The organism is Janthinobacterium sp. GW821-FHT03A03 (assembly GCF_059421435.1).
In genome coordinates this window covers 291,236-332,940 of sequence record NZ_JBWKUZ010000004.1, presented here as the reverse complement: position 1 = coordinate 332,940, position 41,705 = coordinate 291,236, and the positions used below count along the sequence as shown (strand labels likewise).

Annotated in this window: 38 protein-coding genes (1 of these 38 cut by a window edge); 17 read left to right on the top strand and 21 right to left on the bottom strand. The window is 63.5% G+C overall.

Annotation, left to right across the window (positions count from 1 at the left end; translation table 11 throughout):
* Positions 1–59: 59 nt before the first annotated feature.
* Both AC07VI_RS12335 and AC07VI_RS12330 read right to left on the bottom strand, forming a co-directional pair.
* Positions 60–482: a DoxX family protein gene (locus AC07VI_RS12335; protein ID WP_492993707.1), complete on the bottom strand. Its 423-nt coding sequence runs from the start codon at positions 480–482 to the stop codon at positions 60–62.
* A gap of 248 nt (positions 483–730) precedes the next feature.
* Positions 731–2,032, bottom strand: a complete 1,302-nt coding sequence (locus AC07VI_RS12330; RefSeq protein ID WP_086145644.1) for a dicarboxylate/amino acid:cation symporter — start codon at positions 2,030–2,032, stop codon at positions 731–733.
* A gap of 374 nt (positions 2,033–2,406) precedes the next feature.
* On the opposite strand from AC07VI_RS12330, the gene AC07VI_RS12325 reads away from it, so the two are divergent.
* Genes AC07VI_RS12325 through AC07VI_RS12315 form a run of 3 tightly spaced genes read left to right on the top strand, consistent with a single transcriptional unit; the run spans position 2,407 to position 5,983 of the window.
* Complete coding sequence (locus AC07VI_RS12325) at positions 2,407–3,288, top strand: alpha/beta fold hydrolase (protein WP_086145643.1); 882 nt, start codon at positions 2,407–2,409, stop codon at positions 3,286–3,288.
* Between the two features lie 54 nt (positions 3,289–3,342).
* Entirely contained in the window at positions 3,343–3,693 is a 351-nt protein-coding gene (locus AC07VI_RS12320; RefSeq protein ID WP_086145642.1) for a RidA family protein, read from the top strand.
* A 40-nt stretch (positions 3,694–3,733) separates the two neighbouring features.
* Entirely contained in the window at positions 3,734–5,983 is a 2,250-nt protein-coding gene (locus AC07VI_RS12315) for a RelA/SpoT family protein (RefSeq protein WP_086145641.1), read from the top strand.
* Between the two features lie 143 nt (positions 5,984–6,126).
* On the opposite strand, the gene AC07VI_RS12310 is transcribed toward AC07VI_RS12315, so the two are convergent.
* The 3 genes from AC07VI_RS12310 to AC07VI_RS12300 all read right to left on the bottom strand — a co-directional run bounded on the left by AC07VI_RS12310 (position 6,127) and on the right by AC07VI_RS12300 (position 8,740).
* Complete coding sequence (locus tag AC07VI_RS12310; protein WP_086145640.1) at positions 6,127–7,077, bottom strand: cation diffusion facilitator family transporter; 951 nt, start codon at positions 7,075–7,077, stop codon at positions 6,127–6,129.
* A 119-nt stretch (positions 7,078–7,196) separates the two neighbouring features.
* Positions 7,197–8,072 (bottom strand): pirin family protein, encoded by an 876-nt coding sequence (locus AC07VI_RS12305; protein WP_086145639.1) that lies wholly within the window; start codon positions 8,070–8,072, stop codon positions 7,197–7,199.
* Positions 8,073–8,140: 68 nt separating this feature from the next.
* On the bottom strand, positions 8,141–8,740 hold the full coding sequence (locus tag AC07VI_RS12300; RefSeq protein WP_086145638.1) for an FMN-dependent NADH-azoreductase: 600 nt from the start codon (positions 8,738–8,740) through the stop codon (positions 8,141–8,143).
* Positions 8,741–8,865: 125 nt separating this feature from the next.
* Here AC07VI_RS12300 and AC07VI_RS12295 point away from each other — a divergent pair, with 125 nt between their 5' ends.
* A complete protein-coding gene (locus AC07VI_RS12295) occupies positions 8,866–9,771 on the top strand; it encodes a LysR family transcriptional regulator (protein ID WP_492993711.1) in 906 nt (301 codons plus the stop codon).
* 17 nt (positions 9,772–9,788) lie between these two features.
* Here the strand turns inward: AC07VI_RS12295 and asd are convergent, their stop codons facing one another.
* A complete protein-coding gene (gene asd / locus AC07VI_RS12290) occupies positions 9,789–10,637 on the bottom strand; it encodes an archaetidylserine decarboxylase (RefSeq protein WP_086145636.1) in 849 nt (282 codons plus the stop codon).
* 240 nt (positions 10,638–10,877) lie between these two features.
* Here asd and AC07VI_RS12285 point away from each other — a divergent pair, with 240 nt between their 5' ends.
* The 6 genes from AC07VI_RS12285 to AC07VI_RS12260 all read left to right on the top strand — a co-directional run bounded on the left by AC07VI_RS12285 (position 10,878) and on the right by AC07VI_RS12260 (position 17,882).
* Positions 10,878–13,091: a TonB-dependent receptor plug domain-containing protein gene (locus tag AC07VI_RS12285; protein ID WP_492993713.1), complete on the top strand. Its 2,214-nt coding sequence runs from the start codon at positions 10,878–10,880 to the stop codon at positions 13,089–13,091.
* A gap of 117 nt (positions 13,092–13,208) precedes the next feature.
* On the top strand, positions 13,209–14,447 hold the full coding sequence (locus AC07VI_RS12280; protein ID WP_086145635.1) for a DEAD/DEAH box helicase: 1,239 nt from the start codon (positions 13,209–13,211) through the stop codon (positions 14,445–14,447).
* Between the two features lie 66 nt (positions 14,448–14,513).
* Positions 14,514–15,131 carry an LON peptidase substrate-binding domain-containing protein gene (locus AC07VI_RS12275; RefSeq protein WP_086145706.1) on the top strand — a complete coding sequence of 206 codons (618 nt, stop codon included), beginning with the start codon at positions 14,514–14,516 and terminating at the stop codon, positions 15,129–15,131.
* A gap of 140 nt (positions 15,132–15,271) precedes the next feature.
* On the top strand, positions 15,272–16,015 hold the full coding sequence (locus AC07VI_RS12270) for a DNA-binding protein (protein WP_492993716.1): 744 nt from the start codon (positions 15,272–15,274) through the stop codon (positions 16,013–16,015).
* A 233-nt stretch (positions 16,016–16,248) separates the two neighbouring features.
* Positions 16,249–16,878, top strand: coding sequence for a chemotaxis protein CheB (locus AC07VI_RS12265; protein WP_086145633.1), 630 nt, complete (start codon positions 16,249–16,251; stop codon positions 16,876–16,878).
* A gap of 53 nt (positions 16,879–16,931) precedes the next feature.
* A complete protein-coding gene (locus tag AC07VI_RS12260) occupies positions 16,932–17,882 on the top strand; it encodes a cupin-like domain-containing protein (RefSeq protein WP_492993718.1) in 951 nt (316 codons plus the stop codon).
* On the opposite strand, the gene AC07VI_RS12255 is transcribed toward AC07VI_RS12260, so the two are convergent.
* From AC07VI_RS12255 to trpS, 4 genes are all read right to left on the bottom strand, one after another.
* Positions 17,879–18,610, bottom strand: a complete 732-nt coding sequence (locus tag AC07VI_RS12255; RefSeq protein ID WP_492993720.1) for a class I SAM-dependent methyltransferase — start codon at positions 18,608–18,610, stop codon at positions 17,879–17,881. The two genes, AC07VI_RS12260 and AC07VI_RS12255, sit on opposite strands and share 4 nt — an antisense overlap.
* On the bottom strand, positions 18,607–19,848 hold the full coding sequence (locus tag AC07VI_RS12250; protein WP_492993722.1) for a voltage-gated chloride channel family protein: 1,242 nt from the start codon (positions 19,846–19,848) through the stop codon (positions 18,607–18,609). Before AC07VI_RS12250 ends, AC07VI_RS12255 begins: the two co-directional genes overlap by 4 nt.
* 35 nt (positions 19,849–19,883) lie before the next feature.
* Positions 19,884–21,473 carry a pyridoxal-dependent decarboxylase gene (locus AC07VI_RS12245; RefSeq protein WP_086145629.1) on the bottom strand — a complete coding sequence of 530 codons (1,590 nt, stop codon included), beginning with the start codon at positions 21,471–21,473 and terminating at the stop codon, positions 19,884–19,886.
* A gap of 121 nt (positions 21,474–21,594) precedes the next feature.
* Complete coding sequence (gene trpS, locus AC07VI_RS12240) at positions 21,595–22,671, bottom strand: tryptophan--tRNA ligase (protein WP_226935574.1); 1,077 nt, start codon at positions 22,669–22,671, stop codon at positions 21,595–21,597.
* Positions 22,672–22,987: 316 nt separating this feature from the next.
* On the opposite strand from trpS, the gene AC07VI_RS12235 reads away from it, so the two are divergent.
* A complete protein-coding gene (locus tag AC07VI_RS12235; protein ID WP_492993725.1) occupies positions 22,988–24,958 on the top strand; it encodes a CocE/NonD family hydrolase in 1,971 nt (656 codons plus the stop codon).
* Here AC07VI_RS12235 and AC07VI_RS12230 read toward each other — a convergent pair.
* The 4 genes from AC07VI_RS12230 to AC07VI_RS12215 all read right to left on the bottom strand — a co-directional run bounded on the left by AC07VI_RS12230 (position 24,955) and on the right by AC07VI_RS12215 (position 28,837).
* Complete coding sequence (locus tag AC07VI_RS12230) at positions 24,955–25,812, bottom strand: EamA family transporter (protein ID WP_099375846.1); 858 nt, start codon at positions 25,810–25,812, stop codon at positions 24,955–24,957. The two genes, AC07VI_RS12235 and AC07VI_RS12230, sit on opposite strands and share 4 nt — an antisense overlap.
* A 7-nt stretch (positions 25,813–25,819) precedes the next feature.
* Positions 25,820–26,641 (bottom strand): substrate-binding periplasmic protein, encoded by an 822-nt coding sequence (locus AC07VI_RS12225; RefSeq protein WP_099420461.1) that lies wholly within the window; start codon positions 26,639–26,641, stop codon positions 25,820–25,822.
* 99 nt (positions 26,642–26,740) lie between these two features.
* On the bottom strand, positions 26,741–28,030 hold the full coding sequence (locus AC07VI_RS12220) for a TCR/Tet family MFS transporter (protein WP_086145625.1): 1,290 nt from the start codon (positions 28,028–28,030) through the stop codon (positions 26,741–26,743).
* A 156-nt stretch (positions 28,031–28,186) separates the two neighbouring features.
* Positions 28,187–28,837 (bottom strand): HD domain-containing protein, encoded by a 651-nt coding sequence (locus AC07VI_RS12215; RefSeq protein ID WP_492993728.1) that lies wholly within the window; start codon positions 28,835–28,837, stop codon positions 28,187–28,189.
* Between the two features lie 353 nt (positions 28,838–29,190).
* Here AC07VI_RS12215 and AC07VI_RS12210 point away from each other — a divergent pair, with 353 nt between their 5' ends.
* The 3 genes from AC07VI_RS12210 to AC07VI_RS12200 all read left to right on the top strand — a co-directional run bounded on the left by AC07VI_RS12210 (position 29,191) and on the right by AC07VI_RS12200 (position 33,344).
* Positions 29,191–29,682: a chemotaxis protein CheW gene (locus AC07VI_RS12210; RefSeq protein WP_086145623.1), complete on the top strand. Its 492-nt coding sequence runs from the start codon at positions 29,191–29,193 to the stop codon at positions 29,680–29,682.
* Between the two features lie 302 nt (positions 29,683–29,984).
* Positions 29,985–31,619, top strand: a complete 1,635-nt coding sequence (locus tag AC07VI_RS12205) for a methyl-accepting chemotaxis protein (RefSeq protein ID WP_492993730.1) — start codon at positions 29,985–29,987, stop codon at positions 31,617–31,619.
* A gap of 84 nt (positions 31,620–31,703) precedes the next feature.
* Positions 31,704–33,344: a methyl-accepting chemotaxis protein gene (locus tag AC07VI_RS12200; protein WP_492993732.1), complete on the top strand. Its 1,641-nt coding sequence runs from the start codon at positions 31,704–31,706 to the stop codon at positions 33,342–33,344.
* A gap of 40 nt (positions 33,345–33,384) precedes the next feature.
* Here the strand turns inward: AC07VI_RS12200 and AC07VI_RS12195 are convergent, their stop codons facing one another.
* The 3 genes from AC07VI_RS12195 to mgtA are packed head-to-tail and all read right to left on the bottom strand — an operon-like array spanning position 33,385 to position 36,995.
* Entirely contained in the window at positions 33,385–33,936 is a 552-nt protein-coding gene (locus AC07VI_RS12195) for a ribonuclease HI family protein (RefSeq protein WP_086145256.1), read from the bottom strand.
* The gene (locus AC07VI_RS12190) at positions 33,933–34,274 is read right to left on the bottom strand and encodes a DUF6677 family protein (protein ID WP_086145255.1); all 342 of its coding nucleotides are present in this window, start codon (positions 34,272–34,274) and stop codon (positions 33,933–33,935) included. The genes AC07VI_RS12195 and AC07VI_RS12190 overlap by 4 nt, the downstream gene beginning before the upstream one ends.
* Before the next feature lie 36 nt (positions 34,275–34,310).
* The gene (mgtA, locus tag AC07VI_RS12185) at positions 34,311–36,995 is read right to left on the bottom strand and encodes a magnesium-translocating P-type ATPase (protein ID WP_099376074.1); all 2,685 of its coding nucleotides are present in this window, start codon (positions 36,993–36,995) and stop codon (positions 34,311–34,313) included.
* 553 nt (positions 36,996–37,548) lie between these two features.
* Here mgtA and AC07VI_RS12180 point away from each other — a divergent pair.
* Complete coding sequence (locus tag AC07VI_RS12180; RefSeq protein WP_139842453.1) at positions 37,549–37,902, top strand: hypothetical protein; 354 nt, start codon at positions 37,549–37,551, stop codon at positions 37,900–37,902.
* Positions 37,903–38,014: 112 nt separating this feature from the next.
* Here the strand turns inward: AC07VI_RS12180 and AC07VI_RS12175 are convergent, their stop codons facing one another.
* Positions 38,015–38,158 carry an EspF repeat-containing protein gene (locus tag AC07VI_RS12175; protein ID WP_367301823.1) on the bottom strand — a complete coding sequence of 48 codons (144 nt, stop codon included), beginning with the start codon at positions 38,156–38,158 and terminating at the stop codon, positions 38,015–38,017.
* A 119-nt stretch (positions 38,159–38,277) separates the two neighbouring features.
* Here AC07VI_RS12175 and AC07VI_RS12170 point away from each other — a divergent pair, with 119 nt between their 5' ends.
* Positions 38,278–38,640 carry a hypothetical protein gene (locus AC07VI_RS12170; protein WP_099420451.1) on the top strand — a complete coding sequence of 121 codons (363 nt, stop codon included), beginning with the start codon at positions 38,278–38,280 and terminating at the stop codon, positions 38,638–38,640.
* 174 nt (positions 38,641–38,814) lie between these two features.
* Here AC07VI_RS12170 and AC07VI_RS12165 read toward each other — a convergent pair whose 3' ends face one another.
* Positions 38,815–39,417 carry a TetR/AcrR family transcriptional regulator gene (locus tag AC07VI_RS12165; protein WP_086145251.1) on the bottom strand — a complete coding sequence of 201 codons (603 nt, stop codon included), beginning with the start codon at positions 39,415–39,417 and terminating at the stop codon, positions 38,815–38,817.
* Positions 39,418–39,439: 22 nt separating this feature from the next.
* A complete protein-coding gene (locus AC07VI_RS12160; RefSeq protein ID WP_492993736.1) occupies positions 39,440–40,657 on the bottom strand; it encodes a Bcr/CflA family efflux MFS transporter in 1,218 nt (405 codons plus the stop codon).
* A gap of 163 nt (positions 40,658–40,820) precedes the next feature.
* Here AC07VI_RS12160 and AC07VI_RS12155 point away from each other — a divergent pair, with 163 nt between their 5' ends.
* The gene (locus AC07VI_RS12155) at positions 40,821–40,979 is read left to right on the top strand and encodes a hypothetical protein (protein ID WP_157792492.1); all 159 of its coding nucleotides are present in this window, start codon (positions 40,821–40,823) and stop codon (positions 40,977–40,979) included.
* 244 nt (positions 40,980–41,223) lie between these two features.
* On the opposite strand, the gene gcvP is transcribed toward AC07VI_RS12155, so the two are convergent.
* On the bottom strand, positions 41,224–41,705 hold the 3' portion of the coding sequence (gene gcvP, locus AC07VI_RS12150; RefSeq protein ID WP_086145249.1) for an aminomethyl-transferring glycine dehydrogenase. It continues 2,419 nt past the right edge of the window; only the last 482 of its 2,901 coding nucleotides appear in the window; its start codon lies beyond the right edge, outside the window; it ends in the stop codon at positions 41,224–41,226.

Here is a 41,705-nt window from a genome sequence, read left to right as displayed (position 1 = left end):
AAGTACAAAACGCCCGATGCGGTGCATCGGGCGTTTGTGCAGCAATAAATACTGTCAACCTATTTTAGGACTGGACAGCCCGCCTTGCCGCGCAAGCCGTCGAGGCTGTAGGCGCCGCCGCCCGCCGCCGCGAAGTACAGGAAGGTGAAGCAGTACATCACGGCCATTTCACCGCCGTTCAGGATGGGCAAAAAGCCGGCCGGCGCATGCGCGATGAAATAGGCGGCCGCCATCTGGCCCGACAGGATGAAAGCGACGGGCCGCGTGAACAGGCCCAGCAGCAGCAGGGTGCCGCCCGCCAGTTCGATGACGCCGGCCGCGCCCATCAGGGAAAACAGTTGCAGGCCGTCGAACATGGCCACGTGCGGCGCGCCGAACAGTTTTGCCGTGCCGTGCTGCAGGAAGAGGAAGCCGAGGATGATGCGAAGCAGGCCCAGCAAACGTGGGGACCAGGTGGCGTAGAAGGCGGGCGTGAGGGTCATGAGGTACTCCATTCAAAAGGTGGATGGTTCGCTGTCAGACTGGCATTAACGCCGTGTCATTATGCGCGAGCCTGGTGGCGAACAGTCAGTCAGTACTGTAATGGTTTTGCATTCATTGATCATCGTGATAAATATTGATGGATGATTTACTGTTTGTTGATGATGGCATATGCTGCGCGCGCATGAAAAAAGCCCCGCGGATCGCTCCGCGGGGCTTTTCAATGCTGAGTATCAATGGCAGGTAAGGCTTACTTGACGATATTCACGGTCGGTGCAACGTAGGCGTCGTCGGCCGGGTGGGTGGGATGGGCCAGCTCGCTGTGCAGCTTGTCCATGTCCAGTTCTTTTTCCCATTTCGACACGACGATGGTGGCCACGCCGTTGCCCACAAAATTGGTCAGCGCGCGGCATTCGCTCATGAAGCGGTCGATGCCCAGGATCAGCGCCATGCCGGCCACGGGAATCGTCGGCACCACGGCCAGGGTGGCGGCCAGGGTGATGAAGCCGGCGCCCGTGATGCCGGACGCGCCTTTCGAGGTCAGCATCGCCACGCCCAGAATGGTCAGTTCCTGCCAGATCGTCAGGTCCGTGTTGGTGGCCTGTGCCACGAACAGGGCCGCCATGGTCATGTAGATGTTGGTGCCGTCCAGGTTGAACGAGTAGCCGGTAGGCACGACCAGGCCGACCACCGGTTTCGAGCAGCCCAGGCGCTCGAGTTTTTTCATCAGGGCCGGCAGGGCCGATTCCGACGAGCTGGTGCCGAGCACGATCAGCAGCTCTTCCTTGATGTACAACAGGAAGCGGCCGATGGAGAAGCCCGTGTACTTGGCGATGGCGCCCAGCACGACGAAGACGAACAGGAAGCAGGTCAGGTAGAACGAACCCATCAGCTTGGCCAGCGGGATCAGCGAAGCCAGGCCGTATTTACCGATGGTAAAAGCCATTGCACCGAAGGCGCCGATCGGAGCGACTTTCATGATGATGTTGACCATGCCGAAGATGGCATGCGACAGCTCGTCGATCAGCTTCGTGACGGGACGGCCGCGCTCGCCCAGCAGGGACAGCGAGAAGCCGAACAGGATGGCGATGAGCAGCACTTGCAGGATGTCGCCCTTGGCGAAGGCGTCGACGAAGGTCTTCGGGATGATATTCATCAGGAAGTCGACCGTCGACATGCCTTCGGCGTGCGTGTATTGCGCGATCGACTTGGCGTCCAGGTGGGCCGGATCGGCATTGAAGCCGGCGCCCGGTTTCAGGATATTGGCAACCAGCAAGCCGATGGCCAGCGCGAAGGTGGACACCACCTCGAAGTACAGCAGCGCCTTGCCGCCCACGCGGCCGATTTTCTTGACGTCCTGCATGCCCGCGATGCCGGAGACCACGGTGCAGAAGATCACGGGGGCGATGATCATCTTGATCAGCTTGATGAAGCCGTCGCCCAGCGGTTTCATGTCGACGGCGTTCGAAGGGTAGAACACCCCCAGCAGCACGCCGGCGACGATGGCGAACAGCACCTGCACGTACAGGATTTTATAGAATGGTTTTTTCACGAGTGGTCTCCTCTTGCGGGTTGATGCTGCGATCATCCGCCCATTGGCAGGCGTGCTCAATTGTGGATAACCGCAGATATGCATTTTCGCTATATCGGGTATTGCGCCATACAGCGCATGCTGCGGCGCAGCATTTCAGGCGTGCGCTTGGAGCATTGCCCGCGCTGCGCTACACTGCCGTAGCATCGCGCGCGAGGCAACTGGCAAATCGCCGGTTTCTTTATTTTTTACTACCAAATAACGACGCCGGACAAAACCGTAGCGAGCGGAAGGGAGTTGTGGCCGAGAAGCGCAACCGTACTGAAGTACGGTGAGCATCGCAGGCCGTAAACACCGACGCGCAGTAGGTTTTCTCCGGTGTTATAAGGAATGGCATGATCGAAGCGAGCATCAAGTCAGTGCAATGCATCTCCCCCGCAGGCCTGCACACCATGTCCTACAAGGAATGGGGTGCGCCCGACAATCCGAACGTGCTCGTCTGCGCCCATGGCGTGACGCGCGTGGCGGACGACTTCGACAGCCTGGCGCGCGCCATGGCCAGCGATTACCGCGTGATCTGCCCCGACGTGGTGGGACGCGGGCGCTCGGGCTGGCTGGCCAATCCGCAGTTCTACCGCATACCGCAGTACGTGAGCGACATGGTGACCTTGCTGGCGCGCGTGCTGGCCAACGGCGAACGCCAGACAGTGGACTGGTTCGGCACCTCGATGGGCGGCTTGATCGGCCTGGGCCTGGCTTCGCTGCCGGACAGCCCGATCAGCAAGCTGGTCTTGAACGATATCGGCCCCACGCTGGCGCCCGAAGCCTTGCAGCGCATCGGCGACTACATCGGCCAGGACTTGCGTTTCGATACCTTCGAGCAGGGCGCCAGATTCGTGCGCGACGTGTCCGCCAGCTTCGGCCCGCACACGGATGCGGAATGGCATAAACTGGCAGTGGACGTCTTGCGCCAGGACAAGGATGGTCACTGGCGCCGCCACTATGATATGGGCCTGGCCATGCCGTTCCGCTCGGCCACGCCGGAATCGGCGGCCAGCGACGAAGCCATGCTGTGGGCCGCGTATGATGCCGTGCGCTGCCCCACCTTGCTGGTGCGCGGCGCGGAATCGGATCTGCTGTCGCACGCGACGGCGCAGATCATGCTGGGCCGCGGCCCGAAGGCGCAACTGGTCGAGATCGAGGGCGTGGGCCATGCGCCCACCTTCATCCACGACGACCAGATCGCCATCGCGCGCCAGTTTTTGCTGGGAAAGTAATCAGATATCAAGCAGTACCGCTGTACCGATTTTGAAACAACCGAAAGAAGAAGCATGGAAATTACACGACTGCACGTAGGCAAACGCCTGTCTGAAGTAGCGATACACAACAGCACCATCTACCTGGCGGGTCAGATCGCCGAAGACACGACGCAGGACATCGTCGGCCAGACGCGCGAAGTGCTCGGTCACGTCGACCGTTTGCTGATGGAAGCGGGCAGCGACAAGACTTGCATCCTGTCATGCCAGATCTACATCGCCGACATGAAGGATTTCGACGGCATGAATGCAGTGTGGGACGACTGGGTCGCATCAAGCCACACGCCGCCGCGCGCCACGGTGGAAGCGAAGCTGGCCAATCCGGCTTGCCTGGTAGAAATCGTCATCATCGCTGCAGAACGCTAAGTTATTCAGTTATTGAGTTGTTAAGTTTATAAGGTATCACATGGTTTCCATCTCGGCCCCGAATAGCGCCACATCGGAACAACTGGTAGAGGGCTTGAGTGCGCCGGACAGCGCGCGCGTGCTGGATGCGCTCGCGTATGCCACCGCAGCGTATGGCGACAAGCAGACCTTTGCCGGCCGCTCCGCGCTGGAGTTCGCCATCGGCGTGGCTACTACGCTGGCTTTCCTGCGCAGCGATGCGGAAACGCGCATTGCCGGCCTGATGTTCGAGCTGACCCTGCTTGAGCCGGACACGGCGGCGGACATCGAGCCGCGCTTCGGCAAGCAGGTGTGCGACCTGGCGACAGGCGTGCGCCAGCTGATCCGGCTGCGCGCGCTGACCCAGGCGCAGCACGGCGGCGCCGGCGGGCGTGGCAAGAATGCGGCGCAGCAAGCCGTGGCCCAGGTGGAAACCTTGCGCAAGATGTTGCTGGCCATGGCCTCCGACATGCGCGTCGTGCTGGTGCGCCTGGCCGCCTGCGTGACGACCTTGCGCTACTTTGCCGACTTGAAGCTGTTCAATGAAATGACGCGCGAGTACGGCAAGGAAACACTGGATTTGTATGCGCCGCTGGCCAACCGCCTCGGCATCTGGCAGCTGAAGTGGGAACTGGAAGATTTATCGTTCCGCTTCATCGAGCCGGAAGCGTATAAACGCATCGCCAAGATGCTGGAAGAAAAGCGCATGATGCGCGAGGGCTTCGTGTCCTCGGCGATTCTGCGCCTGCAGACGGAACTGGCTTCGGCCGGCATCCAGGCGGAAGTATTTGGCCGCCCGAAACACATTTACAGCATCTGGAACAAGATGCGCGGCAAGGAACTGGACTTTACGGCCCTGTACGACGTGCGCGCCTTCCGCGTCATCGTTGCCGACGTGAAAACCTGCTACACGGTGCTGGGCGTGGTCCACAATATCTGGACCCCCATCCCGAAGGAGTTCGACGATTACATTTCGCGCCCGAAACCCAACGGTTACCAGTCGCTGCACACGGTGGTGACGGCCGAGGATGGCCGCCCGCTGGAAGTGCAGATACGCACGAATGAAATGCACAGCTTTGCCGAATACGGCGTGGCCGCGCACTGGCGCTACAAGGAAGAGGGCGGCTCGAACTTTGCCGGCCAGAAATACGACGAAAAGATCGCCTGGCTGCGCCAGTTGCTGGCCTGGAAAACGGAGGTGGCCGACGCCGTCGTGGGCCAGGAAGAAATCCAGCGCGAATGGGTGGAAAAGCTCAAGTCCGCCACCCTGGATGACCGCATCTTCGTCATGACGCCGCAGGCGCGCGTGCTGGAATTGCCCGTGGGCGCCACGCCCGTCGACTTTGCGTATCACCTGCATACGGACGTGGGCCACCGCTGCCGCGGCGCCAAGGTCGACGGCATCATGGTGCCCCTGAATACGCAGCTGAAGAACGGCCAGACCTGCGAAATCATCACGGCCAAGGGCGCGCCGGGCACGGCCGGGCCGTCGCGCGACTGGCTCAGCGCCGGCTACGCCGTCAGCACGCGCACGCGCTCGAAGATCCGCGCCTGGTTCCATGCCATCGACATGCAGGAAACCCTGGCCCACGGCCGCTCGCTGGTGGAAAAGTCGCTGCAGCGCGAAGGCAAGACGGCCGTCAACCTCGAGGCGTTGGCGCAAAAGCTCGGTTTTGCGAAGGTCGACGAGCTGTTCCTGTCGGTGGGCAAGGATGAATTCAGCCTGCGCCACGTGGAGCAGGCGCTGCACGACAATGGCGAAGTGGTGGTGCCGGAAGACGCCGTGCTGGTCGGCAAGAGCCGCGCCTCCAGCGTGGAGCAGGGCGCCAAGTCCGGCGTGCTGGTGGTCGGTACCGAGGGCTTGATGACGGTGCTGGCCAAGTGCTGCAAGCCGGCGCCGCCGGACAGCATCGTCGGTTTCGTCACGCGCGGCAAGGGCGTCTCCATCCACCGCGCCACCTGCAAGAATTTCGAGGAAATGCGCGCCAAGGCGCCCGAGCGCGTGATTTTTACCGAGTGGGGCAGCACGGGCCACGACACCGTGTATCCGGTCGACATTTTTATTCTTGCTGGCGACCGCCAGGGCTTGCTGCGCGACATCTCCGAAATCTTTTCGCGTGAAAAGATCAACGTGATCGGCGTCAACACCCAAAGCGCCAAGGGCCAGGCCCGCATGACGTTTACGGCCGAGATCAGCTCGACGGCGCAGTTGTTGAAGGCGCTGAATGTGATCAAGGATGTGAGTGGGGTGTTAGAAGCGCGGCGCAGTTGAGGACGTCTGACCAAACCTACTGCGCGTCGGTATAGGCGGCCTGCGATGCTCACCGTACCTTCGTACGGTTGCGCTTCTTAGCCACCTCTCCCTTCCGCTCGCTACGGTTTTGTCAGGCGTTGTGATGTTTGTTGAAATGCCTGTTAGTGGGTCTTGTCACCCTGATGCAACCCCGCCATTGCCGCCGTCTCTGGCTGCAAAGTAATATGGTCGATGCCATGCTTGGCCAGCAACATCTTCTTGATCGCGCGCAATACCTTTGGCCAATGGTCGAGGTGTTCGATTTCCACGTGGCCGATCAGGGCCGGCTGGCCCGGCGACATGTCCCACACATGCAGATCGTGTACGGCAATCACGCCGTCCACCTGCTCCACGTCCGTGCCCACTTCGATGTAGTCGATGTGGTGCGGCACGCCTTCCATCAGGAAATGGTAGGACTCGCGCAGCACGCCGAACGTGGATTTCAAAATCAGCAGCGATACCAGCACGGACAGCAGCGGGTCGATCTGCATCCAGCCCGTGAAGTAAATCACGGCGCCGGCGATGATGGCGGCGACGGAACCGAGCAAATCGCCCATCACGTGCACGAGGGCGGCGCGCGTGTTCACGCTTTGCTTGTCCTTCGATAATACCCACGCCACCACCACGTTGATCGCCAGGCCGATGAAGGCGACGATGAAGACCATGCCGCCCTTGACGGGTTGCGGGGCGGAAAAGCGCAGCACGGCTTCATAGCAGATCCAGCCCACCACGCACAGCATGGCCAGGCCGTTGACGAAGGCGGCCAGCGCCTCGGCGCGGCCAAAGCCGAACGAGTGGCGCGGCGAGGGCGGGCGGCGCGCGATCAGTTGCGCCAGCAGGGCCAGGCCCAGCGCGGCCGCGTCCGTGACCATGTGGCCCGCGTCGGAAATCAGCGCCAGCGAATTGGACAGGAAGCCGGCCGCCACCTCGATGCCGGCAAACGACAGGGTCAGGCCCAGCGCCCACGCGAGGATGCTCTGGCTGCGCCCCTCGAACGAGTGCGTGTGCTTGGCGTCGCCCTTCAGGTGGGCGTGCAAATGGGTGGCGTCGTGTTCGGTGTGCGTCGGCTGCATGGAATGCTTTGTTGAATGAGGTTGCCGTTAGTGTAAATGAAAAGTAACAAAATAGTCGGCACGAAAAAAGACCTGCAGGCCCGGAGGCGCAGCAGGTCTTTTCTTGATACGAAACAATATTACTGCGAGGCAGTCTCGCCAAACTTGCCTTCGCGGAAATCCTGCACGGCCTGGAACACTTCCGCCTGGGTATTCATGACAAACGGGCCATATTGTGCGATGGGCTCGTTCAGGGGCTGGCCGGCGACGAGGATCACGCGGCCGCCTGCGGGCGCTTCGATGCGCACGCCGTCGCTGCCTGGCGTATTGGCGAAGATGGCCATGCGCAGGGCGGGCACGGCCTTGCCGTCCACCCGCACTTCGCCGCGGAAGGCGTACAGGAAGGCGTTATGGCCTGGCGGCAAGGGTTGCTCGAAGCTGGCGCCGGCCGGCAAGTCGATGTCGAGGTACAGCGGCTGCGTCAGTTCGCGCTGCACGGCGCCCGCCACGCCATGGCTCTCGCCGGCGATCACTTGCACGGTCACGCCCGCGTCCGTCGTGTAGCGGGGGATTTCGCTGCTCGTGAAATCGCGGTACCACGGCGTGCGCATCTTGTCGCGCGCGGGCAGGTTCAGCCACAGCTGGAACCCTTCCATCACGCCCGCTTCCTGCTCCGGCATTTCCGAGTGGATCACGCCGCTGCCGGCCGTCATCCATTGCACGCCGCCCGAAGTCAGCAAGCCTTCGTGGCCCGCGCTGTCCTTGTGGCGCATGCGCCCCGTGATCATGTACGAGACTGTCTCGAACCCCCGGTGCGGATGCTCGGGGAAGCCGGCGATGTAGTCGTTCGGCTGGTCGCTGGCAAAGTTGTCGAGCATCAAGAACGGGTCGAGGCGGCGCTGCAGCTGCTGCGTCAGCACGCGGTTGATCTTCACGCCGGCGCCATCCATGACGGCCTGGCCGGCGATCACGCGCTCGACGGCGCGTGGCTTGTTGACGGTGGTGATGTCGCTCATTGTGTTCTCCAGTCGGGAGGAACGGCGCTCGCGCGCCGTCCCGGTTTGATGCCCATCAATCTTTGTATTTATACCAGGATCGCGTTGATCTCGGCATCGGCTAGCGCCTGTGCCTTGGCCACGGCTTCCGGACCCATGCCCATGCCTTCCGAATATACGTACTGCACGTCCGTCATGCCCAGGAAGCCGAACATGGTGTTCAGGTAAGGCACCTGGCTGTCGTTGGCGCTGTCGCGGTGCAAGCCGCCGCGGGACAGGCCCACGTAGACTTTCTTGCCGGTCAAGAGGCCGACGGGGCCGTTTTCCGTGTACTTGAAGGTGACGTTGGCGCGGGCAATTGCGTCGAACCAGCTTTTCAGTTGCACGGTGATGCCGAAGTTGTACATGGGCGCGCCGATGACGATGACGTCCGCCGCTTGCACTTGCGCAATCAGCGCGTCGTCCAGGGCGATGCGGGCCGCCTGTTCCGGCGTACGCTTGTCTGCCGGGGTGAACAGCGCTTGCAGGGTAGGTTCGTCGAGCACGGGATGCGGCTGGGCAGCCAGGTCGCGGCGCGCCAGGGCAGCGCCGGGGTTGGCTGCTTGCACGCGGGCAACGATGGCGTCAGCCAGGCGGGTCGAGGCGGAGCCGGTGCTGCGGGCGCTGGAATTGATTTGCAGGATGTTCATCTTGTTTTCTCCGTTGTGAGGTGTCTTGCGATGGATGAACTATAGCAATTCCAAAATTGATGCGGAAGCCGTTAAAATGGATAACATTAATCCACTCATGGAACAATTGAGCGTAAAGGTAAGCGATGGATATCGATCCCGGAGATTTGCTGCTGTTCGCCCGCGTCGTCGAGTGCGGTAGTTTCTCGCGCGCCGCCGTGCGCGTGGACTTGCCCAAATCGACCCTGTCGCGCCGCATCTCGCAGCTGGAAGCGAAGCTGGGCGAACGGCTGCTGCTGCGCACCACGCGCAAGCTGGCGCTGACGGAGTTTGGCGCCAGCCTGCTCGAACATGCGCGCAAGGTGGTGGAAGAGACGGAGGCGGCCGGCGCGCTGGCGCAGCACCGTCAGGCGGGCCCCAGCGGCTTGCTGCGCATTTCCATGCCGGCCGACTTCGGCGACGCGCTGATGCGCCAGGTGCTGGCCGAATTCGTGCGCCGCTATCCGGCCATTTCGCTGGAACTGGACTTGTCGGCGCGCCGCGTGGACTTGCTGGAAGAAAATTTCGACCTGGCCATCCGCATGGGCAACTTGCCCGACGACGCCAGCCTGGCGGCGCGCCGCGTGGCCTTCAGCACGCTGGCGCTATATGCCTCGCCGCAATACACGAGCGTGCACGGCTTGCCCGAGCATCCCGACGACCTGTATGGCCATGATTTGCTGAGCCTGCCCCGCGCCGTGCACGGCCTCGTGCACTGGACTTTGATGCGCGGCAAGACGACGTGGGAGCGCGACTTGCCCGTGCGCCTGCTGGCGAATTCGCCGGAATTGCTGGTACGCATGGCCTGCACGGGCGTGGGCATCGCGGCCAGCACGGACCGCTTCGCCAAGGCGTATGTGGCGACGGGGGAACTGGTGCGCGTACTGCCGGAGTGGAGTTTCCCGCTGGTCACGGGCTGGGCCGTGTTTCCCGGCCGGCGCTTGATGCCGGCCAAGACGCGGGCATTTCTGGACTTGATAGAGGAAATGTATCGCACGGATGCGCCCGTGTAGGCGCGCATCCCGCAGGCTTAGCTGGGCACGTTGCCCATGACTTCGCCCAGTTGCACGGGGCCGGCCGGTTGCCAGCTGGCATTAAATTGCACGGTGTCTTGCGGGAACAGCATCACGACGGTGGAACCGAGCAGGAAGCGGCCCAGTTCTTCGCCCTGTTTCAGCACCACATTGTCGTTGGCATAGCTCCAGTCGCGGATCTCGCCCGTGCGGGGCGGGTTGACGACGCCGTGCCAGACGGTGGCCATGCTGCCGACGATGGTGGCGCCCACCAGGGTCATGACGAAGGGGCCGTTGGCCGTGTCGAACACGCAGACGACGCGCTCGTTGCGGGCGAACAGGCCGGGAATGCCGCGCGCCGTCGTCGGGTTGACGGAGAACAATTCGCCGGGCACATAAATCATGCGCGTCAAACGGCCGTCGCAGGGCATGTGGATGCGGTGGTAGTCGCGCGGACTCAGGTACAGATTGGCGAAGCTGCCGTGCTCGAACTGCGCCGCCAGGGCCGCATCGCCGCCCACCAGGGCCGTGGTGCTGAAATGGTGGCCCTTGGCCTGGAAGATCTGGTCCTTGTCGATCGTGCCGAACTGGCTGATGCGGCCGTCGACGGGGCAGACGTAGTCGGCCCGGGCCAGCGGACGGGCATCGGGGCGCAGCGCGCGCGTAAAGAAATCGTTGAAGCTCGTGTAGTGCGTGATGTCCGGGTCCAGCGCCTCATCCATGTTGACGTTGTAGCGGCCGACGAACCAGCGGATCAAACGCGTGGTCATGGCGCCGCCCTTGGCGCCGGCGATGCGTCCGGCAAAGTTGGTCAGCGCGCCCTTGGGCAGCAGATATTGAGGCAAAACGGCAAGACGGTCAGACACGATGGGAAGCCTTTGACGGGGTGAGCGGAATAATGGCGAAAACGCATTATAGCGGCGATGTGGCGCGCAATGATATGCGCCGCATGCAAGGGGGCGTATCACAGTCTGCCACCGAATTTAATTTGCTCTAGGAAATATTTTCAGGAAACTGTGTCAGTGGGAAAAAATTGCAGCACAATACGGCGGCCTGTTTTTTAGCATTTAGCCATTTTTATTCAGCCAACTTTTTTCAGCCACGTCATGATGCCACGCCCTTGCTTCCGCCTCACCGTTGTTTGTTCCGCTGTCCTGTTTGCCTGGAATGTCCAGGCCCAGCAAACCGAGGCGCCAGCCGCTGACGCCGCCGCGCCGTTGAATGCCGTCAAGGCCGCCGCGCCCGCCATGCAGACCGTCGAAGTCAAGGGCAGCGGCTATGACCCGCGCCGCGACGATACGGCCAGCAAGATGATTGTCAGCAGCGAGGAAATCCTCAAGTATGGCGACAGCAATGTCACCGACGTGCTCAAGCGCTTGCCCGGCATTACCGTGTCCGGCGCGGCCGGGCGCTCGGGCGGCGAAATCCGCATGCGCGGCCTGGGCAGCGGCTACACGCAGATCCTGCTCAACGGCGAACGGGCGCCGGCCGGTTTTTCGCTCGACACGCTGTCGCCCGACGTCATCGAGCGCATCGAGATTTTGCACGCCGCCAGCGCCGAATACAGCACGCAGTCGATCGCCGGCACCATCAACGTGGTGCTGAAAAAGGCCGTCAAAACGGCGCAGCGCGAACTCAAGCTGGGCGTGCAGGGCAGCGACGTGAGCTTTTCGCCCAGCGTCAACCTGCAACTGTCTGACCGCGACGGCAATTTCTCGTACTCGATGGCCGGCTCGCTGTACCGCTACGATTATCATTACGATAACCCCGGGCTGGAACTGGGCTACGCGCCCGACGGCCGGCAAAACCTGCTGCGCCGCACCAGCGGCACGGGCGATGGCCGTCCCGAAGGCATCAACCTGTCGCCGCGCCTGAACTGGGTGCTGGCCGGCGGCGACAATGTGACGGCGCAATTTTTCTTCAATGGCGGGCGCTCGAACCACCGCAATTTCAGCCGCGCCGAGACGCTGCAGGGCTTGCGCCCCGATTACGACACCAACACGGGCAGTTCCAGCAACCACAATGCCTTCGGCCGCAGCGACCTGACGTGGATGCACAAACTGGCCGGCGGCGCCAGACTGGAACTGAAGATCGGCGCCTCGGCCGCCCGCAATACGTCCGACAGCCTGCAGCAGGGCTTTATCGACGGCAGCGGCCTGGCGCTGGAGCGCCAGGTGGCGGTGAAGTCGACGGAAAACGGCGTCAGTTCCACCGGCAAGTATTCCTCGCCCTTGCTGCCCGGCCATGCCCTGTCGATGGGCTGGGACGGCGCCTACACGGAGCGCGACGAAACGCGCCGCCAGCGCGAGGCGGCGCTGGGCGCGCGTCCGCCCGTCAACAGCGACGAGGGTTTCGACGCCACCATCAAGCGCCTGGCCCTGTACGTGCAGGATGAATGGGAGATCACGCCGCGCTGGTCGATGTATGCGGGCGTGCGCTGGGAAGGCATCGATACGCGCAGCGCGGGCGACACCTACGACGAAGTGAACCAGCGCACCAGCGTGTGGAGTCCGCTGCTGCAAACCCTGTGGAAGTTGCCCGATACCAAGGGCGACCAGGTGCGCCTGGCCCTGACGCGCACGTACAAGGCGCAGCCCACGGCGAGCCTGATTCCGCGCCGCAATACCTCGACCAACAACAGCCAGACGGATCCCGACCGTGAAGGCAATCCCTACCTGAAACCGGAACTGGCACTGGGCATCGACGCTTCGTACGAGCATTACTGGGCCGAAGGGGCCCTGCTCAGCGCGCGCGCCTCGGCCCGCCGCATCGATGGCTATACGCGCCAGGGCTTGCTGTTTATCAATGACCGCTGGGTCTCCACGCCCGTCAACGACGGCCGCGCAAATACGCAGACACTGGAACTGGAAGCGAAGTTCCCGTTGCGCGCCGTGCTGGCCGCGCCCGTGCCGGCCATCGACCTGCGCGCCAGCGTCAGCCGCAACTGGTCGCAAGTGGAGCAGGTGCCGGGGCCAAACAACCGGCTCGACCAGCAAACGCCCGTCAGCGGCAATGTCGGTCTCGACTACAAGACGCCGGACGGCGTCTTGACCACGGGCGGCAGCTTCAATTTCCGCAATGGCGGCCCCGTGCGCATCACCGAGCGCCAGAGCGCCTACACGTCGCCGCGGCGCGACCTCGACATTTATGCACTGTGGAAATTCGATGCGAAGAACCAGCTGCGCCTGGCCGTGTCCAACCTGCTGGCGCAAGACTTCGAAAGCGACACCACCTATACGGACGCCAGCGGCACCATCGTGCGCAACAGCATTTCGCCGAGCTCGCCGCAGGCGCGCGCAACGCTGGAAATGAAGTTCTGACGCCTTTGTTTTAACGGTGAAACCCCGGCCGGCATCCCCGCTGGCCTATAATCTCGGCAATCGCGCGCACGGCCAGCCCGTGCGCGCTGCCATTTCATTTGCCAAGATTGCTTTCCCATGACGTTTTCTTCCCTCGGCCTGATCGATCCCCTGGTCCGCAAACTCGATGAGCTCGGCTATGCCAAGCCCACGCCCGTGCAGGCGCAAGCGATTCCCTTTGTCCTGGCCGGGCGCGACCTGATGGCCGCCGCCCAGACGGGCACGGGCAAGACGGCCGGCTTTGCCGTGCCGCTGCTGCAGCGCCTGACGCTGGAGGGCGTGGTGGCGCCCCAGTGCGTGCGCGTGCTGGTGCTCGTGCCCACGCGCGAACTGGCCGAGCAAGTCTATGCCAGCTTCCGCAGCTATGGCGGCAACTTGCCGCTGCGCAGCTTTGTCGCCTATGGCGGCGTGCCCATCGAGCCGCAGATCAGCAAGCTGCGCAAGGGCCTCGACGTGCTGGTGGCCACGCCGGGCCGCTTGCTGGACTTGCAGACGCAGGGCGCCGTCAAGTTCGAGCAGGTGCAGACGCTGGTGCTGGATGAGGCGGACCGCATGCTGGACCTGGGCTTCGAGCGCGAACTCGATATTTTGCTGATGACGATGCCCAAGCAGCGCCAGACCCTGCTGTTCTCGGCCACCTTCTCGGACGCCATCCGCGCCATGGCGAAAACCATGCTGAAGGATCCCATCTCGGTGGAGGTGAGCGCGCGCAACAGTACGGTGAAGGCCGTGAAACAGTCGGTCATCGTGTGTGACAAGAAACGCAAGCCGGACCTGTTTTTGCACCTGCTGAAGAAAAGGCGCTGGGGCCAGGTCCTCGTCTTCGTCAAGACGCGCAAGGGCGTCGAGCAGCTGGTCAATACCTTGCTGGAGCAGGGCGTGCGCGCCGATTCGATTCATGGCGACAAGACGCAGCCGAATCGCCTGCGTGCGCTGGCCCGTTTCAAGGCGGCCGAGGTGCAGGTGCTGGTGGCTACCGACGTGGCCGCCCGCGGCCTGGACATCGACCAGTTGCCCGTCGTCGTCAATTTTGATTTGCCCACCGTGGCGGAAGACTATATCCACCGCATCGGCCGCACGGGCCGCGCGGGCGCTTCGGGTGAAGCCATTTCCCTCGTCTGCGCCGATGAAGTCGAATTGCTGTCGGCCGTCGAAGCGCTGACGCGGCAAACCCTGAAACGCGGCGAGGAACCTGGTTACGAGGCGGAGCACCGCGTGCCGGGCACGTCGGCCGGCGGCACGATCCAGAAAAAGCCCGTCAAGGTGCTGGCGCCGAAGGCGGCGGAGCGGGCCAAGAAAAGGCGCTTCTACAAATAATCGGCGCAGTTGGCCAGGCAGGACAAGGCGCGCAGCACGGATATCGCATTCGTGCCATCATGCGCCATGACCTCGATACCTTTGTTCCCGCTCAATACGGTGCTGTATCCCGATGGCTATCTGCCCCTGCAGATCTTCGAGGTGCGCTACCTGGACATGATACGTCAGTGCATCATGGGCGAGCAGCCGTTCGGCGTGGTGCAGTTGCTGGACGGCGCGGAAGTGCGCAAGCCGGGCCAGCTGGAAACCCTGGCGCCCGTGGGCACCCTGGCGCGCGTCATCGACTGGGCCGCGCCCCTGTCGGGTTTGCTGCAAATCAAGTGCATGGGCATGCAGCGCTTCCACATCGTGGCCAGCGAACAGCTGAAAAACGGCTTGTGGACGGCGCGGATTGAAACCCTGCCACCCGACAAAACCATCCCCATCCCGCAAGAGCAGCAGAACGTGGCGGACGCCCTGGGCGCGCTGATACGCACCTTGCAGGAGCAAAAGATTCCGCCCGAACAAATGCCCCTGCAGCCGCCGTACCGGCTCGACGAGTGCGGCTGGGTGGCGAACCGCTGGTGCGAGCTGCTGTCGCTGAGCGCCATGCAAAAGCAATTGCTGCTGAGCCAGGACAATCCCGTGCTGCGCCTGGAACTGGTGCAGGATATGCTGACCGAAAACGGTCTGCTCGAAGAATAAGCTCCCAAGCCGCATGTTTGCACGCCATTCCGTTGTGCAATTGCAATTTCTATTGAGAAATACTTTACGCTTTGCCGCCGCTGGCATAAGATAATGCCCCTGGGCAAGATTGCCCTGGGCAACATTCAAGAGTAGACGACATGGCAAAAGTAAGCGCGGAACAGATCAATGCGGCAATGGAAGCGATGGCGGGCGAAGGCCAGGCCATCACGGTGCGCGCGCTGCGCGAGCGGCTGGGCAACGGCGCCTGCCTGGGCACCATCAGCAAACTCTTGCAGCGCCGCAAGGCCGGTGCGCAGCGCCAGATCGCCGCCGCCGCCGAACTGTCGCCCGTGCTGCAGCAAGCCATCCTCGATTATGTAGGGCAGGAATTAAGCGCCAGCCACAGCGCGCATGAAGCCGAGATGAACGACAATCAACAGGAATTGATGGACCTGGCCAGCGAAAACGAGCGCCAGCAGGAATTGCTCGATTTGCAGGCGGGCGAACTGGGAACCTTGCGCGAAGAACTCGAGCGCGAACGGCAGGTGGCCAACCAGGCCCGCACGGACCTGGCCAAGGCGCAGCTGCGCCTGGAAGGCTTGCCGCGCCTGGAAGAGGCGGCCGAGCAGGCGCGCATGGACCTGGCCAAGGCGCAATTCAAGCTCGAAGGCATCCCGCGCCTGGAAGACGCGGCCGAAGCGGCGCGCGCGGAACTGATCCAGGCCCAGCTGAAGCTGGAGAGCCTGACGCGCGTGGAAACGGAACTGGCCGCCGTGCGCCTGGAGCTGGAAGCGGAGCGCGAAGAGCTGGGCGAAACGCGCGCCGAGCTGGACGAGGAGCGCACCTTGCGCATCAAGGCGCAGCAGTTTATTGTCGATCCCATCTTCAAAACCCCTGTCTGAGGACGCCTGGCCTAAGCTGCTGCGCGTCGGTATAGGTAGCCTGCAATGCTCACCGCACCTCAGTGCGGTTGCGCTTCTCGGCCACCTCTCCCTTCCGTTCGCGACGCTTTTGCCAGGCGTCGATGCGTCGTGGGGGCGTGTCTGATGTGACATACTGGGTTAGTCGGCGCACGGAATCATGATGCAAGGCACAGCAGAATGCATTCCTGAACCTGGTGCGAAAAGGGCCTGGCATGGAAACGCTGATCGTCATGGGGGCTTCCGCGGGTGGCGTGAATGCGCTGTCCACCACCTTCGCCGCCTTGCCGGCGGGTTTTCCTGCGGCCATCCTGGTCGTCATGCATGTGGGCAGGCGCAAGAGCGTGCTGCCCGAGATCCTCGGCAAGCACTCCGCCTTGCCCGTGCGCTTTGCCGAAACGGGCGAACCCTTGCGCGCCGGCTGCATCCTGCTGGCGCCGCCGGACCGGCATATGCTGGTCGTCAGGCTGGCTGGCCGGGCGACGGTCGAGCTGACCCGGGGGCCCAGGGAACATCACACGCGTCCCGCCATCGACCCGCTGTTTCGCAGTGCTGCCGCCGCTTTCGGGCCGAAAACGGTGGGCGTGATCCTCAGCGGCTACCTGGACGACGGCACGGCCGGCTTGCGGGCCATCAAGGCCCATGGCGGCAGGGTGCTGGTGCAGGAGCCGCAGGAGGCGCAAGCGCCATCGATGCCGCAAAGCGCGCTAGCCCATGTAGCCGTGGACTGGCGTTTGTCCGTGGCCGGCATGGCGCCAGTCCTGCTGGCGCTGGCCGCCGGCGCTCCCGTGCCGGACGTGCCGCAGAAGATCGTCGTTGCGCCCAGCCGGGCCGTGCTCGCTTAAAATAGCGCACGCGTGCTTCCTGTCGCGCAAGGCATCGATAGCAAAGAAGGTTTATGTCAGTAAAGAAAAATTCACTTGCCTCCGGGCAAACGCCGCCATCGGCGGCGCCGCGTGCGCTGCCGCCGCGCCCGCCAGCCGAATTCAGTTCGCCTGAAGCGGCCCTGGCCCGCAAGCAGGCGCGCGAGCACAAGGATGCGCTGGTGCGCGGCGTCACGTCCATCGACGCCATGCGCAAGGCCATCAGGCAGGCGGCAAGCGGCCTGCCCGCCATCGCCGAAGTGCCGCGCCTGGCCATGCTGGATGCGGCCGCCTTTCGCGCGCGCGCCGCGCTGGGCTTGCCATTCCTGATGCGCGGCCTGGTGCAGCGCTGGCCCTTGTCGGCCCTGGGGCCGGAGGTCTTGCGCGAGCAGTTCAGCCACGTGCCCGTGCGGGCGCGGGTGGGCGACTACATCAACACGGCGTTCGCGGCCGACCGCGCCATGCAGGACATGTCGATGGGGCAATACCTGGATCTGGTGGCCGAGGGCGAGTACGCGCTGCCGCCGTACCTGGGCAACCTGGAATTGCGCGAGCTGAACCGTTTGTGCCACTGGCCCACGTATTTCGACAAGATGGGCCCGCCGCGCTTCTGGGTGGGGCCGGCCGGCACGGTGACGCCTTTGCATTGCGATTACGACGACAATATCTTCGCCCAGGTGTGGGGCCGCAAGCGCATCTTTTTATCGCCGCCGCACCATGACGCCTTCCTGTATCCGAGCGAGGCGAACGCCATCCTGTTCGGTTCGCCCTTCGACCCGGAAGCGCCCGATTTCGAGCGCTTCCCCCTGGCGCGCCAGGCGACCATGATTGAATGCATCGTCGAGCCGGGCGACATGCTGTACGTGCCCGCCGGCTGGTATCACCAGGTGCGCGCGCTGACGTTTTCGCTGTCGTCGAACCGCTGGGCCAGGGCCGTGCCGCTGGCCTTGCAAGGCGGGGCGGCGCTGCGGCCCCAAGGGGATTAGCGCAGGCCGCACCCCACCAGCAGCAGCATCGGCCGTTCGCGCTCTTCCGCCAGGGCCGGCTGCTGCGCGATCTGCTCGTCAGTGGGGCCCCATTCTTCCACATGGTCCAGCTGCAAACCCGCTTGCAGCAGCGCATTGATGGTCGTGCCCAGGGTGCGGTGCCGCTTGATGACGCCGGGTGCCAGCCAGTCCGACACGCGCGGGCCTTGCTGCTGGTAGCTGTCGACGGGCCAGCGCTTGCGGCCTTGGCCATCCGTCAGCCAGCCCGGCTGGCGCGGCGCCATGAAGATCGGGTGCTCGATGGAAAACACCAGCTTGCCGCCCGGCTTCAAGCCGTGGCGGATGGCGGCCAGCAAGGCGTCGAAACCTTCGATGTAGTGGAAGGCGAGCGAGCTGTAAATCAGATCATAGCTGGCGGGCGGCAAGGCCAGTTGTTCCAGATCAAGCCGGGCATAGCTGACAGCTGCATGTTCTCCCATGCCGCCTGCCTGCGCCAGCATCTTTTCCGACACGTCCACGCCCAATATCCGCGCCGCGCCCTGTTCTGCCGCCCAGCGGCAGAACCAGCCATAGCCGCAGCCCAGGTCGAGCACGCTTTTTCCCCGCAGGTCGGGCAGCATGGCGCGCAGGGCCGGCCATTCGGGAGCGCTGTCGAGGCCGCCAATCGAGCGGGGCAGCTGGCTGTAGGCCGCGAAGAAGGCGTCGTTGTCGTAGATGTTCTGGGTCATGGTTCAAGTTCCTTGCGGGTGGTGCGCTTGGCATGCCCGCTGCGCTGCGCCCTATAAATGCCCGCGTGGCCGGAAAACAGGTAGGCCACGACGCAGGCGATGGCCGCGTACACGCCGATCTCGGCGCCGAACAGTTCCATCGCCATCAGGGTCGAGGCAATCGGCGTGTTGGCCGCTCCCGCAAACACGGCGACGAAGCCGACGGCGGCCAGCAGGGCGACGGGCTGGTGCAGCACAGGCCCCAGCGCATTGCCCAGGGTCGCGCCGATGAAGAACAGGGGCGTCACTTCGCCGCCCTTGAATCCCGTGCCCAGCGAGACGATGGTGAACGCCATCTTGCCGAGGAAATCATATGCGGGCAGCGGCTCCTTGAGGGCGTCGACGATGGTGGGAATGCCCAGGCCGATATATTTATCGGTGCCCATCAGCCACACGGCGATGGCGACGACGAGGCCGCCCGCCAGCGGGCGCAGCGGGGCGTAGCCGATGCAGCGCTTCATCAGGCCGCTCAAGCCGTGCGTGGCGTGCGCAAACAGTTTGCCGGTCACGCCGAACAGCACGCCGGCGATCACCATGGCGGATAAAGTCCAGGCGGAGAGGGCGGGGATCAGGGGGACGGCGTAATGCGTATGCTGGACGCCCCACAGCAGGCCTACCTGGTCGGCGATGACGGCGGCAGCCAGGCAGGGCAGCATGGCTTCATAGCGCAGGCGGCCGATGGCCAGCACTTCCAGGCCGAAGAGGGCGCCCGCCAGCGGCGTGCCGAAGACGGAGGCAAAACCGGCGCTGATGCCGGCCATCAGGATGATGCGTCGGTCTTCATTGTTCAGGCGAAACATGCGCGTGAGCTGGTCGGCCAGCGCGCCGCCCATCTGCACGGCCGTGCCTTCGCGCCCGACGGACGCGCCGAACACATGCGAGATGACGGTGCCGCCCAGCACCAACGGCGCCATGCGCAGCGGGATGATTTTCTTCGGATCGTGGATTTCATCGATGAGCAGGTTCGCGCCGCCCTCGACACGGCTGCCGTAGCGCAAATACAGCCAGCCGACGGCAAAGCCCGCCACGGGCAGCAGCCAGATCAGCCAGGCGTGCGCCAGGCGCGTGCGCGTGGCCCAGTCCAGGGCGTACAGGAAGGCGGCCGAGGCTGTGCCGCCCAGGACCGCGACCATACCGGCCAGCAGCAGCCATTTCAGCAGATGCCGTAACAGGTCAGAAAGGGCGGTCAGCCTGTGCATCGGGCATCCAGTCAAGGTTGATGGGTGGAAAGGTGTTACATCCCCAGTTCCGCCACCAGCGCCTGGCCGATGGCGCGCTGCTCGGCCAGGATGGCGCGCAGGTGGTGGGGGCGCGTCCTGACATTCGTCATGACCACGCGCAGCACGTTGGTCGGGCCAGGGTAGCGCGTCGATTCGAGCACCGTGCGCGACACGAAGCTGTGGCCTTGCGCTTTCTGGCGGTTTTGCAGCTTGGCGTTCAAGGTGTTCAGTTGCTTGTTCAGTTCGGCCGCCGCTTCCGGCTGTCCGCCGGCCAGCAGGCTGTCCATGCGCTGGCGCAAGTGCGCGGGCACGTAGCGGTAGGTGAGGATGAAGGTGTCGGAGCGCGTGATCAGCTCGAAATCCTGCTGGTCGGCCAATAGATCCTGCAGCTGGCCGGACAGGGTGGCCGCCTGCCGCAGCAGGGTCGTGTAGCCGGACACGCCCAGCACCTTGAACGAGGTCCACAGTTTCAGGGCGTCGAAGCGGCGCGAGCCTTCCAGCGATGTCTGGCCCAGGTCGCCGGAATTGTCGCGCAAGATGTAGTTGGCGTTGTGCTTCAACAGGTTCAGGCTGGCGTTGTCCTTGAACAGCACCATGCTTTGCGCCATCGGCACCCACAGCAGCTTGTGGCCGTCGATGACGACGGAGTCGGCCAGGGCAATGCCGTCATACAGTGCGCGGTACTGTTCGGCGATCAGCAGGGCGCCGCCCCAGGCCGCGTCCACGTGGAACCAGATATTTTCCCGTGCCGCAATGGCCGCCATGGCGGCCAGCGGGTCGATGGCGCCCGTTTCCGTCGTGCCGGCGATGCCGATCATGGCGACGACCTTGATATTGCGCAATTTCAAGTCGGCAATGGTCGCTTCCAGCGCGGCGATGTCGATGCGGTTGTCGCGGTCGACGGCCACCAGCTGCAGCGCGTTTTCGCCCAGGCCCAGGGTCGCCAGCGCCTTTTTCACGGAATAATGGCTGCGGGCCGAACCGATCACGGCCAGTCCCGCGTAGCCGGATTCTTGCACGGCGGCAAACAAACCGCGCTTGCGCGTGCCGGGCAATTGTTTTTCCAGCGCCACGGCCAGCGCCGTCAGATTGCCCATGGTGCCGCCATTGACGACATTGCCCAGCGCGCCGCTGGTGGCGGCCATGGCCTGCGCGTAGACGCTGTCGGCCTGCCGGTACACCTGGCGGTGCAGCCAGCCGAGGATCTGCTTTTCGATCAGGGTCGACACATACGCCGTCTCGATCTTCACCTGGTTCTGGTTCAGGGTGGCCGTGAACGCTTCGGCCAGCACGCTGATCCAGGGCAGGGCCTGCGTCATGTGGCCGATGTAGAGCGGGTGGTTCAGCTGGGCCGTATTGGCCAGCACGGTGGCGTCCAGCTCCTGCAGAAAGTCCGCCACGGGCATGCCGTGCGCGGGCGGGCTGATGTCGGACAGCTGCGTCAGCAGCTCAGCGTAGGGCGTGTGCGGATAGGCCGTGTCGCGTCCGGCGGCCAGCCAGCCGCCCAGCATGCGCAGCGCCTGCTGCAGGGGCGCGGGCGCCTGTTGCAGCGCATCGATGGAAAAATGCTGCTGCAGCAGCCGTTCGATTGCGGTATCGGTCATTGCGCGTTTGTCTTCTCTACTGATTGCTGATGCCACGGTGCCAAATGCATTGCGCCCTGGCGAAGACGGGATTTTACCCGACTCCGCCAAGGCGCATCAGTTTGCTATTTGTAAATGGTGATTAGAAGTAATTCAGGCCCAGTGCGGACTTGACTTCGTCGGCCGTGCGGGCCGCCACTTCGCGCGCCTTGAAGGTGCCTTCCTTGAGCATCTGGATGACTTGCCCCTTGTCCTTGGCGAACTCTTCGCGGCGGGCGCGGATCGGCGCCAGCATTTCCTGCAAGACCACGTCCAGGCGCTTCTTGACGATGCTGTCGCCCAGGCCGCCGCGCACGTAATGGGCTTTCATTTCGGCCAGCGCCGCTTTTTCCGGATCGAACGCGTCCAGGTAGGTAAACGCGATATTGCCTTCCAGGTGGCCCGGGTCTTCCACGCGCAGGTGCAGCGGGTCCGTATAGACTTTTTTCACGGCGGCCGTGATTTCGGCCGGGGTAGCGCCCAGGTTGATGGTGTTGCCCAGCGACTTGCTCATCTTCGCCTTGCCGTCGATGCCGGGCAGGCGGCCGATATCGGGCACCAGCGCCTTGCATTCCATCAATACTTCGCGGTTGTACATGCGGTTGAAGCGGCGCACGATTTCATTCGTCTGCTCGATCATCGGGATCTGGTCTTCGCCCACGGGCACCACGCCCGCCTTGAAGGCGGTGATGTCGGCCGCCTGGCTTGCGGGGTAGGTCAAAAAGCCGGCCGGAATGTCGCGCTCGAAGCCGCGCAGGCGGATTTCTTCCTTGACGGTGGGATTGCGCTCGAGGCGCGCCACGGTGACGATGTTCAGGTAGTAAAAGGTCAGCTCGGCCAGTTCCGGAATCTGCGACTGGATGAACACCGTGGTTTTCGTTGGGTCGATGCCGACGGCCAGGTAGTCGAGCGCCACCTCGACGACGTTGCGGTGCACCTTGTCGATGTCGTCCATATTGTCCGTCAGCGCCTGCGCGTCGGCCAGCATGATGAATTGCTTGTAGCTGTTCTGGTAGCGGACGCGGTCGCGCAGGCTGCCCACATAGTGGCCCAGGTGCAGGGGGCCGGTCGGGCGGTCACCCGTCAGGATCACGGATTGCGAAGCGATGGCGGCGGCGGACAGCGGTGCTGCCGGGGCGTTGTCGGTGTCGGGGGTATCGGGGGTGTTAGGCAAGCTCATCAAGTTTCCTTTTGAGCCGCCTGCATCGGGGATGATCCAGGCTGAGCCTGTTACGCCACCGATCGAGGCGGCGTGGATCAAATTCACATCACTATAGAGTGGCCGCGCGAAAGTGAGCGGGACCACCAATTCAAGCAGGCGTGTTGTGACGGGATAAATTTCATGGCGTTATGGTTGCAGTTCAGGCGCGTTCTGTCAAGTTGCGGCCGGATTTATCTGCTGCGCCGCGTCAGAGGCTTGCCTTATGCAAAACTTGCTTTCCGGGTACTATTGTCGTTCGGCCACTTTTGCGTGGCATGTATCATTGGAGAACAGTATGCGCGTGTCGTCCCCCGTCCGGCTCACCGGCCTGGCCCTGCTTGTCAGTACCTTGTTCAGCGCCCCCTTGCTGGCGCAAACCCTGAAAACGTCGCAAAAGCCGCAAACGCCGCCGATGACGCCCGATATCGGCGCCAAGCTGGTGATGCCGGACCTGAACGATTACGTCAAGCGCGTGGTGATGATCCCCATGCGCGACGGCGTCAAGCTGTACACGGTGATCGTCGTGCCGAAGGGCGCGAAAGGAGCGCCGATCATGCTCACGCGCACGCCGTACAACGCGGCCCGCCGCGCCCAGCGCGTCACCAGCGCCAGCATGCTGGCCACCTTGCCGCAGGGCGACGATACCCTGGTGGAAAACGGCTACATCCGTGTCTTCCAGGACGTGCGCGGCAAGCATGGTTCCGAAGGCGACTACGTGATGACGCGCCCCGTGCGCGGTCCGCTGAACCATACCAAGGTCGATAATGTGACCGATGCGTGGGACACCATCGACTGGCTGTCGAAAAATATTCCAGAAAGCAATGGCAAGGTGGGCATGCTCGGTTCGTCGTACGAAGGCCACACGGTGCTGATGGCCCTGGTCGACCCGCATCCGGCGCTGAAGGTGGCCATCCCCATGAGCGCCATGGTCGATGGCTGGCGCGGCGATGACTGGTTCCACAACGGCGCCTTCCGCATGCCCAGCTTGTCCTACCTGGCGTGGCAGACGAGCGCGCGCGGCAGCGGCGAGTCTCCCGTGCTGGGCGTCTACGACGAGTACGACGCGTATCTGCGCATCGGCTCGGCAGGCGCCTATGCGAAGAAATTCGGCATCGACAAGCTGACGTACACGAAAAAGCTGTTCGAGCACCCGGCCTACGACAGTTACTGGCAGGAACAGGCGCTCGATAAAATCCTGGCGAAGCGCCCGCTGATCGTGCCCACCATGCACGTGGTGGGGCAATGGGACCAGGAAGACATCTATGGCGCCTACGCCACCTATACGGCGATGGAAGGGCGCGACAAGCGCAACAACCTCAATTACCTGGCCGTGGGGCCATGGCGTCACAGCGGCGTCAACTATGACGGTTCCAGCCTGGGCGCCCTGAAGTTTGACGGCGACACGGCGCGCCAGTTCCGCGAAAAAGTCATGCAGCCATTCCTCAATCAATACCTGAAGGATGGCGCGCCGGAAGCGAACACGGCGCCCGTCGTGTCCTACCAGAGCGGCACCAACCAGTGGCAGCGCCTGCAGCAGTGGCCGCTGGCCTGCGAGACCTGCGACACGAAGCTGACGCCGATCTACCTGCAGGAGGGCAACCAGCTGGGCTTTGCGGCGCCATCGGGCCCTGCGGATGCGGCGGAAGGCGCTTTCGACGAATACGTGGCCGATCCGGCCAAGCCCGTGCCGTTCGTGCCCCGTCCCGTGCGCCTCATTGACGCCGACGTGTGGAAGCCATGGCTGGTCAGCGACCAGCGCGGCTATGCGGACCGCACGGACGTGCTCAGCTACATGTCCGCGCCGTTGAAGGAAGCCGTGCGCATCGCCGGCGCACCGATGGTCAACCTGTTCGCCGCCACCAGTGGCACGGATGCGGACTGGGTGGTGAAACTGATCGACGTGTATCCGGACGAAGTGCCGTCGCAGCCGGCCATGGGCGGCTACCAGCTGGGCGTGGCGATGGATATCTTCCGCGGGCGCTACCGCGACAGCTTCGAGCACCCGACGCCGATACCGGCGGGCAAAGTGGAGCGCTACCGCTTCGCCTTGCCGAACGCGAATCACGTCTTCCTGCCCGGCCACCGCATTGCCGTGCAAGTGCAGTCGAGCTGGTTCCCCCTGTACGACCGCAACCCGCAAAACTACGTGCCGAACATCTTCCTGGCCGACCCGGGCCATTATAGAAAGGCGACGCAGCGCGTGTACCACGCGGCAGGGGCGGCCAGCGCCATCGAATTGCCGATCGCGCCGCTGGACGCCCGCTAGCCCATGCGCATGAGAATGGCGCCCGCCGCGATCAGGGCGATGGCCACATAGCGGCGGGGGCTGATTTTTTCGCGCAGGAACAGGGCCGCAATGGCGATGGCGAACAGAATCGATGTTTCGCGCAGGGCCGCGATGGCGGCCACGGGCGCCTGCGTCATGGCCCACAGGGCCAGGCCGTACGAGGCCAGGGTGCCGAAGCCGCCCAAGGCGGCCAGGCGCCATTGCGTGTGCGCATACGCCAGCAGGCCGGCGCGGCGGCGCAGCATTGTCCACAGCAGCAGTCCGGCGCCGTTCAGCACAAAAATCCACATCGTGTAGGCGGCCGGCGCGCCCGACAGGCGCACGCCGATGCCGTCGATCAGGGTATAGCTGGCGATGACGCCGGCGTTGCCCAGCGCAAAGGCGGTGGCGCGCCCCGTGTTTTTCGCGATGCCAGGGGTGGCGGGCGCGCGCGCGGCAACATACAGGCCAAGGATGCCCGCGCTGATGCAGGCGATCGCGCCCATCTGCAAGGGCGCGAGCCGCTCGCCGATCAGCGGCCAGCTGGCCAGCGCCACCAGCAGGGGCGCGCTGCCGCGCATCAGCGGGTAGGCATGGCTCATGTCGCCGGCCTTGTAGGCGGCCGCCAGCAGCGAATAATAGGCGAGCTGAGCCACGGCCGAGGCGGCCAGCCAGGGCCAGCTGGCAGGAGCGGGAGTATTGACGAAAGGCAAGATTGCCAGCGAGATCAGCGCCGCGCCCACGGAGACGAGCACCGTCGTGAGGAAGGTATCCTTGCCCGACTTGACGATGGCGTTCCAGCTGGCGTGCAGCAGGGCGGCAAACAGGACGACGGCGACGACGAGACCGGACATGCCGGCCTTAGCGGGGACGTATGCTCAGCGACAGCAGTTCCTGCCGGTGATGGCGCTGGAAGCCATCCATCAGGGCGCCTGAGCGGGCCGCTTTTTCCAGCAGTTCGCGCAGGGCCGCCTGGTCTTCCGCCGTCAGCGACTTGCGCGACAGGTAGACGCCGCTCATGCCCCATGGCAATTCCGGCAAGGCTTCCAGGCGCAGCCGGTCGGCCAGGCCGTACACGCGCGCATCGTTCTGCGCCACGCCCGACAGGATGGTGGGGCTCATGATGGTGGCGTCGATGAAGCCGCTTTGCATCAGGCGCGCCACGGAAAGGGCGTCGACCTCGTAGAACAGGCGGCCCTGGCTGCTCAGCTCCTTGGCCAGCGCCTGGTACGGCGTGCCATAGTCGTAGCCGCGCACGAGCGCCACGCGCAATTCGCGCCGCTCGATCAGATCCTGCATGGTGTTGACGGGCGCGCGCGCGCCCTGCAGCGAGATCAGCAGGGGACGGTTGCCTACCAGCGGAATGAACAGGCCATGCTGGTCGCGCCGCGGCGTGCTGTTGGCGGGGATCAGCATGTCGGCCTTGCCCGCCTCGAACATGGCTTCCAGGCGCGCGCGGGGCACGGGCGTGAAAATGAAGTTGCAGCCGAGCTTGGCACCCATGCTGCGCAGCAAGTCGGGGTAGATGCCGCTGACCGTGGCGCCATTGACGACCACGCTGGCGCCGATGGCCGAGACGGGCACCTGGATGTCGCGCGAGCATTGTGCGCCCGCCAGCGACGGCAGCGCCAGCGCCAGCAGGGCCACGGTTCGGCGCCAGGCGCTGGAATAAAAGTCAGTCATACCCATCCTTGCTTGCCATCGAATGCCGGACGTCGGTGACGCGCGGCTGATTTCCCATTCTCGCCTATTTATTTCTCGAATGCAATATTATCCTGCCGACTACTTTGTGGTGGAAACCGCAAGTCTGGCCAGGCGCTGCGCCTGGAAGTAGCGCCAGGCCACGACGATGCCCAGAGTCTGCATGATGGCGCACAGATAGAAGGTGCTGCCGATGCGCCAGTCCTGCGCCGGCAAGTGGCTCACTTCGCCCAGGATCATGCTGCCCAGCAAAGGCATGATGATGATGCCCAGGCTGCTGATCGATTGCAGGGAACCCATCAGTTCACCCTGTTCGCCGGCGCCGGACGCCTTCGAGATGATGCCTTGCAGGGCGGGGCCGGCGGCAAAGGCCAGCAGGTTGCACAGAATCAGGGCATACATCATCCAGCCCTGCGTGGCCAGGCCGTACAGCAGATAGGTGAGGGCGCCCGAGGCCATGCCCAGCAAGGACAAGCGCACTTCGCCAAATCGCTTGATGAGTATGCCCAGCAGGCCCGCCTGCACGACGGCCGCGCACAGGCCCACGCAGAACAGGGCGATGCCGTTCTGGCGCGGCGTCCAGTCGAAGCGGAAGTGCGTGTACAGCACCCAGGTGGTGTTGAGCATCATTTGCGCAAACGTCATCAGGCCGAAGGCCACCACCAGGCCGCGGATTTCCACGCGGCGCGCCAGTTTCAGCAGGGCCGCGAACGGGTTGATGCGGGCGAAAGTAAATGGCGGGCGGGGACCGGGTCCCCGCAGCAGCGATTCGGGCACCATAAAATAGCCGTAGATGAAATTGGCCGCCGACAGGCCTGCCGCCACGTAGAACGGCAGGTGCAGATTGATCTCGCCCAGCAGGCCGCCCAGCATGGGGCCGCAGATGAAGCCCAGGCCGAAGGCGGCGCCGATCTTGCCGAAGCTCTTGGCGCGGTTGTCCGGCGTGGAAATGTCGGAGGCGTAGGCCGAGGCCACGGACATGCTGGCCGACGAGACGCCGCCGATGATGCGGCCGATGAACAGGCAGGCCAGGTTGGGCGCCCATCCCGTGGCGAGGAAATTGATGCCCATGCCGGCCATCGAGTACAGCAGCACCGGGCGGCGTCCCACGCGGTCGCTGATGGCGCCCAGCATGGGCATGAAGATGAATTGCAGCAAGCCGAAGACGGCTGCCATGATGCCGTACCAGAATGCCTGCGCATCCTTGCCGCTGACAAAGTCGCCGATCAGGATGGGCAGCACGGGCACCACCAGGCCGATGCCCAGCATGTCGATGAAGACGCAGACGAGGATGAAGTTGAGATTGCCGGCGCGCTCAGGCGCGGCGGGCGGGGATGTGGAATGGCTGTCGGGGCTGGTTTTATCGGACATGCATGCTTTCGGCGCGCACCCCGCGCAGCCATGCGGCCGGCAGGGTTCTGTTGTTGGCGTTGCGCCGCTGCGTGGCAGGATGCTGCTGACGCGCGGCGCGATAGTTGAGTCTTATATTATAGACAGCATGTGCGGCGCTGGCTATCGCCACCCATGCTAGAGAGCAATTCCCCATTCGTCGGCAAAGGCGGCGCGAAAATCCGTCAGCACGGCCAGCCGCTGTTCGGCCAGGGCGCGGCCCGCCGCCGTCTGCATCTTGCCGGGCAGCTTGTCGAGCTTGGTGACGATATGGTCGAGCGCGTAGGCCTTGTCGTCGAGCGGGCGATGCCGGGCCAGCGGGTCCGTGCCATGCGCCAGCGCGCTGTCCATGCGCGCCGCCGTGTAGAACAGGCGCGCCAGTCCCACGGCGCCCAGCGCGTCGATGCGGTCGGCATCCTGCACGATCCGCGCTTCGATGGTGGCCGGCGCCAGGTTGGCGGAAAAGCTGTGCGTCTCGATGGCGTGGGCGACGGCTTCGAGTTTATCGGCGGGGAAATCCAGCTCGGCCAGCTGGCGGCACGCCAGCACGGCCGCCTGGCGCGACGCCAGGTGGCGTTCGGGATGGTTTTTCGGCAAGTTGACCAGGTGGTGCAGATAGCAGGCGGCCAGCACGACGAGCGCATCGGCCTGTGCATGCTCCCGCAGCAGGACGGCGGCGTTGCGCCAGACGCGCTGCAAATGGTTGATGTCGTGGGCGCTGTCGTCGCCCAGGCCGGCCGTGGCCAGCGCCAGCAGGCGTGGTTGCCATTGGGAAAGCAAGGAATCCATGTTCAGACTTCTAAAAGGCAAAGCGCGCAGTGTCGCATAAAACGCCGGCCCCGGTGGCGCGGACGCCTGTGGCGGCGGTCCCGCGGATGCCGCGCGGACGTGACGTTTTTGCCACGTAATTTCCTTCCTGGTAACGCCGGCTGGCCTCGAATGCTCTTTTTTAGTGCACGTAAAATTTACATGGGGTAACATTGCCGCACGGAAATTAGAAGCGTAAGCTAATTACAAGAAAGTATTTGCAAAAACACACTAGCAGGAGCCATTCGTTTGGATGGCTCTTCTCACGTCAGTGGCATGCGTACGGCGTGCCGTGGCCTGCGCCCCCGGGCGATTCAATTAGATAAAGGAAGATCATGAGCACCATTTCCAGCGAAACTGGCACGGCCGTCGCCAAGGCCGCCGAATACCTGGCTTTTACCCTGGGCCAGGAAGAGTACGGCATTGATATCCAGAAGGTCAGCGAAATCCGCAGCTATGAAACGCCGACGCGCATCGCCAACGCCCCCGAGTTCGTCAAGGGCGTGGTCAACTTGCGCGGCATCATCGTGCCGATCGTTGACATGCGCATCAAGTTCAACCTGGGCACGCCCAGCTATGACCAGTTCACCGTCGTCATCATCCTCAATATCGGCAACCGCGTCGTCGGCATGGTCGTCGACCGCGTCTCCGACGTCACCACCTTGATGCCTGAACAGATCAAGCCGGCGCCGGACATGGGCCGCTCGATCGATACGGAATACGTGATCGGCCTGGGCACCATCGACGAGCGCATGCTGATCCTGGTCGATATCGACCAGCTGATGTCCAGCGCCGACATGGGCCTGATCGAAAAACTGGCAGCCTAGGCCGCCAGGAAAAGTCCAGGGCGGTGTTGCATTGCCGTACTGTCTTCGGCAACGCGCCTTGCCCTGAACCTTTCATGCCGCCCTGGTGCAGATAGGTTTTTTTTGGAAACAATTGACCCCAAGCATTGCTTGCTTTTTCAGCAAGGCGCACGCTAGCGCATTTCCTGGCGCACGGTTCACGCGAACCGTGCGCCAGTTTCACTTGTCACGCCAATTCGCTACAGCGGCCAGCCAGCACGCGCCCATGAGCGAGATCGCCAGCCTGTTATCAAGCTGGCATCGGGGCTTTTTAGGATAGTCACATGAATTTATTACGAAACGTCAGCATCGGGGTCCGCCTTGGACTCGGTTTTGCCGTGATCTTGTTGTTTTCCATGGTTATCACGGGCATCAGTGTCTGGCGCCTGCACGACGTGGCCACGGCCACGCGCACCATGATGGAGCAGCCCTTGGCCAAGGAACGTTATATTTCCGACTGGTACGGCCGCATCGACAGCGCCGTGCGCCGCACCATCGCCATCGCCCGCAGCAGCGATACCTCGCTCAGCGGCTACTTCGCTGAAGAATCGAAAGTGTCGTCGGCCAGCTCGGCCGAGCTGCAAAAGAAGATCGAGGCGCTGATCGATACGCCCGAGGAAAAAGCCATGTTCGCCGGCCTGCTGGAACAGCGCAAGCTGTACATCGGTTCGCGCGACCAGGTCTACAAGCTGAAGGGGGAAGCGCAGGTCGATGCCGCCAACGAGGTGTTTGAAAAGACTTTCGTGCCGGCCGCCGCCAAATACCAGAAGATGGTGCTGGACTTGCTGGAACACCAGCGCGCCAGCATCGACGCCACCGCGCGCGAGATCGACGCCGTCGCCAATACCAGCCGCAACCTGATGCTGGTGCTGGCCGCGCTGGCGCTGGCTTTTGGCGTCGTCTGCGCCTGGGTCTTGACCATGGGCATCGTGCGCCCCCTGCGCACGGCCGTGGAGATCGCCCGCAAGGTGGCCGACGGCGACCTGACGGCGCAGATCGACGCCAGCGCCAAGGATGAAACCGGGCAACTTCTGCTGGCCCTGAAGGACATGAACGCGAGCCTGCTCAACATCGTGGGCGAAGTGCGCAGCGGCACGGACAGCATCGCCACCTCGTCGACGCAGATTGCCGCCGGCAACCAGGACCTGTCTTCCCGCACGGAAGAGCAGGCCGGTTCCCTGGAGGAAACGGCGTCGTCGATGGAAGAGCTCACTTCCACCGTGAAACAGAACGCGGACAATGCGCGCCAGGCCAACCAGTTGGCGGCCTCGGCGGCGCAAGTGGCCGTCAAGGGCGGCGCAGTGGTGGCGCAGGTGGTGGGCACGATGGAATCGATCAATGCCTCGTCGAACAAGATTGTCGACATCATTTCCGTCATCGACGGCATCGCCTTCCAGACGAACATCCTGGCCCTGAACGCGGCCGTGGAAGCGGCCCGTGCCGGCGAGCAGGGCCGCGGCTTTGCCGTCGTGGCGTCGGAAGTGCGCAACCTGGCGCAGCGCTCGGCGTCGGCGGCGAAAGAGATCAAGACCCTGATCGGCGCGTCCGTGGAGCAAGTCAACGCGGGCAGCATGCTGGTGGCGCAGGCCGGTTCGACCATGAATGACATCGTCGCCAGCGTGCAGCGCGTCACCGACATCATCACGGAAATCACGGCCGCCAGCAGCGAGCAAAGCGTGGGCATCGACGAGATCAACCGCGCCATCGGCCAGATGGATGCCGTGACGCAACAAAATGCGGCGCTGGTGGAAGAATCGGCGGCGGCCGCCGAATCGATGCAGCACCAGGCGCACAACCTGGCGCAAGTGGTCAGCGTGTTCAAATTGACGGGCCAGCAGGCCGGCGCCGGCGGTTTGAAAAATTCGCAACGTCCGGCGGCGCCAGGTCCGAAGTCGGCCTTGCGGATCGGCACGCGCTGATGCGGTCGCGGCTGCCGGGTTCAGCCGCACCTTCACCCTTCTGTAATTTTATGTAGTCTGCTTCCGCTCTTTCAGGATATTCACATGAATTTGTTAAGAAACGTCAGTATTGGTGTGCGCCTCGGCCTGGGTTTTGCCGTGATCTTGCTGTTTTCCATGCTCATTACGGGCATCAGCGTGTGGCGGCTGCATGACGTGGCCGTGGCCACGCGCAACATGATGGAATTGCCGCTGGCCAAGGAGCGTTATATTTCCGACTGGTATGCAAAGATCGACAGCGGCGTGCGCCGCACCACCGCCATTGCCCGCAGCAGCGACACGACACTGGGCGCGTATTTTGCGGAAGAAGCCAAACAATCGTCGGTGGTCTCAGGCGAACTGCAAAAGAAAATCGAGGCATTGATTTCCAGCCCGGAAGAAAAGGAACTGTTCCGCCTGGTGAGCGAGCAGCGCAAGGTTTATCTCGATTCGCGCGCGCAAGTGTCGAAGCTGAAGGCGGATGGCCATGAGGCCGAAGCGGAGCAGGCGTTCCAGAGCATCTTCGTGCCCGGCTCGACGAAATACCTGAAAGTGGTCAACGACATGCTGCAGCACCAGCGCGCCAGCATCGACGCCACCGCGCGCGAGATCGACGCCGTCGCCAGTACCAGCCGCAACCTGCTGCTGACGCTGGCCGCGCTGGCGCTGGGCTTTGGCGTCGTCTGCGCCTGGTTGTTGACGACAGGCATAGTGCGCCCCCTGCGCACGGCCGTGGAGATTGCCCGCAAGGTGGCCGACGGCGACCTGACGGCGCAGATCGACGCCAGCGCCAAGGATGAAACCGGGCAACTTCTGCTGGCCCTGAAGGACATGAACGCGAGCCTGCTCAACATCGTGGGCGAAGTGCGCAGCGGCACGGACAGCATCGCCACCTCGTCGACGCAGATTGCCGCCGGCAACCAGGACCTGTCTTCCCGCACGGAAGAGCAGGCCGGTTCCCTGGAGGAAACGGCGTCGTCGATGGAAGAGCTCACTTCCACCGTGAAACAGAACGCGGACAATGCGCGCCAGGCCAACCAGTTGGCGGCCTCGGCGGCGCAAGTGGCCGTCAAGGGCGGCGCAGTGGTGGCGCAGGTGGTGGGCACGATGGAATCGATCAATGCCTCGTCGAACAAGATCGTCGACATCATTTCCGTCATCGACGGCATCGCCTTCCAGACGAACATCCTGGCCCTGAACGCGGCCGTGGAAGCGGCCCGTGCCGGCGAGCAGGGCCGCGGCTTTGCCGTCGTGGCGTCGGAAGTGCGCAACCTGGCGCAGCGCTCGGCGTCGGCGGCGAAAGAGATCAAGACCCTGATCGGCGCGTCCGTGGAGCAAGTCAACGCGGGCAGCATGCTGGTGGCGCAGGCCGGTTCGACCATGAATGACATCGTCGCCAGCGTGCAGCGCGTCACCGACATCATCACGGAAATCACGGCCGCCAGCAGCGAGCAAAGCATGGGCATCGACGAGATCAACCGCGCCATCGGCCAGATGGATGCCGTGACGCAACAAAATGCGGCGCTGGTGGAAGAATCGGCGGCGGCCGCCGAATCGATGCAGCACCAGGCGCACAACCTGGCGCAAGTGGTCAGCGTGTTCAAATTGACGGGCCAGCAGGCCAGCGTCAGCGGCTTGAAGGGCAAGCAACGTGCGGTGGCGAAAGAGCCGCAAGAAGCCTTGCGGATCGGCCGCGCCGCCGCTTAAGTTGCTTACCTCGTTGCTTACCCGTAACGGCTGGGGTCAGTCATTTCGTGATCGGCATGTGCCCCATTGGGGCGCATGCCCCCGGCGGGTCTGACTCCCGATCAATCGCCAGCTGCGACAGCCGGTCCGCCTCGCCATTCCTGTGGCGCGGCAGCCAGCGCAAGCTCACATCCGTGAATTGTTCCAGCAGGGCCACGACGGTGGCCCTTTGTACTTCCAGTCCCTTGGCGCCGACCGGCGTCGTACCCAGCACGTCATTGATCACTACCTGGCTGTCGCCGAACAGCAGCAGTTGCACGGGCGGCGGGCGCACCTTGAGTGCCGCCTGCAGCACGGCCGTCAGGGCCGCGTATTCCGCGTCGCTGCTGCTGCCATGGCCGGCCGCCTCGCTCACTTCGATGCGCTCGCCGTTCGGCCCCAGCAGCAGTGCGCCTATGCCCAGCTTGCCAGGGTTCGGGTGGGCGGAACCGTCGAACCAGCCGCGCCAGGCCAGCGGCCCGCCATGGTCCTGTCGCTTGAGCGCCAGCTGGGCGCGGCGCGCCTGCATCTTCGCTTCCTTGCGCAGTTTGCGCGCCTGCGCTTCCGCCGTCATGGCTGGATCAGCAAGGTGTCGATCAGGCTGCCGATCCAGCACGCCGCCAGCACACAAACGGCCACTGTCATGGCGGGGCCGTCATTGGCGGAGAGCGCCTCCACTTTTTCCATGATCAGCTGCACGTCCAGGGGCAGGGCGCCGCTGTCGATCTGTGCCATTACCTGGTCCAATCGTGCCATGATCTGGCGCAATACGATCGCCAGCGCGACCAGGGCCGGCACGAGGAAGAGGCAGCCGCGGGCCTTGCGCCGCAAGACAAAATGCCCGCTGCCGGGAAAGACGAGGGCCGACAGCAGCAGGGCGAGATGACGTTTGGAAAGATGGGAGCCGCTCATGCGTGCCTTTTGTAGGGGAAAGAGCGTTTCATCATACTATTGCCAGCCGAATTTGCGCAGATACACGCGTTTCATGAACGTCGTCAGCACGGTGTAGCAGACGAGGATGCCCAGCAGCCAGGGGAAATATCCCAACGGCAAGGCTTGCAGCTTGAAGTAGGTGGCAAACGGACCCATCGGCAGGAACACACCCACGGCCATGATGGCGGTGGTCGCCACCAGCAGGGGCACGGAAGCGATGCTGTCGATGAAGGGCAGCCTTGGCGTGCGGATCAGGTGCACGATCAGCGTCTGCGTCAGCAAGCCCACGACGAACCAGCCGGACTGGAACAGGGTCTGCTGCTCAGGCGTATTCGCGCCGAACACATGCCACATCAGGATAAACGTGCTGATGTCGAAGATCGAGCTGATGGGGCCGAAAAACACCATGAAGCGGCCGATGTCGCGCGGGTTCCAGCTCAGCGGCTGCTGGATCAGCTCGGCGTCGACGTTATCGAACGGAATGGCGATCTGCGACACGTCATACAGCAGGTTTTGCACCAGCAAGTGCAGCGGCAGCATGGGCAGGAACGGCAAAAAGGCGCTGGCCACCAGCACGGAAAATACATTGCCGAAGTTCGAGCTGGCCGTCATGCGGATGTATTTGAGCATGTTGCTGAAGGTGCGCCGGCCCTCCAGCACGCCTTCTTCCAGCACCATCAGGCTTTTTTCCAGCAGGATGATGTCGGCCGCTTCCTTGGCGATGTCGACGGCCGAATCGACGGAAATGCCGATGTCGGCCGCGCGCAGGGCGGGCGCGTCGTTGATGCCGTCGCCCATGAAGCCGACGATATGGCCATTGCCGCGCAGGGCGCGCACCAGGCGCTCCTTGTGCAGCGGGCTGAGCTTGGCAAACACGGTATTGTCTTCCGCCGCCCTGGCCAGGGTGGCGTCATCCATGTCGTCCAGCTGCGGGCCTTGCAGCACGCCATGCACGGCCAGGCCCACTTCGCGGCAAATCTTCGCCGTCACCAGGTGGTTGTCCCCCGTCAATACTTTCACGGTGACGCCGTGTTCCGCCAGCGCGCGCAGGGCGGGCGCCGTCGATTCCTTCGGCGGATCAAGAAACGCCACATAGCCGATCAGGGTCAGCGCCGTTTCATCGGCCACGCCATACACGGTTTTGTGCGGCGGCACTTCCTTGACGGCCACGGCCACCACTCTCAGCCCCTCCGCGTTGAGGCCGTGCGTGGTTTCAAGCACCTTGTCCAGCAGGGCGGCGTCGAGCGGCACGTTGACGCCGTTCAGGCGCAGCTGGCTGCAGGCGGCGAGGATTTCCTCGACGGCGCCCTTGCAGATCAGTTCATGGTGGTCATTCTTTTCGGAAACAACGACGGACATGCGGCGGCGCACGAAATCAAACGGGATTTCATCGACCTTCACGTAATCGCGGGCCAGCTGCATTTCCGTCTGCAATTCCACATGGTCGAGCACGGCGCGGTCCAGCAGGTTTTTCAGGCCCGTCTGGTAGTGGCTGTTCAGGTAGGCGAATTGCAGCACTTCATCGGATTGCTGGCCGAACACGTCCGTATGGCGTTCCAGCACGATCTTGTCCTGCGTCAAGGTGCCCGTCTTGTCCGTGCACAGCACGTCCATGGCGCCGAAGTTCTGGATGGCGTCCAGGCGTTTCACGACGACTTTCTTTTTCGACAGTTTCACGGCGCCCTTGGCCAGGGTGCTGGTGACGATCATGGGCAGCATTTCCGGCGTCAGTCCCACGGCGACGGACAGGGCGAACAGGAACGCTTCCATCCAGTCGCCCTTGGTCCAGCCATTGATGAGGAACACCAGCGGCGCCATCACGAGGGCGAAACGGATCAGGAGCCAGCTGACGCTGTTGACGCCCGCCTCGAACGCCGTCGGCGTGCGCTCGGTGGCCGTCACGCGCGTGGCGATGGTGCCGAAGTAGGTGCGGTTGCCCGTGGCCAGGACCAGCGCCGTGGCCGCGCCCGAGATTACGTTGGTGCCCATGAACAGCAGATTGGCCAGCTCCATCGGGTCTTTGCCATGGGCGTCGGCCAGTTCGGCCATTTTTTCCACGGGCAAGGATTCACCCGTCATGGCGGCCTGGCTGACGAACAGGTCTTTGGCGGACAACAGACGGCAATCGGCGGGGATCATGTCGCCGGCCGACAGCACGATGATGTCGCCCTGCACCAATTGCCGGATCGGCAATTCGGCCTGCTGGCCATTGCGCAGCACGGTGGCCGTGTTGCTGACCATGGCTTTCAGGCGTTCGGCGGCGCGGTTCGAGCGGCCTTCCTGCACGAAGCGCAGCAGGGTCGACAAAATCACCATGGTGCCGATGACGATGGTGGCCTTCGGGTCTTCCGTCAGGTAGGACACGATGGCCAGCACGGTGAGCAGCAGGTTGAACGGATTCTTGTAGCACAGCCACAGGTGCTGGTACCAGGCCAGCGGTTTTTCGTGCTCGACCTCGTTCGGCCCCGTTTGCGCGCCGATCACTTGCGCTTCGGCATCGCGCAAGCCTTCCAGGCGCGTGTGCAGGCGGTTCAGTGCGCTGTCCAGGTCTGCATGGGCGGCAGCCAGCAGCTGGCGCGCCAGGTGGTCGGGCACAGGCCGGGCTGTGCTGTTTTCCAGCGGCATGGCGCGGCGGCGGAAGTTGCCGGCCGTATGGCGCTTGCGCAGGAACGATTCGAATAAGCGGGTGAAGAGATTCATTGCTCTTCCTTTCACGACGAGGTGTTGACGGGCGGCGCAGCCGCAGGCAAGACTTGCGTGCCGCCAAGACACAATCGTGCTGGCGGGCAATCCGGGTCAGTAGCCGGTCGCGATCGGAAAGAGGGGGGAGAGGCGCGCAGCCGGACTGGCCGCGCGAGACACCGCACCTTGCTCAGCAAGGCACGGAGGAAAGAGAGTTCCGCGTTGCTTGCTGTTTAGCTGCCGAGGCAATCGCCGATACAAGATCGGCTACTGTCACTAGAACAAGTACCCACGTGGGACTCCGTAAATGAATAATGGGGGCATCTTATGCACGTGCTGCAACAGTGTCAACTGAAGAAATCTTAGGTTTCCAAAGTGTAATGTGGCTGTGGGTAAATACGAACGACAGATGTCGAATAAGAAAGGTTGATGCGCGGTGCGGGGAGGGCCGGAGCGGCCATTCCCCTTGCTGTGACAATGTGTGATTCTTTCTGCTTGGCAATCCGTTATGCTCGGCTATGTTAGTTGACTGGAAACAGCCACGGTAAACGCTATGCATTACAGAAACTACATGTCTATGGAATTGATTTTTGGGGCAGTAATAGCCGGACTTGTTGTCATGTTCTTGGCCGGCAAGCACTTTTCAAGAAAACTGCCCAAAGAAACCCATTTTGAATGTGCGCGTTGCGGTACGGTTGCTCGCCACAACGATCGAACCATCGAAGCCTGGCGCAACAACAAGACCACCTACTTCTGTCAGCCCTGTCATCTTAAATGGCTGCATGGCAGGGCGCCACGAGAGCGTGAAGGCGGCATTTCTCCTGCAGGTTCCAGATCTGGCTCCAGATCAGGATGCCTTGGCGTTGTTGTGCTGTTTGCCGTCGTTCCGCTTGCCGGCTTTTTAGTGCTGCACGCCTATGCCTGACCCATTTTTGGCCTGGCGCGCCTCGCCAAAAGCTTCTCGCTCCCTGCCAGTTTCCGCGATGCTGCTGCTCCGCATGCGTAGAATCCCGTGGATGCCTGTTTTACGGCAAGCACTATTGGCAGCAACCGACGTCTTTCGGCCCATAGTGTTGAAACAGTCGAGCGGCAATGATTTCCAGAGGCCTCCGACCGCCAGGCTGCCGGTGATCGTTCACCGGCGGCGGTACAGGCCAGGCTGGGCTGGGCTGGCAGGATATTGATCTAATGGTCTACGTACCTGAGTTTTTCAACATCATAGGGCGTGACCTGCCAACGATGGCAAGCGGCCAGGAGCGGTCTTTTGCAGAGTGGCGGAAACGGCGATGGTGACTAAACAATGAAGAGATTTGCGATTGAAGGTCCACTGCGTGGAGAAGGGCTAATCGTCCGACAAGCTGGCGGCATGCATCGCTACGGTCACGTAATCCTGTCAGTCGAACCGGCGCAAACGGCGCTTTCATTCACATGGGAAGTCTCGCCTACAAGGATCCCTGAGGAATTTAAGGCAGCGGTTTACAGAGGCATCGAGGCACAATTCCAGCCTCACGCAAGGTTTGGTACATACAGCACGGAAGGTCTCCTGATTCGGATAGTAGATGGGTCATCACATGCTATTGATTCGAACGAGGGAAGCTTTGAAATTGCGGCATCGTTGGCTTTGTTGAGGGCACTGGACCAACTGGCTCAGGGTTCGACATAAGTTAGGCGAGTGTCGGCTCTGGGGCGCAGGCGGAACGTCGCAGGCGAAAGATCCGGCAGCAAGTCGTACTCTATCGGACGGTTCAAAGCGCTGCTTCCGACGAGTCAATAGCGGCTCGTGTCAGACCTGTTCGCCGTTCAGCGAGTGGCTGCAGCCTATACCGCATCAGGCCGATTACGCCGCCATCGCCAGCGAATCAGACAGGATGTGCCACAGGGCCGCATGGCGCTGCTGCAGCGCCGCGCCGCCCGCGTAGATCAGCTCCACGTGCAGGCTGTCGACGATGCCCAGGTAGGCTTGCGCATACAGGTCGACGCGCTGCGGCGGCAGGGCGGGCGCGCAGCGGCCCAGGCTGGCCACGTAATGCCGCTGCAATTGCGCCAGCAAGGCTTCGTAACCCGTGCCCACTTCCACGCGCAGGGGGGCGGGCGGCAAATACGCCGTGCGCAGCAAAAAGCGCAAATGGGCCGAGTCGGCATAGCGCTGCGCCATGCGGTCGCAGTACAGGGAACCGGCCAGCTGGCCGCCGGGCGCCGCCAGCGCCGTCTCGTCGGCGAAGCAGGCATCCATGAAGGCTTGCTCTTCGGCCAAGGCGTCGGCAAACACGTCCAGAAACAGGGCGTCCTTGCCGGCGAAGTGCGAATACAGCGACGCCTTGCGCATGCCCGCCTGCGCGGCGATGTCGCTGAGGGACGAAGCGTCGTAGCCGTGTTCCGAAAAGTGCACGACGGCGACGGCGCAGATGTTATCGGCCGAAGCCGAGCGTTTTTTCATCATTGGGGTGAGAGTGGGTGAGGCGTCAGTGCGCTCCCAGGCTGCTGGCATGGACCGGATGGATGCGCGCAGTGGCCAGGGTCAGCCATGATACCAGCAGGCCGGCCGCGGTCAAGAACAGCAGCCACGGCAGCGGCCCCGACTCGGACAGGCTGGCCGCCAGCGGCGTGGCCAGCGACGATAAGCTCATCTGTATGGCGCCCAGCAATGCCGCCGTGGAACCGAGCGCGCGCTGCTGCGAGCCCATGGCCATGGCCATCAGTGCCGCTTCCGCCATGCCCAGGCCAAACAGGGCCACGAACATGCCGGGCACGGCGGCGGCGATGCCGGCGCCCGCCCAGGCGCCCAGCAGGGCCAGTGCCGCGCCGCCCAGCATGGCCAGGCTGCCCGCCGCGCTCAGGCGCGCCACGCCATGGCGGCTTACGAGGCGCCCGCTGGCCATCGCGCCCAGCAGCACGGCCACGCCCGTGGCGCCGAAGACGAGGCCGAAACTGCCGGCGGACAGGCCGAAATCGCGCTGGTACACGAGCGAGGCCCCGCCGATGTAGGCGAACAGGAAGAAAAAGCTGGCCGCCAGGGCCAGTGCGGGCAGCAGGAAGGCGCGGTCGAGCGCGATGCGCGCATACGTGCGGTGCATGCCGCGCGGCGAGACCCGCTTGGCGCTGGGCAGGGTCTCCGGCAGGAACAGCGCGCTATTGAGCAGGGTCAAGGCGCCCAGCGCGGCCAGGGCCAGCATCACGGCGCGCCAGCCGTAATGCGCGTCAAGCAAGCCGCCCACGGCGGGCGCCAGCACGGGCGCCAGCCCCACGATGGTCATCAACAGGGCAAACAGCCGCGCCGCCTGCACGCCATCGGCCACGTCGCGCACCATGCTCATCACCACGACCAGGGTCAGCGCCGCGCCCAGGCCCTGCGCCGTGCGCGCCAGCAGCAGGGTGTGTAATTGTTCCGCCTGCGACGCCCACACGGCCGCCGCGATGTAGACGGCGATGCCGGCCAACAGCGGACGGCGCCGGCCCAGCATGTCCGTCAGCGGGCCGCACAACAGCTGCCCACCGCCCAGGGCCAGCAGGAAGACGGTCAGGCTCAGCTGCACATTTGCATACGAGGTGTGCAGCTCGCGCGCCATGGCGGGCATCGAGGCGAGGTACATGTCGATGCCGGCCGGACCGAGCACGGCCACCAGGGCCAGGGACGCCGCCAGAGCGAGACTGGCGGCGGGGAGGGTGGTTTGCTGCTGCATTGCATTTCCTTCATATCGTCAAAAGACGCGGCATGGACACCGCCGTCTTTTTTATTGTACACTGGCTACCTACCGATAGGTAGCTACCGCGATAAAGGCAAAGGATGACAATGATGAGAGACGTGACAATGACGGGTGCGCCGCATCCGCGAGGAGAGCGGACATGACGGAAGTGGGAATCTCGCTCAGCGGCGTGGCTGTGGCGCTGCTGTTTGCCGCCTGGAGTTCGCACCGCAGCCGCTGCGAGCGGCGCGACGTCGTGTGCCTGACGATACTGGGTACCGTGCTGGGCTTGCCGGGCGCCGTCTTGCTGGCGCTGTAGCGCGCGCACAAAAAAACGGCAGACCTTGCGGCCTGCCGTTCTGTTTTAATTTAATACTCCCGGCTTTTGCCCGGATTTTATTTCTAGATTGCTGAGTTTCGATACCTGACAAAACCGTAGCGAGCGTCAGTGGGGCTCGGCGCCCCCTTGTGGCCAAGAAGCGCAACCGTACTCTATACGGGGGCGCCGAGCCGGTGAGCATCGCCGGCCGCAAAGCGCGACGCGCAGTAGGTTTGGTCTGGCGTCATTCCTCTTCGTACGAACTGATCGGTGCGCAGCCGCAGAACAGGTTGCGGTCGCCGTACACGTTGTCGGCGCGGCCGACCGGCGGCCAGTACTTGCGCTGGCGCAGGGAAGCGACGGGGTAGGCCGCGATTTCGCGGCTGTACTTGCGTTCCCAGTTGTCCGACATCAATACCTGTGCCGTGTGCGGCGCGTTTTTCAACGGGTTGTCGTCGTGGTCGAATTCGCCGCTGGCGACCTTGGCGATTTCCGCGCGGATAGCGATCATGGCGTCGATGAAGCGGTCGATCTCCGCTTTCGATTCGCTTTCCGTCGGCTCGATCATCAGGGTGCCCGGCACGGGGAAGCTCATGGTCGGCGCATGGAAGCCGAAGTCCATCAAACGCTTGGCCACGTCTTCGTTGCTGATGCCGGTGGCGTCCGTGATCGGGCGCAGGTCCAGGATGCACTCGTGCGCGACCAGGCCGTCGTGGCCCGAGTACA

Coding starts and splice junctions, on each gene's coding strand:
- AC07VI_RS12335 (WP_492993707.1), bottom strand. CDS start 482: ATGACCCTCACGCCCGCCTTCTACGCCACCTGGTCCCCACGTTTGCTG.
- AC07VI_RS12325 (WP_086145643.1), top strand. CDS start 2,407: ATGATCGAAGCGAGCATCAAGTCAGTGCAATGCATCTCCCCCGCAGGC.
- AC07VI_RS12320 (WP_086145642.1), top strand. CDS start 3,343: ATGGAAATTACACGACTGCACGTAGGCAAACGCCTGTCTGAAGTAGCG.
- AC07VI_RS12315 (WP_086145641.1), top strand. CDS start 3,734: ATGGTTTCCATCTCGGCCCCGAATAGCGCCACATCGGAACAACTGGTA.
- AC07VI_RS12310 (WP_086145640.1), bottom strand. CDS start 7,077: ATGCAGCCGACGCACACCGAACACGACGCCACCCATTTGCACGCCCAC.
- AC07VI_RS12305 (WP_086145639.1), bottom strand. CDS start 8,072: ATGAGCGACATCACCACCGTCAACAAGCCACGCGCCGTCGAGCGCGTG.
- AC07VI_RS12300 (WP_086145638.1), bottom strand. CDS start 8,740: ATGAACATCCTGCAAATCAATTCCAGCGCCCGCAGCACCGGCTCCGCC.
- AC07VI_RS12295 (WP_492993711.1), top strand. CDS start 8,866: ATGGATATCGATCCCGGAGATTTGCTGCTGTTCGCCCGCGTCGTCGAG.
- AC07VI_RS12285 (WP_492993713.1), top strand. CDS start 10,878: ATGATGCCACGCCCTTGCTTCCGCCTCACCGTTGTTTGTTCCGCTGTC.
- AC07VI_RS12280 (WP_086145635.1), top strand. CDS start 13,209: ATGACGTTTTCTTCCCTCGGCCTGATCGATCCCCTGGTCCGCAAACTC.
- AC07VI_RS12275 (WP_086145706.1), top strand. CDS start 14,514: ATGACCTCGATACCTTTGTTCCCGCTCAATACGGTGCTGTATCCCGAT.
- AC07VI_RS12270 (WP_492993716.1), top strand. CDS start 15,272: ATGGCAAAAGTAAGCGCGGAACAGATCAATGCGGCAATGGAAGCGATG.
- AC07VI_RS12265 (WP_086145633.1), top strand. CDS start 16,249: ATGGAAACGCTGATCGTCATGGGGGCTTCCGCGGGTGGCGTGAATGCG.
- AC07VI_RS12260 (WP_492993718.1), top strand. CDS start 16,932: ATGTCAGTAAAGAAAAATTCACTTGCCTCCGGGCAAACGCCGCCATCG.
- AC07VI_RS12255 (WP_492993720.1), bottom strand. CDS start 18,610: ATGACCCAGAACATCTACGACAACGACGCCTTCTTCGCGGCCTACAGC.
- AC07VI_RS12250 (WP_492993722.1), bottom strand. CDS start 19,848: ATGCACAGGCTGACCGCCCTTTCTGACCTGTTACGGCATCTGCTGAAA.
- AC07VI_RS12245 (WP_086145629.1), bottom strand. CDS start 21,473: ATGACCGATACCGCAATCGAACGGCTGCTGCAGCAGCATTTTTCCATC.
- trpS (WP_226935574.1), bottom strand. CDS start 22,671: ATGAGCTTGCCTAACACCCCCGATACCCCCGACACCGACAACGCCCCG.
- AC07VI_RS12235 (WP_492993725.1), top strand. CDS start 22,988: ATGCGCGTGTCGTCCCCCGTCCGGCTCACCGGCCTGGCCCTGCTTGTC.
- AC07VI_RS12230 (WP_099375846.1), bottom strand. CDS start 25,812: ATGTCCGGTCTCGTCGTCGCCGTCGTCCTGTTTGCCGCCCTGCTGCAC.
- AC07VI_RS12225 (WP_099420461.1), bottom strand. CDS start 26,641: ATGACTGACTTTTATTCCAGCGCCTGGCGCCGAACCGTGGCCCTGCTG.
- AC07VI_RS12220 (WP_086145625.1), bottom strand. CDS start 28,030: ATGTCCGATAAAACCAGCCCCGACAGCCATTCCACATCCCCGCCCGCC.
- AC07VI_RS12215 (WP_492993728.1), bottom strand. CDS start 28,837: ATGGATTCCTTGCTTTCCCAATGGCAACCACGCCTGCTGGCGCTGGCC.
- AC07VI_RS12210 (WP_086145623.1), top strand. CDS start 29,191: ATGAGCACCATTTCCAGCGAAACTGGCACGGCCGTCGCCAAGGCCGCC.
- AC07VI_RS12205 (WP_492993730.1), top strand. CDS start 29,985: ATGAATTTATTACGAAACGTCAGCATCGGGGTCCGCCTTGGACTCGGT.
- AC07VI_RS12200 (WP_492993732.1), top strand. CDS start 31,704: ATGAATTTGTTAAGAAACGTCAGTATTGGTGTGCGCCTCGGCCTGGGT.
- AC07VI_RS12195 (WP_086145256.1), bottom strand. CDS start 33,936: ATGACGGCGGAAGCGCAGGCGCGCAAACTGCGCAAGGAAGCGAAGATG.
- AC07VI_RS12190 (WP_086145255.1), bottom strand. CDS start 34,274: ATGAGCGGCTCCCATCTTTCCAAACGTCATCTCGCCCTGCTGCTGTCG.
- mgtA (WP_099376074.1), bottom strand. CDS start 36,995: ATGAATCTCTTCACCCGCTTATTCGAATCGTTCCTGCGCAAGCGCCAT.
- AC07VI_RS12180 (WP_139842453.1), top strand. CDS start 37,549: ATGTCTATGGAATTGATTTTTGGGGCAGTAATAGCCGGACTTGTTGTC.
- AC07VI_RS12170 (WP_099420451.1), top strand. CDS start 38,278: ATGAAGAGATTTGCGATTGAAGGTCCACTGCGTGGAGAAGGGCTAATC.
- AC07VI_RS12165 (WP_086145251.1), bottom strand. CDS start 39,417: ATGATGAAAAAACGCTCGGCTTCGGCCGATAACATCTGCGCCGTCGCC.
- AC07VI_RS12160 (WP_492993736.1), bottom strand. CDS start 40,657: ATGCAGCAGCAAACCACCCTCCCCGCCGCCAGTCTCGCTCTGGCGGCG.
- AC07VI_RS12155 (WP_157792492.1), top strand. CDS start 40,821: ATGACGGAAGTGGGAATCTCGCTCAGCGGCGTGGCTGTGGCGCTGCTG.